General features: G+C 68.1%; 56 protein-coding genes (1 of these 56 running past the window's edge). 16 read left to right on the top strand and 40 right to left on the bottom strand.

Translation table 11 applies throughout. The features are described from left to right. From K2X73_RS13890 to K2X73_RS13860, 7 genes are all read right to left on the bottom strand, one after another. Positions 1 to 109, bottom strand: partial view of an alpha/beta hydrolase gene (locus tag K2X73_RS13890; RefSeq protein ID WP_294111781.1) — the 5' end (the start) only. Its footprint begins 1,583 nt before the window's first position; only the first 109 of its 1,692 coding nucleotides appear in the window; the start codon lies at positions 107 to 109; the stop codon falls past the left edge of the window. A gap of 61 nt (positions 110 to 170) precedes the next feature. Next, a complete protein-coding gene (locus tag K2X73_RS13885; protein ID WP_294111780.1) occupies positions 171 to 587 on the bottom strand; it encodes a hypothetical protein in 417 nt (138 codons plus the stop codon). Continuing rightward, on the bottom strand, positions 584 to 1,000 hold the full coding sequence (locus K2X73_RS13880) for a hypothetical protein (RefSeq protein ID WP_294111778.1): 417 nt from the start codon (positions 998 to 1,000) through the stop codon (positions 584 to 586). The genes K2X73_RS13885 and K2X73_RS13880 overlap by 4 nt, the downstream gene beginning before the upstream one ends. Before the next feature lie 49 nt (positions 1,001 to 1,049). Beyond that, complete coding sequence (gene gloB, locus K2X73_RS13875; RefSeq protein ID WP_294111776.1) at positions 1,050 to 1,781, bottom strand: hydroxyacylglutathione hydrolase; 732 nt, start codon at positions 1,779 to 1,781, stop codon at positions 1,050 to 1,052. Then, on the bottom strand, positions 1,781 to 2,191 hold the full coding sequence (locus K2X73_RS13870; RefSeq protein ID WP_294111774.1) for a VOC family protein: 411 nt from the start codon (positions 2,189 to 2,191) through the stop codon (positions 1,781 to 1,783). Before K2X73_RS13870 ends, gloB begins: the two co-directional genes overlap by 1 nt. Positions 2,192 to 2,267: 76 nt before the next feature. Continuing rightward, the gene (locus tag K2X73_RS13865; RefSeq protein WP_294111773.1) at positions 2,268 to 3,170 is read right to left on the bottom strand and encodes a TIGR00730 family Rossman fold protein; all 903 of its coding nucleotides are present in this window, start codon (positions 3,168 to 3,170) and stop codon (positions 2,268 to 2,270) included. A gap of 33 nt (positions 3,171 to 3,203) precedes the next feature. After that, positions 3,204 to 3,872: an extensin family protein gene (locus K2X73_RS13860; RefSeq protein ID WP_294111771.1), complete on the bottom strand. Its 669-nt coding sequence runs from the start codon at positions 3,870 to 3,872 to the stop codon at positions 3,204 to 3,206. 166 nt (positions 3,873 to 4,038) lie between these two features. Between K2X73_RS13860 and K2X73_RS13855 the strand changes: the two genes are divergently transcribed. Next, positions 4,039 to 5,187, top strand: coding sequence for a phosphoserine transaminase (locus K2X73_RS13855; RefSeq protein ID WP_294111769.1), 1,149 nt, complete (start codon positions 4,039 to 4,041; stop codon positions 5,185 to 5,187). Positions 5,188 to 5,370: 183 nt separating this feature from the next. Continuing rightward, positions 5,371 to 6,951 carry a phosphoglycerate dehydrogenase gene (gene serA, locus K2X73_RS13850; RefSeq protein WP_294111767.1) on the top strand — a complete coding sequence of 527 codons (1,581 nt, stop codon included), beginning with the start codon at positions 5,371 to 5,373 and terminating at the stop codon, positions 6,949 to 6,951. Between the two features lie 84 nt (positions 6,952 to 7,035). Here the strand turns inward: serA and rplA are convergent, their stop codons facing one another. The 5 genes from rplA to K2X73_RS13825 all read right to left on the bottom strand — a co-directional run bounded on the left by rplA (position 7,036) and on the right by K2X73_RS13825 (position 10,598). Next, the gene (rplA, locus tag K2X73_RS13845) at positions 7,036 to 7,734 is read right to left on the bottom strand and encodes a 50S ribosomal protein L1 (protein WP_294111765.1); all 699 of its coding nucleotides are present in this window, start codon (positions 7,732 to 7,734) and stop codon (positions 7,036 to 7,038) included. A 4-nt stretch (positions 7,735 to 7,738) separates the two neighbouring features. Further along, positions 7,739 to 8,170, bottom strand: coding sequence for a 50S ribosomal protein L11 (rplK, locus tag K2X73_RS13840; RefSeq protein WP_294111764.1), 432 nt, complete (start codon positions 8,168 to 8,170; stop codon positions 7,739 to 7,741). Between the two features lie 151 nt (positions 8,171 to 8,321). Continuing rightward, positions 8,322 to 8,858, bottom strand: coding sequence for a transcription termination/antitermination protein NusG (gene nusG, locus K2X73_RS13835; RefSeq protein WP_294111763.1), 537 nt, complete (start codon positions 8,856 to 8,858; stop codon positions 8,322 to 8,324). Positions 8,859 to 8,878: 20 nt separating this feature from the next. Further along, positions 8,879 to 9,076, bottom strand: a complete 198-nt coding sequence (gene secE, locus K2X73_RS13830; protein ID WP_294111761.1) for a preprotein translocase subunit SecE — start codon at positions 9,074 to 9,076, stop codon at positions 8,879 to 8,881. 106 nt (positions 9,077 to 9,182) lie between these two features. After that, positions 9,183 to 10,598 (bottom strand): DUF2029 domain-containing protein, encoded by a 1,416-nt coding sequence (locus tag K2X73_RS13825; protein WP_294111759.1) that lies wholly within the window; start codon positions 10,596 to 10,598, stop codon positions 9,183 to 9,185. A 74-nt stretch (positions 10,599 to 10,672) separates the two neighbouring features. Here K2X73_RS13825 and K2X73_RS13820 point away from each other — a divergent pair, with 74 nt between their 5' ends. Beyond that, positions 10,673 to 12,292: an alkaline phosphatase D family protein gene (locus tag K2X73_RS13820; protein ID WP_294111757.1), complete on the top strand. Its 1,620-nt coding sequence runs from the start codon at positions 10,673 to 10,675 to the stop codon at positions 12,290 to 12,292. A 405-nt stretch (positions 12,293 to 12,697) separates the two neighbouring features. On the opposite strand, the gene K2X73_RS13815 is transcribed toward K2X73_RS13820, so the two are convergent. Continuing rightward, positions 12,698 to 14,221: a CpaF family protein gene (locus tag K2X73_RS13815; RefSeq protein ID WP_294111755.1), complete on the bottom strand. Its 1,524-nt coding sequence runs from the start codon at positions 14,219 to 14,221 to the stop codon at positions 12,698 to 12,700. 198 nt (positions 14,222 to 14,419) lie between these two features. On the opposite strand from K2X73_RS13815, the gene K2X73_RS13810 reads away from it, so the two are divergent. Beyond that, on the top strand, positions 14,420 to 15,514 hold the full coding sequence (locus K2X73_RS13810) for an acyltransferase (protein WP_365980709.1): 1,095 nt from the start codon (positions 14,420 to 14,422) through the stop codon (positions 15,512 to 15,514). Positions 15,515 to 15,519: 5 nt separating this feature from the next. Here the strand turns inward: K2X73_RS13810 and K2X73_RS13805 are convergent, their stop codons facing one another. From K2X73_RS13805 to K2X73_RS13775, 7 genes are all read right to left on the bottom strand, one after another. Beyond that, positions 15,520 to 15,771, bottom strand: a complete 252-nt coding sequence (locus tag K2X73_RS13805) for an ATP synthase F1 subunit epsilon (RefSeq protein WP_294111753.1) — start codon at positions 15,769 to 15,771, stop codon at positions 15,520 to 15,522. Positions 15,772 to 15,899: 128 nt separating this feature from the next. After that, the gene (gene atpD, locus K2X73_RS13800; RefSeq protein ID WP_294111751.1) at positions 15,900 to 17,384 is read right to left on the bottom strand and encodes a F0F1 ATP synthase subunit beta; all 1,485 of its coding nucleotides are present in this window, start codon (positions 17,382 to 17,384) and stop codon (positions 15,900 to 15,902) included. A gap of 2 nt (positions 17,385 to 17,386) precedes the next feature. Beyond that, entirely contained in the window at positions 17,387 to 18,148 is a 762-nt protein-coding gene (locus K2X73_RS13795; protein WP_294111750.1) for a hypothetical protein, read from the bottom strand. 10 nt (positions 18,149 to 18,158) lie between these two features. After that, positions 18,159 to 18,563, bottom strand: coding sequence for an organic hydroperoxide resistance protein (locus K2X73_RS13790; protein ID WP_294111748.1), 405 nt, complete (start codon positions 18,561 to 18,563; stop codon positions 18,159 to 18,161). Between the two features lie 16 nt (positions 18,564 to 18,579). Beyond that, positions 18,580 to 19,452, bottom strand: a complete 873-nt coding sequence (locus K2X73_RS13785; RefSeq protein WP_294111746.1) for a F0F1 ATP synthase subunit gamma — start codon at positions 19,450 to 19,452, stop codon at positions 18,580 to 18,582. A gap of 168 nt (positions 19,453 to 19,620) precedes the next feature. Beyond that, on the bottom strand, positions 19,621 to 21,150 hold the full coding sequence (atpA, locus tag K2X73_RS13780) for a F0F1 ATP synthase subunit alpha (RefSeq protein ID WP_294111745.1): 1,530 nt from the start codon (positions 21,148 to 21,150) through the stop codon (positions 19,621 to 19,623). 81 nt (positions 21,151 to 21,231) lie between these two features. Further along, positions 21,232 to 21,780, bottom strand: a complete 549-nt coding sequence (locus K2X73_RS13775; protein ID WP_294111743.1) for a F0F1 ATP synthase subunit delta — start codon at positions 21,778 to 21,780, stop codon at positions 21,232 to 21,234. A 260-nt stretch (positions 21,781 to 22,040) separates the two neighbouring features. Here K2X73_RS13775 and K2X73_RS13770 point away from each other — a divergent pair, with 260 nt between their 5' ends. Continuing rightward, positions 22,041 to 23,786 carry a methyl-accepting chemotaxis protein gene (locus K2X73_RS13770; RefSeq protein WP_294111742.1) on the top strand — a complete coding sequence of 582 codons (1,746 nt, stop codon included), beginning with the start codon at positions 22,041 to 22,043 and terminating at the stop codon, positions 23,784 to 23,786. Here K2X73_RS13770 and K2X73_RS13765 read toward each other — a convergent pair whose 3' ends face one another. Continuing rightward, positions 23,787 to 24,437 (bottom strand): cupin domain-containing protein, encoded by a 651-nt coding sequence (locus tag K2X73_RS13765; RefSeq protein WP_294111741.1) that lies wholly within the window; start codon positions 24,435 to 24,437, stop codon positions 23,787 to 23,789. Positions 24,438 to 24,601: 164 nt separating this feature from the next. Between K2X73_RS13765 and K2X73_RS13760 the strand changes: the two genes are divergently transcribed. Then, complete coding sequence (locus K2X73_RS13760) at positions 24,602 to 25,177, top strand: TetR/AcrR family transcriptional regulator (protein ID WP_294111740.1); 576 nt, start codon at positions 24,602 to 24,604, stop codon at positions 25,175 to 25,177. Positions 25,178 to 25,226: 49 nt separating this feature from the next. Beyond that, positions 25,227 to 26,255, top strand: coding sequence for a bifunctional DNA-binding transcriptional regulator/O6-methylguanine-DNA methyltransferase Ada (gene ada, locus K2X73_RS13755; protein ID WP_294111738.1), 1,029 nt, complete (start codon positions 25,227 to 25,229; stop codon positions 26,253 to 26,255). A 199-nt stretch (positions 26,256 to 26,454) separates the two neighbouring features. Here the strand turns inward: ada and gshB are convergent, their stop codons facing one another. The 3 genes from gshB to rsmI all read right to left on the bottom strand — a co-directional run bounded on the left by gshB (position 26,455) and on the right by rsmI (position 28,798). Continuing rightward, positions 26,455 to 27,405, bottom strand: a complete 951-nt coding sequence (gene gshB / locus K2X73_RS13750; RefSeq protein WP_294111737.1) for a glutathione synthase — start codon at positions 27,403 to 27,405, stop codon at positions 26,455 to 26,457. 206 nt (positions 27,406 to 27,611) lie between these two features. Then, on the bottom strand, positions 27,612 to 27,974 hold the full coding sequence (locus tag K2X73_RS13745; RefSeq protein ID WP_294111735.1) for a YraN family protein: 363 nt from the start codon (positions 27,972 to 27,974) through the stop codon (positions 27,612 to 27,614). Beyond that, a complete protein-coding gene (rsmI, locus tag K2X73_RS13740) occupies positions 27,971 to 28,798 on the bottom strand; it encodes a 16S rRNA (cytidine(1402)-2'-O)-methyltransferase (protein ID WP_294111733.1) in 828 nt (275 codons plus the stop codon). The genes K2X73_RS13745 and rsmI overlap by 4 nt, the downstream gene beginning before the upstream one ends. A gap of 12 nt (positions 28,799 to 28,810) precedes the next feature. On the opposite strand from rsmI, the gene K2X73_RS13735 reads away from it, so the two are divergent. Then, entirely contained in the window at positions 28,811 to 30,004 is a 1,194-nt protein-coding gene (locus K2X73_RS13735) for a penicillin-binding protein activator (protein WP_294111730.1), read from the top strand. Between the two features lie 236 nt (positions 30,005 to 30,240). Here K2X73_RS13735 and hemW read toward each other — a convergent pair whose 3' ends face one another. Genes hemW through rph form a run of 3 tightly spaced genes read right to left on the bottom strand, consistent with a single transcriptional unit; the run spans position 30,241 to position 32,727 of the window. Further along, positions 30,241 to 31,368: a radical SAM family heme chaperone HemW gene (gene hemW, locus K2X73_RS13730; protein ID WP_294111728.1), complete on the bottom strand. Its 1,128-nt coding sequence runs from the start codon at positions 31,366 to 31,368 to the stop codon at positions 30,241 to 30,243. Between the two features lie 25 nt (positions 31,369 to 31,393). Next, on the bottom strand, positions 31,394 to 32,017 hold the full coding sequence (rdgB, locus tag K2X73_RS13725) for an RdgB/HAM1 family non-canonical purine NTP pyrophosphatase (RefSeq protein WP_294111726.1): 624 nt from the start codon (positions 32,015 to 32,017) through the stop codon (positions 31,394 to 31,396). Then, the gene (gene rph / locus K2X73_RS13720) at positions 32,014 to 32,727 is read right to left on the bottom strand and encodes a ribonuclease PH (RefSeq protein ID WP_294111725.1); all 714 of its coding nucleotides are present in this window, start codon (positions 32,725 to 32,727) and stop codon (positions 32,014 to 32,016) included. Before rph ends, rdgB begins: the two co-directional genes overlap by 4 nt. A gap of 246 nt (positions 32,728 to 32,973) precedes the next feature. On the opposite strand from rph, the gene hrcA reads away from it, so the two are divergent. The 3 genes from hrcA (at position 32,974) to K2X73_RS13705 (ending at position 35,930) form a co-directional block, all read left to right on the top strand. After that, a complete protein-coding gene (gene hrcA, locus K2X73_RS13715) occupies positions 32,974 to 34,014 on the top strand; it encodes a heat-inducible transcriptional repressor HrcA (RefSeq protein WP_294111723.1) in 1,041 nt (346 codons plus the stop codon). A 7-nt stretch (positions 34,015 to 34,021) separates the two neighbouring features. Continuing rightward, entirely contained in the window at positions 34,022 to 34,555 is a 534-nt protein-coding gene (gene grpE, locus K2X73_RS13710) for a nucleotide exchange factor GrpE (protein ID WP_294111721.1), read from the top strand. 145 nt (positions 34,556 to 34,700) lie between these two features. Then, positions 34,701 to 35,930 carry a threonine synthase gene (locus tag K2X73_RS13705; protein WP_294111719.1) on the top strand — a complete coding sequence of 410 codons (1,230 nt, stop codon included), beginning with the start codon at positions 34,701 to 34,703 and terminating at the stop codon, positions 35,928 to 35,930. Here the strand turns inward: K2X73_RS13705 and K2X73_RS13700 are convergent. The 5 genes from K2X73_RS13700 to K2X73_RS13680 all read right to left on the bottom strand — a co-directional run bounded on the left by K2X73_RS13700 (position 35,927) and on the right by K2X73_RS13680 (position 40,727). Beyond that, on the bottom strand, positions 35,927 to 37,111 hold the full coding sequence (locus tag K2X73_RS13700; RefSeq protein WP_294111717.1) for a hypothetical protein: 1,185 nt from the start codon (positions 37,109 to 37,111) through the stop codon (positions 35,927 to 35,929). The genes K2X73_RS13705 and K2X73_RS13700 overlap by 4 nt on opposite strands. Beyond that, entirely contained in the window at positions 37,108 to 37,578 is a 471-nt protein-coding gene (locus K2X73_RS13695; protein WP_294111716.1) for a vgr related protein, read from the bottom strand. The genes K2X73_RS13700 and K2X73_RS13695 overlap by 4 nt, the downstream gene beginning before the upstream one ends. Next, the gene (locus tag K2X73_RS13690) at positions 37,575 to 38,108 is read right to left on the bottom strand and encodes a PH domain-containing protein (RefSeq protein ID WP_294111714.1); all 534 of its coding nucleotides are present in this window, start codon (positions 38,106 to 38,108) and stop codon (positions 37,575 to 37,577) included. Before K2X73_RS13690 ends, K2X73_RS13695 begins: the two co-directional genes overlap by 4 nt. Before the next feature lie 70 nt (positions 38,109 to 38,178). Further along, the gene (locus K2X73_RS13685; RefSeq protein ID WP_294111712.1) at positions 38,179 to 40,194 is read right to left on the bottom strand and encodes a S9 family peptidase; all 2,016 of its coding nucleotides are present in this window, start codon (positions 40,192 to 40,194) and stop codon (positions 38,179 to 38,181) included. Positions 40,195 to 40,268: 74 nt separating this feature from the next. After that, positions 40,269 to 40,727 (bottom strand): copper chaperone PCu(A)C, encoded by a 459-nt coding sequence (locus K2X73_RS13680; RefSeq protein ID WP_294111710.1) that lies wholly within the window; start codon positions 40,725 to 40,727, stop codon positions 40,269 to 40,271. A 181-nt stretch (positions 40,728 to 40,908) separates the two neighbouring features. Here K2X73_RS13680 and dnaK point away from each other — a divergent pair, with 181 nt between their 5' ends. The 4 genes from dnaK (at position 40,909) to K2X73_RS13660 (ending at position 46,898) form a co-directional block, all read left to right on the top strand. Further along, positions 40,909 to 42,813, top strand: a complete 1,905-nt coding sequence (gene dnaK, locus K2X73_RS13675; protein ID WP_294111708.1) for a molecular chaperone DnaK — start codon at positions 40,909 to 40,911, stop codon at positions 42,811 to 42,813. Positions 42,814 to 42,921: 108 nt separating this feature from the next. Further along, complete coding sequence (gene dnaJ / locus K2X73_RS13670; RefSeq protein ID WP_294111705.1) at positions 42,922 to 44,037, top strand: molecular chaperone DnaJ; 1,116 nt, start codon at positions 42,922 to 42,924, stop codon at positions 44,035 to 44,037. Between the two features lie 75 nt (positions 44,038 to 44,112). After that, the gene (locus K2X73_RS13665) at positions 44,113 to 45,417 is read left to right on the top strand and encodes a cation:dicarboxylase symporter family transporter (protein ID WP_294111703.1); all 1,305 of its coding nucleotides are present in this window, start codon (positions 44,113 to 44,115) and stop codon (positions 45,415 to 45,417) included. A 371-nt stretch (positions 45,418 to 45,788) separates the two neighbouring features. Further along, positions 45,789 to 46,898, top strand: a complete 1,110-nt coding sequence (locus K2X73_RS13660; protein WP_294111702.1) for an HD-GYP domain-containing protein — start codon at positions 45,789 to 45,791, stop codon at positions 46,896 to 46,898. 7 nt (positions 46,899 to 46,905) lie between these two features. Here K2X73_RS13660 and K2X73_RS13655 read toward each other — a convergent pair whose 3' ends face one another. After that, positions 46,906 to 47,811 (bottom strand): haloalkane dehalogenase, encoded by a 906-nt coding sequence (locus K2X73_RS13655; protein WP_294111700.1) that lies wholly within the window; start codon positions 47,809 to 47,811, stop codon positions 46,906 to 46,908. A 75-nt stretch (positions 47,812 to 47,886) separates the two neighbouring features. Continuing rightward, complete coding sequence (locus K2X73_RS13650) at positions 47,887 to 48,894, bottom strand: fumarylacetoacetate hydrolase family protein (protein ID WP_294111697.1); 1,008 nt, start codon at positions 48,892 to 48,894, stop codon at positions 47,887 to 47,889. 125 nt (positions 48,895 to 49,019) lie between these two features. Between K2X73_RS13650 and K2X73_RS13645 the strand changes: the two genes are divergently transcribed. Next, on the top strand, positions 49,020 to 50,171 hold the full coding sequence (locus tag K2X73_RS13645) for an acyl-CoA dehydrogenase family protein (RefSeq protein ID WP_294111694.1): 1,152 nt from the start codon (positions 49,020 to 49,022) through the stop codon (positions 50,169 to 50,171). A gap of 153 nt (positions 50,172 to 50,324) precedes the next feature. Here the strand turns inward: K2X73_RS13645 and K2X73_RS13640 are convergent, their stop codons facing one another. The 6 genes from K2X73_RS13640 to K2X73_RS13615 are packed head-to-tail and all read right to left on the bottom strand — an operon-like array spanning position 50,325 to position 54,689. Next, a complete protein-coding gene (locus K2X73_RS13640) occupies positions 50,325 to 50,861 on the bottom strand; it encodes a GNAT family N-acetyltransferase (protein ID WP_294111692.1) in 537 nt (178 codons plus the stop codon). Continuing rightward, complete coding sequence (gene ribH / locus K2X73_RS13635) at positions 50,858 to 51,277, bottom strand: 6,7-dimethyl-8-ribityllumazine synthase (protein WP_294111690.1); 420 nt, start codon at positions 51,275 to 51,277, stop codon at positions 50,858 to 50,860. The genes K2X73_RS13640 and ribH overlap by 4 nt, the downstream gene beginning before the upstream one ends. Positions 51,278 to 51,323: 46 nt before the next feature. Further along, positions 51,324 to 52,625 carry a 3,4-dihydroxy-2-butanone-4-phosphate synthase gene (gene ribB, locus K2X73_RS13630; protein WP_294111688.1) on the bottom strand — a complete coding sequence of 434 codons (1,302 nt, stop codon included), beginning with the start codon at positions 52,623 to 52,625 and terminating at the stop codon, positions 51,324 to 51,326. 43 nt (positions 52,626 to 52,668) lie between these two features. Continuing rightward, positions 52,669 to 53,289, bottom strand: a complete 621-nt coding sequence (locus tag K2X73_RS13625; protein WP_294111686.1) for a riboflavin synthase — start codon at positions 53,287 to 53,289, stop codon at positions 52,669 to 52,671. Between the two features lie 9 nt (positions 53,290 to 53,298). Then, the gene (gene ribD, locus K2X73_RS13620) at positions 53,299 to 54,270 is read right to left on the bottom strand and encodes a bifunctional diaminohydroxyphosphoribosylaminopyrimidine deaminase/5-amino-6-(5-phosphoribosylamino)uracil reductase RibD (protein ID WP_294111684.1); all 972 of its coding nucleotides are present in this window, start codon (positions 54,268 to 54,270) and stop codon (positions 53,299 to 53,301) included. Continuing rightward, positions 54,258 to 54,689 carry a hypothetical protein gene (locus K2X73_RS13615; protein WP_294111682.1) on the bottom strand — a complete coding sequence of 144 codons (432 nt, stop codon included), beginning with the start codon at positions 54,687 to 54,689 and terminating at the stop codon, positions 54,258 to 54,260. Before K2X73_RS13615 ends, ribD begins: the two co-directional genes overlap by 13 nt. Between the last annotated feature and the right edge of the window lie 48 nt (positions 54,690 to 54,737).

Raw genomic sequence — 54,737 nt, 5'->3', positions numbered from 1 at the left:
CGGGGTCGCGCGCCGCATAGGCCTCTCGCAGCGCCGCGAAAGGTTCGGCCCGCGCTGGCGACGAGGCCGCGAACAACAGGGCGCAGGCGAGCAGGACAAGCCACCGCATGCAAGCTGATTAGCCGGGTATGATGCTTTTGCCGACAGGCTTTCGCATCACCCTTCACCGGCTAGGGTGTTTTGGGCGGCACTGCCTCGGGCTTGTCATACGGCGTGAACTTGCCGAGGAAGCAATAAGCGGCGGAAAAGCCGCCATTGCGTCCTTGAACCTGAAACCGATCTTGCGTGCATAGCTGCGTGCCGAACTGGTTATCGAACACCAGGATATTGTCGCCCAGCAATGGTTGGCAGCGGTCGCGCAGCGTGTTCACCCATAGCCGGCGGCCGTTCTGGCGGTAGACCAGGTGGCGCTGGTCGACCCGATCCGGTCCCATCAACTGGTGCGAGTCGATGCAATCGGTCGGCGTGCCGGCGACGCGCCCCTCGATCGCCTTCGCAAGCTCGGGCGAGGGCGCGTCGAGTTCGGCCGCGCCGGTGGCCCCGCCGGCGACAAGCCCGGCCAGGATCGCGGCGACCCAGCGCTTCACCGCTTCACCCGTTTGTACGGGGTAAACTGGCCGAGCGCGCAACTGCCCGTTTGCACGCGTGAGATGACGTCGACCGTCTGGATGATCTGCCCCGAACAGAGCAGCCCCGCCTGGAAATTCTGCAGGATCAGGGCGTCGCCGCGTTCGGCGCCGCGGCAGCCGGGCGCGTTGTTGGCGAAAATCTCGTCGCGGCCGAAGCGGTAGAGGATCGTGTCGCCGATCGTCGTCGTGTTGTAGGTGCCGCGCCGCTCGTTGATGCACGTCTGTGGCGCCCCGGCCTGCTCGAACCCATCGAGCGCGCGGGCGAGCCGCGCGCTGTCGGTCGCTTCGTCCTGCGCCCGTGCGGCGCGTTGTTCCGGCGTTGAGGCGCAGCTGGCCAGCAGCACCAACGGGATCATGGTCAAGCCTCGCATCGCACTCCCTTTTCGCACGCGATGCCCCCGTCCGCAGTTTTAGCCTAGGTCAGCCGCGAAAGCTATCCTTTGCCGCGCGCAGTGCCGCGAGTTCGCCGACATTCTCCGCGCGGATGAACGGGTTGGTCGCGCATTCGAGCGCGATGCTGGTCGGCACGGTCGGCAGCCCCTCGGCGCGCGCCGCCGCGACCGCCGCCATCCGCTCGACGAGCGCCGCGTCATCCGGCGCGAGCGACAGCGCGAAGCGGCCATTGCTTGCGGTATATTCATGCGCGCAATAAACGGCGGTTTCGCCCGGGAGCGCCGCGTACCGCCGCATGTTGGCGAACATCTGCTCGGCGGTGCCCTCGAACAGGCGGCCGCAGCCCATTGCGAACAGCGTGTCGCCGACGAAGATCAGCCCGGCACCCGCCAGATGATAGCTGATATGCCCGGCAGTATGCGCGGGCGTCTCCCACACCGCCGCCACATGGTCGCCCAGCCGCACCGTGTCGCCCTCGCGCACCAGTCGATCGGCGGTGGGGATGCGCGCGGCTTCGGCGGCCGGCGCGATCACCGGCACGCCGTGCGCCGCCTTCAGGGCTTCGTTGCCGCCGGTGTGATCGGGGTGCCAATGCGTCGTCCAGATCGTGCTCAGGCGCCAGCCGCGCCGGGCGAGTTCGGCCTCGACCGGGTCGGCGACACCGGGATCGACCACCACCGTCTCGCCCGAGGCGGAATCATGCACCAGCCAGATATAATTGTCGCTGAGCGCCGGGACACAGGCGATCTCCAGCGCCATCACCAATGGCCGGTGTTCGGCATCGACGCCCAGGGCTCCTGCGGCGGCAAATGCCCGTCCTGCAGCAGCTCGATCGAGATGTTATCGGGGGTGCGGACGAACGCCATGTGCCCATCGCGCGGCGGGCGGTTGATCGTATAGCCCGCGTCCATCAGCCGCTGGCAGGTGTCGTAGATATTTTCCACCCGATAGGCGAGATGGCCGAAATTGCGGCCTTCGCCATAGACTTCGGCCTCGCCATTTTCGGGCGGCCAATTATAGGTCAGCTCCACCTGCGCCTGTTCGTCGCCGGGCGCCGCCATGAAGATCAGGGTGAAACGCCCCATTGGATTGTCGAAGCGGCGCACTTCCTTCAGCCCGAGCAATTCGAGGAATTTCACCGTCTTGTCCGGATCTTGGACGCGGATCATCGTGTGGAGATATCTCACGCAAACGCACTCCCTGATGTTCGCAGGCTAGATAGGGGCGGCGGCGCTTCCGGCCAAGCTAGTCGCTCGGCCCTTCGAGCGGATCGCCGCCGGTCGGGTGCTGGCGCTCGCGGTAGAAGGCGCGGACGAAATCCCAGGCTTCCTCGGCGGTTTCGACGAAGCGGAAAATCTTCAGGTCGCGCGGCGAGATCACGCCTTCCTCGCACAAAGCTTCCCAGTTGACGACGCGGCGCCAGAAGGCCTCGCCGAACAGCATAACCGGCATCGGGTCGATCTTGCCGGTCTGGATGAGTGTCAGCAGCTCGAACAGTTCGTCGAACGTGCCGAAACCGCCGGGGAAGGCCGCGAGCGCGCGCGCGTGGAGCAGGAAGTGCATCTTGCGCAGCGCGAAATAGTGGAATTGCAGGCTGAGCTTGGGGGTGACGTAGGGGTTGGGCGCCTGCTCGTGCGGCAGCACGATGTTGAGCCCGATCGATTCGGCGCCGACATCGGTCGCGCCGCGGTTGGCGGCCTCCATGATCGAGGGGCCGCCGCCCGAGCACACCACGAACTGGCGCCGGCCATCGGCATCGCGCGGCACCTGGCTGACGATCTGGGCGAGCTTGCGCGCCTCGTCATAATATTTCGATTTCTCGACCAGCCGCTCGGCGATCCGCCGTGCTTCGTCGCCCTCGGCGAGTTCGAGCAACGCCTGCGCCTTGGCGGGCTCGGGGATGCGCGCCGAGCCATAGAATACGAAAGTGGAAGCGATCCCGGCTTCCTCCAGGATCAGCTCGGGCTTCAGCAGTTCCAGCTGGAAGCGCACCGGGCGCAAATCCTCGCGCAGCAGGAAGTCCATGTCCTGAAAGGCGAGGCGATAGGCGGGGTCTTCGGTCTGCGGGGTGCGGATCGATCCCTTGGCGGTTTCGGCGTCCTGGCGCGCGGGGGCGAACAGGCGATTGGGAATCTTGGCGTCGCTCATTTCCCCGGCCCTAACCCAGCCGAACCGCCACGGCTAGCGGCAGAAACCCGCGCGATCATCCTCCAGGTGGAAATGATTATAATGGGCGGTGTTGTAATCGGGGCTGAGCACCGTGCCGAACCGTTTGCACGCGGAAGCGCGGATCACGCGGAGGAACTCGGCGGTGGCGGGGTCGGGCGAGCGCCACCCGTCCTGCACCGTGATGCGCCGTCCGTCCGCCAGCACGAAGCCGCTGACATCCACCGCATTGCCCAGCGCATGGCCTGACAGGCGCGTGTAAGCGGGAGCGGTGCCGACGGTGTTGCGGCAGGCATAGCTCCCCATCGTCTCGATCCGGGCAAGCTCGCCCCCCAGGATTTCGCGCGCGGCGGGCGCGACGCCGTTCCGCGCCCAGCCGATGAAGGTGCGCGCGAGCCCGCAGCGCATCCCTTTGATCCCGGTGACGGGGACGCCGATGTCGATCAGCTGTACCGCGCCGATCAACTGGCAACCGCCGCCATAATCGCGGTCCGGCAGCGGCGAGAAGCGCACGTCCTGGCGCGAGAGATCGGCGAAGCAGGCCTGGGTTTCGCGGCTGGTCGGCAGATTGAGCGTGACCGCTGGGCTCCCTCGCGGGCGCGGGGGCGGCGGAGCCACGCGGTCCCCGCCAAAACAGCCGGCGAGCAGCAGGGCAAGGCCGAAGGCGGGTGTGGGGCGGCGCATGGCAATCCGCCTAGCGCGCGATGTTAAACGCCGCGTTAACCAAGCGAACGGCGCCGCCTGTGGTAATTTTTCACCAGCGCCATTGACGATGCGCGAAAGATCGTTACCGAGGTCGACGGGCCACGCGGTCCCAACGCCGCGCGTGCTCTCTGCAAGGAGAGTTGACATGACTGAACTCGGCGCCCCTGCGGCGCGCACCAAGCCGTCGGTGAAGCCGGCGCGTCCCTTTTTCTCCTCCGGTCCCTGCGCCAAACCGCCCGGCTGGTCGGCCGACAAGCTCGCGACCGCGTCGCTCGGCCGCTCGCACCGTTCCAAGATCGGCAAGGCGCGACTCGAACGCGCGATCGCGCTGACCCGCGCGGTGCTGCGCGTGCCCGACACCCACCGCATCGCGATCGTACCGGGCTCGGATACCGGCGCCTATGAAATGGCGATGTGGACGATGCTGGGCGCCCGGCCCGTCACCGCGCTCGCCTGGGAAAGCTTTGGCGAGGGCTGGGTGACCGATGCGGTCAAGCAGCTGAAGCTCAACCCCACGATCCTGCGCGCGGATTATGGCGCGCTGCCCGATCTCGGCGCGGTCGATTGGGGGCATGACGTGCTGTTCACCTGGAACGGCACGACCAGCGGCGTGCGCGTGCCGGACGGCGACTGGATCGCGGCTGATCGCGAAGGCCTGAGCTTCGCCGACGCGACCAGCGCGGTGTTCGCGTACGACCTGCCTTGGGACAAGCTCGATGTCACCACCTTCAGCTGGCAGAAGGTGCTGGGCGGGGAGGGCGCGCACGGCGTGCTGATCCTCGGCCCGCGCGCGGTCGAGCGGCTGGAGGGCTATACCCCTGCCTGGCCGCTGCCCAAGATTTTCCGCCTGACGAAGGGCGGAAAATTGGTGGAAGGCGTGTTCGCCGGGGAGACGATCAACACCCCGTCGATGCTCGCGGTCGAGGATGTGATCTTCGCGCTCGAATGGGCGGAAGGGCTGGGCCGGCTCGACGCGCTGATCGCGCGCAGCGACGCTAATGCCGCGGCTTTGGATGCGATCGTGGCCGAGCGTGATTGGCTGGGTCACCTCGCCGCCGATCCGGCGACGCGCTCCAAGACCAGCGTCTGCCTGACGGTCGCTGGCGCCGATGCCGCGCTGATCAAGAAGCTGGCGGGCCTGCTCGAGGCCGAAGGCGCCGCGTTCGACATCGCCGGCTATCGCGACGCCCCGCCGGGCCTGCGCATCTGGTGCGGCGCGACGGTCGACACCGCCGATGTGCAAGCGCTCGGCCCGTGGCTCGACTGGGCTTATGCCGGGGCGCGGGGCGGCTAACGCCCTAAAGCCCTCTCCCGTTTACGGGAGAGGGTTTGGGTGAGGGCACTTCTTCTTCCCCCGACCTTCGCCCTGCAGCCCGCCCTCACCCCAACCCTCTCCCGCCAGCGGGAGAGGGGGAAGAAGTACCCTCACCCCGACCCTCTCCCGCACGCGGGAGAGGGGGAAGTTCAGGATCGAACCATGCCCAAAGTCCTCATCTCCGACAAAATGGACCCCCAAGCCGCCGCGATCTTCCGCGCGCGCGGCGTCGAGGTCGATGAAATCACCGGCAAGACGCCCGATGAACTGAAGGCGATCATTGGCGATTATGACGGCCTCGCCATCCGCTCCTCGACCAAGGTGACCAAGGATATTCTGGCGCACGCCACCAACCTCAAAGTCATCGGCCGCGCCGGGATCGGCGTCGACAATGTCGATATCCCCGCCGCCAGCGCCAAGGGCGTGGTGGTGATGAACACGCCCTTCGGCAATTCGATCACCACCGCCGAACACGCGATCGCGCTGATGTTCGCGCTCGCCCGCCAGCTCCCCGAGGCCGATGCCAGCACCCAGGCCGGCAAATGGGAGAAGAACCGCTTCATGGGGGTGGAACTCTATGCCAAGACGCTCGCGCTGATCGGCTGCGGGAATATCGGCTCGATCGTCGCCGAACGCGCGCTGGGCCTGCGTATGAAGGTGATCGCCTATGATCCCTTCCTCACCCCCGAACGCGCGCTCGAATTGGGGGTGGAGAAGGTCGATCTCGAAACGCTGCTCGCGCGCGCCGATTTCATCAGCCTGCACACCCCGCTCACCGATCAGACACGCAATATTCTCTCCGCCGAGGCGCTCGCCAAGACCAAGAAGGGCATCCGCATCGTCAATTGCGCGCGCGGCGGGTTGATCGACGAGGCGGCGCTGAAGGCGGGGCTTGATAGCGGCCATATCGGTGGTGCCGCGCTCGACGTGTTCGCCGAGGAACCGGCCAAGGCCTCGCCGCTGTTCGGCACGCCGGGCTTCGTCTCGACCCCGCATCTTGGTGCCTCGACCACCGAGGCGCAGGTGAATGTCGCGATCCAGGTGGCGGAGCAGATGGCCGACTATCTGGTGAGCGGCGGCATCACCAACGCGCTCAACGTGCCGTCGCTCTCGGCGGAGGAGGCGCCCAAGCTGAAGCCGTACATGGCGCTTGCCGAAAAACTCGGGTCGCTCGTCGGCCAATTGTCGCACGGCGCCCCGGGCGGCGTCGCGATCGAGGTGGAGGGGGCGGCAGCGAGCCTCAACCAGAAGCCGATCACCAGCGCGGTGCTGGCGGGGATGCTGCGGGTCCATTCGGACACGGTCAACATGGTCAACGCGCCCTTTCTGGCGAAGGAGCGCGGGCTCGACGTGCGCGAGGTGCGGCATGACCGCGAGGGCGATTACCACACGCTCGTCCGCGTAACGGTGAAGACGCAGGCCGGCGAGCGTTCGGTCGCGGGCACTTTGTTCGGCGATCAGGCGCCGCGCCTGGTCGAACTGTTCGGGATCAAGGTCGAGGCCGATCTCGCCGGCCACATGCTCTACGTGGTGAACGAGGACGCGCCGGGCTTTATCGGCCGGCTCGGGAGCACGCTCGGCGACGCGGGCGTCAACATCGCGACCTTCCACCTTGGCCGCCGTTCGGCGGGGGGCGAGGCGGTGCTGCTGCTCTCGGTCGACGAGCCGGTGACGGCGGCGCTGATCGCCCAGGTTCGTGCGCTGCCCGGCGTGCGTACGGCGATGGCGCTCGGCTTCGCCTGATCGGGCCTGCCTTCAAAAAAAGAGCGGTGGTCCGATCGTCTCGGATCACCGCTCCGGTTTTCAAAAGGTCGCGTGAGGAGGGGCTTAGGCGCCCGCGACCTCGGCGATGTCGATCTTGATGCCCGCGCCCATGGTCGAGCTGATCGCGATCTTCTTGACGTACTTGCCCTTGGCGCCCGAGGGCTTGGCCTTTACCACCGCGTCGACCAGCGCGTCGAAGTTCGCGCGCAGGTCTTCGGCGGCGAAGCTCGCCTTGCCGATGCCGGAGTGGATGATGCCGGCCTTTTCGACTCGATACTCGACTTGGCCGCCCTTCGCGGCCTTCACCGCTTCGCCGACGTTCATCGTCACGGTGCCGAGCTTGGGGTTGGGCATCAGGCCCTTGGGGCCGAGGATCTTGCCGAGCCGGCCGACGACGCCCATCATGTCCGGGGTCGCGATGCAGCGGTCGAAATCGATCGTGCCGCCCTGCACCAGCTCCATCAGGTCCTCGGCGCCGACGACATCGGCACCCGCCGCCTTGGCTTCATCGGCCTTGGCGCCGCGCGCGAACACGCCGACGCGCACCGTCTTGCCGGTGCCCTTGGGCAGCGTGACGACGCCGCGGACCATCTGGTCGGCATGGCGCGGATCGACGCCCAGGTTCAGCGCGACTTCGATCGTCTCGTCGAACTTGGCGGTCGCGTTCGACTTGGCGAGCGCGATGGCTTCATCGACGCCGTACAGCTTGTCGCGGTTCACGGCGGTGGCGAGAGTCTTCGCCTTCTTGGTCAGCTTCGCCACGGTATCAGCCCTCCACCACGTCGACGCCCATCGCGCGGGCGGAGCCTTCGATGATGCGGGTCGCCGCTTCGATATCGTTGGCGTTCAGATCCTTCATCTTCACCTGGGCGATCTCGCTCAGCTGCGAGCGCTTGATCGTGCCGGCCTTCACCTTGCCCGGCTCCTTCGAGCCCGACTTCAGGTTCATCGCCTTCTTGATGAGGAAGGTGGCGGGCGGCGTCTTGGTCTCGAACGAGAAGCTGCGGTCGGCATAGACCGTGATCACCGTCGGGATCGGCGAGCCGACTTCCAGATCGGTGGTCGCGGCGTTGAACGCCTTGCAGAATTCCATGATGTTGACGCCGCGCTGACCGAGCGCGGGGCCGATCGGCGGCGAGGGGTTGGCTTTGCCTGCAGGAACCTGCAGCTTGATATAGCCGGTAATCTTCTTGGCCATTGATCTCACTCTATAGGGGGCGGCACGCGGCCACCCGGTTCAAGTTTAGCGGTTCAAGCGGCTGAAAGCCTCCCGCACGGAAGCGCCCCCCGCCCGAGTCGGGCGGAGAAGCGAAGGCGCGCGCATAGCGGCACCGGGCCGCCGGCGCAACTTACTTGACGCGCTCGACCTGCTCGAAATCGAGTTCGACCGGGGTCGCGCGGCCGAAGATCGACACCGACACCTTGACCTTCGACTTGTCGAAATCGAGGCCTTCCACGGTGCCGTTGAAGCTCGCGAACGGGCCTTCGAGCACCTTCACCGCGTCGCCAATCTCGAAATCGACCTTGATCTTGGTCTTGGTGGTGGGCGCCGCTTCGTCCTTGGTCGAGAGCATCCGCGAGGCTTCGCCATCGCTGATCGCCTGCGGCTTGCCGTTCGGCCCCAGGAAGCCCGTCACCTTGGGCGTATTCTTGACGAGGTGATAGACGTCGTCGTTCATCTCGAGCTTGGCCAGCACATAGCCGGGCATGAACTTGCGCTCGACCTGGATTTTCTTGCCGCGCCGCGCCTCGGTGACGGTTTCGGTCGGCACTTCGATCGCCTCGACCAGCTGTTCGAGCCCGAGCCGGGTCGCCTCGGCCATGATCGCGTCGCGAACCTTGCCTTCAAAGCCCGAATAAGCGTGAATAATGTACCAGCGCGCCATAAGTCCCTTCCGGCCCTTCCTTACTTCGCCAGGTTCAGCAGCAGGTTGACGATCGCGTCAAAGAACGCGTCGATCGTGAAGAAGAACAGGCCGAGCATCGCGGTCATGATCACCACCATGATCGCGGTCATCCGCGTTTCTTTCCAGGTGGGCCACACCACTTTCCTGGTTTCGGCTTGCACCTGGCGGATGAATTCAGTCGGGGTCGTCTTCGCCACGCCATTTTCCTTCGTTGATCCTTGTCGCCGAACATAGGCTTCCCGTCCGGCCCCGCCAAGCGGGCACCGACGCTGATCCTATTTGCGATTTCGGATTTGCTTACGCTTACGATGCTTCGCGGGCGCGCGCAAGCGGCTTTGGCGGCAGCCACAGGGTGAAGCGGGTGCCGTCGACCCGGATCGGGTGATAGCCGCGCGCGCGGGCGGTGGCGGCGAGGGCGGCGTCGCCGTCGGGCTCGGCGCCAGTCAAGACCGGGCCGAGCGGCGCGGTGGGGAGGGTGGCGGGGCTCAGCAGGTGCAGGCGCCGCTCGGCGGCTGGATCGAGCAATCCCTCGCCGCGAAAGTAGAAGGGGCCGGCGGCGAAACGCGGGTCGATCGCGAGCCCCGCGGCGGGCAGATATTGCGGCGAAAGTGTCGCCACAGCCCCGCCCGCGCCCGTGCCGCGCAACGCCGCGCCGATCGCGTCGCTCTCGCGCGCGGCGCGGGGCATCGCCAGCCCCTGCCGGGCCGCGCCGAGCAACGCCTCGATCGACAGCGACAGGCCGGCGCCAACAAAGATCGCGGTCGCGATGCGCAGCGGCCGCGAAGGCGCCGCGACGCTCCAGCCCCGCGCCAGTTGGACGAACAGCGGTGGCAGCAGCGGCAGCAGATATTGGCGCCAGGTTGGAAAGGGGGCGAGGCTCGCCAGCGCCCCGGCGAGCAGGAACAGCGCGAGCACCGGCGACCGCCCCCGCCAGCCAAATCCCAGCGCGAGCAGCGCCGGGCCGAGCGCCAGGAATTTGAGCGCGTCGAACGCCTTGGTCGCCAGCGCGAGCTTGGCGGGGTTGGCGCGCGCATACCAGTCGGCCGGGCCGGCATGGGGGAAGCGCAGCACCTCGAACGCGAACGCCTCGGGCGCGGCGGCGGCGAGCGCTGCGACCAGCAGCGCCGCCGGCAGCGCCCCCAGCGCCAGCCAGGCCGGGCGCCGTGCCCGGTCCGCCAGGGCATAGGCGCCATAGGCCAGCGCGGGCGCGGCGTAGGAGAGCTTGGCCGCCGCCGCCCCCGCCAGCAGTAGCCCCGCGAGCAGCGCCCGCCCGCGCGTTGGCGGGGCGAGCACCGCGACCAGCCCGCCGCTCAGCAGCGCGGCGGGCAGCATATCGTTGCGCGCCGCCGCCGCGCTGAACAGGAAGCTGTCGCACGCGCCCATCAGCAGCGCGGCGGCCGTCGCCATCGTGCGCGTCGCGCCCGCCACCCGCGCCGCCCGCGCGACGAGCAGCAGCGTCAGCACCCCCAGCGCCGCGTTCACCAGCCGCAGCGCGATCCATGCGCCGCCCCCGGCCAGCATCGCGACCGGCGCGAACAGCAGCGGCTGGAGCGGGGTCTGCAGATAGGCGAAGTCGCTGTAGGGCAGCCCGCGCACCGCGAGCACGGTCGCGGCGACATATTGGCTTTCGTCATGGTCCACCGGCCGCGCGAGCGCGAGCAGGGCGAGCAGGAGGAAAACCGCGCTCCACAGCGCGACCGGAACCAGGCGACGTGTCACGAAGCGGCCATAGAAAAGCGGCAAGGCCAGGCAAAGCCCCGCTAAAAGGGGCGTCTTGATCCGGGGGACTTGCCATGCGCGTCGATCGTCGTTCCTTCCTGCTCACCGGCAGCCTCGGGCTCGGCGCCTTCGCGCTTCCCGGCTTCGCGCAGACGCCCAGCGTCGCCGACGCGCGGGGCTTCACCCACAATGTCGCGAGCGGCGAGCCGGCGGCGGATTCGGTGCTGCTGTGGACGCGCTATGTGCCCGCAAGCGGGGACAGCGCCGAGCTGCGCGTCGAACTTTCCGAAAGCGCGGATTTCGCCCGCGCGATCGATGGCGGGCGGATGATCACCGGCCCGTGGCGCGACTGGACCGCGAAGATCACCGCGAGCGGGCTGAAGGCGGGCACCCGCTATCACTATCGCTTCATCGCTCCCGATGGCAGCCGCTCGCCGGCGGGGCGCACCAAGACGCTGCCCGATGGCGCCACGCGCCAGGCCAAGCTGGGCGTGTTCAGCTGTTCCAACATGGCGTTCGGCTATTTCAACGCCTATGCCCATGCCGCCGAGCAGGGCGAGATCGACCTCGCCATCCACCTTGGCGATTATTTCTATGAATATGCCCCCGGCATTTACCCCTCGGCTGAGCAAAGCGTCGCCGGGCGGCTGCCGGCGCCGGCGAACGAGCTGATCGCGCTCGCCGATTATCGGCTGCGCTATGCGAGCTATCGCGCCGATCCCGATTTGCAGAAGCTCCACGCGAGCGTGCCGTGGATCGTGCAGTGGGATGATCACGAATCGGCGAACGACAGCTGGGAAGGCGGCGCCGAGAATCACGAAGCGGGCGAGGGCGACTGGAATCTGCGCCGCGCCGCCGCGATCCAGGCCTATCGCGAATGGATGCCGGTGTCGGACGAGCCCTGGGCGCGCTACCAGATCGGCACGCTCGCCACGCTCTACCGCACCGAGACGCGGCTGCTCGCGCGCACCAAGCAGCCCGAGCTGCGCGGCCTGCTCGGCGGGCTCGATCCGCGCGCGGCGCTGGTCAAGTTCCGCGATGGCGCCTGGCAGGATCCGGCGGCGACGATGATGGGCACCACGCAGGAAGCGTGGCTCGCGGGCGCCCTGCGCCAATCGGTGAAGGCGGGCACGCGCTGGCAGGTGGTGAATTTCGGCACGATCCTGGGTGAGACCCGCCTGCCGCTCGAGGCCAAGGACTGGATCGCCGCCGATGCCCCGGCGCGCGCCAAGGCCTATGTCACCGCCGGGCTGCTTGCCTCCTCGGTCGGTCTGCCGTTCAACTTCGATAATTGGGGCGGCTACCCCGCCGCGCGCCGCCGCTTCCTGCGCGACGCGCAAGCCGCGGGCGCGAATCTGATCGTGCTATCGGGCGACAGCCACAATGGCTGGGCCTATGATCTGGCGCAGGACGGTAAGCCGGTGGGCGTCGAGTTCGCGGGGCACGGCGTCACCTCGCCGGGCATCGAAAGCGGGATCAGCGCCGATCCGGCCAAGGTCGCCGCCGCACTGGTGCGCACCAACCCGGAGCTCAAATGGTGCGACACCAGCCGGCGCGGCTATATGCTGCTGACGCTCACGCCCGAGGCGGCGCGCAACGATTGGGTGTTCGTCGACACGATCCGCGAGCGCGGCGCCAAGGCGAGCGTGGGGCATAGCGCGACCGTCGCGCGCGGGCGGAATGTGATGGGGTAGGGCGGCGGCGCGATCGTGCGTCGATCGGCGCGCTGAAAAACCTCCGCCACTGTTGATATGACAGCTCTTCCCCGGCGAAGGCCGGGGCCCAGTCGCGCCACGGTAGCAGCGTGGCGCCGCACGGGCTGCGGGCCCGATCCTGGGCCCCGGCCGTCGCCGGGGAAGTGGTGGGGGCATAACCCCTGCTGCTCCTTGTCGTTGAGCTTGCTGCCACGCGGCGGCGCGATCGACCGTTGCGCCTTCATCGGTAGCAGCGTGGCGCCGCACAGGCTGCGGGCCCGATCCTGGGCCCCGGCCTTCGCCGGGGAAGGAGTGGTGGGAGAGCGGTCCCCGTTTTGTTTGGTGTCGTAGCGTGTGCCGCTTGGTCGTTAAGCCGACGGCCTCATGACAGCCGCAAGGCTGTCCTTACAAGCACGCCTCCAGATAAGCCTGGTCGAACCCGAATTGCCGCGCCTTGTCGAGCGTGTAGGGGCGCAGGCCCATCGAGCGATATTCGCCCAAAATCTTGCCCTCGGCGGTTTCGTCCAGATATTCGAACTTGAACAGTTCCTGGGTCACGATCACCGGGCCTTCCATCCCGATCACCTCGGTAATGTTGGTCACGCGGCGCGAGCCGTCGCGCAGGCGCTTCACCTGCACGATCAGATCGACCGAGTCGGCGATCTGACGGCTGATCGCTTCCTTCGGCACCTTGATGTCCGACATCATCACCATGTTCTCCATACGCGCCAGGCATTCGCGCGGGGAGTTGGAGTGGAGCGTCGCCATCGAGCCATCGTGGCCGGTGTTCATCGCGGCGAGCAGATCGAAACACTCGCTGCCGCGAATTTCGCCCAGGATGATCCGGTCCGGCCGCATACGCAGCGCGTTCTTCACCAGATCGCGGATGGTGATCTCGCCCTGGCCTTCCAGGTTCGGCGGGCGGGTTTCGAGCGGCAGCCAGTGCGGCTGCTGCAGCCGGAGTTCGGCCGCGTCCTCGATCGTGATCACGCGCTCGCCGGGGTCGATCATCTTCGACAAAGCGTTGAGCATCGTCGTCTTACCCGAGCCGGTGCCGCCCGAGATCACGACGTTGAAGCGGCAGGCCCCGGCGATCTTCAGCGCGGTCGCCATCTTGGCGTTCATCGAGCCGAACCCCGCCATCATGTCGAGCGTGATCGGCTTGGCCGAAAATTTACGGATCGAGATGGCGGTGCCGCGCAAGCTGAGCGGCGGCACGATCACGTTGACGCGGCTGCCGTCCTTCAGGCGGGCGTCGGCGAGCGGCGTGGTCTGGTCGACGCGGCGGCCGACCGAGTTGCAGATGCGCTGCGCGATCTGGAACAGATGCTCCTCGTCGCGGAACTGGATGTTGGCGAGTTCGAGCTTGCCCTTGCGTTCGATATAGGTCTGCTCGGGGCCGTTGACCATGATGTCGGAGATGTTCGGGTCCGACAGCAATTCCTCGAGCGGCCCCAGGCCCAGCAGCTCGTCGACCAGCACTTTCTCCAGCGCGAACTGTTCGCGCCGGTTGAGCGTGAGCTTCAGCTCGGCGAGCACCTCGACGATGATCGGGCGGAATTCCTCGGCCAGCTCGTCCTTGTCGAGCGTCGCCGCGGCTTCGGGATCGACGCGTTCGAGCAGGCGCGGGAGCACCTGTTCCTTGATCTTGTGGATCGAAGCCTCGAAGCCTTCCATCTTCGATTGGCCGGCGTCGCCCGAGGTGGCCTGGCGTTCGGCCAGGCGCTGCATCGCGTCCATCGTGCTGCCGGGGATCGTCGCCCCAAGCGGATCGCCTTCGGGCGGCAGGATCGAGGCAGGCGGGAATTGCGCGCTATCGAGATCGGACGCGCGCGCCGGCGTGCCCTGCATCGGGCGGGCGACGCCGAAAGCGGGCCGCCCCGGCGCCCCGCCGCCACTCGTGCCACTCCGCCGACCAAATGCGCTCATGATCAACCCTCTTCCTTTGGCGGGTAGCGCTAACCACGAAGCTTTGATTTTTCGCTAAGAGCCGCCCCCGGTTGGGGCTGGCGCCGGCGAACGGTGCGCGATCCGCTCAAAATGGAACCATATCGGTGATGCTCCCGCTCTAGTTAGCCATTTGTTATCGCCGACGGCGCATTTAGTCGCCCGTTGGAGGGGCGCATTGTGTTGATCAATCAATCCGTTGCCGCTGCTTATGATAAACCACGATCCGCGCGTGTGGAAGTCGCGAGCGAACGAGTAATAGCCTTTGACCATCTTCGTGGTCTGGCGATCCTGATGGTGATCATCACCCATTGCTTCACCGCGACAGGGGTTCTGCTCGAGTATCCCTTCAGCGAACACCATTGGTTAATCAGCCTGATGGGCGGCGCGACGGCGATTTTCGTCTTCATTTCCGGCTATTTTTACGAACGAGTTTATCGCCGGCGTCTGACCGGGCGCGAGCTGATACGCCAGCGCCTGCTGCTGCTGCTGCCACCTTATCTGTTCATCTCGCTGGTGCTGATCGCGTGCGACCTGGAGCCTGGCGTGCGCGGCACGGTGCCAGTGGCCGGCGATCCGGTGCAGGGGCTGGCGGTGCTGTTGCTCACCGGCGCGACCGGCCCCGCCATGTGGTATGTGCCCTTCATCCTGGCGCTGTTGTTGTTCACGCCCGCTTTCGCGCGGTTCGCCGTCGCCCCGGTCCGCCGGCAGCTCGCGGTGCTGGCGGTATTGCTCGCGATCAGCATCGTCGTGCCGCGGCATCCCAATATGCTTGTCGCCAACCTGCTGCATTTCGCGCTCTATTATGCCTATGGCATCTTCTGGGCGGTGCACCGCGAGCGGTTGGAGGCCGAGGTGCGGCGGCCCACCGTGCTGCTGCTGCTCGCGCTGCTGCTCGCGGCGGCGGCAACGCTGCAATATGCGATCGGCTTGGCGGGCGACCCCGGCGCGCTTGGGCCGCTGCTCAGCGCGCGCGACATCGTGGTCGTGCGCAAGCTGATCCTGATCGCGTTGCTGATGGGGCTGCTGCTGCGCTTTTGCCGCCAGCCTATCGCGCCGCTCTGCGCGCTCGCCGACCTGAGCTTTGGCTTGTTCTTCGTTCACCAGCCGGTGATGCTCGGGCTGGTGCGCGCCGCGCGCGTGTTCGGCTATCGCGGTGAGGCCTGGGGCAGCGCGCTGCTGCTCTGGGCGCTCACCGTCGCGCTTTCGATCGCGGTTCTGCTGTTGGGGCGTGGCCTGCTGGGCCGGCGCGCGCGGGTGCTGCTCGGCGCCTGAGGAGCTCAGCCGATCCGCTCGGCGAGCACCGTCAGCCCACGCGCGTTCACTTCCGCGAAACCGCCCGCGATGGCGAGCATCTCGGGCTCGGCCTTGTCGCTCTTGTAGATATGCAACGCCCCGTCGCGGATCGTCGACATCAGCGGCGCATGGCCTTCGAGCACGCCGAAATCGCCTTCGCTGCCGGGGACGACGACCATATACACGTCCTCGGAGCGGACGAGCTTTTCGGGGGTGACGAGTTCGAAGTGGAGCATTTTCGATACCTTTTCCCTCTCCTCTTTAGGGGAGAGGGCCGGGGAGGGGGGCATTTCGGAGAGGGTGTCGCCGCGCAACGGCCCCTCTCCCAACCCTCTCCCCCGAAGGGGAGAGGGCTTAGGGCAGGTTACGCTTCCGCCGCCAGCTTTTCGGCCTTCGCGACGGCGTCGTCGATGCCGCCGACCATGTAGAAGGCCGCCTCGGGCAGGTGATCATAATCGCCGTTCACCACCGCCTTGAAGCTGCGGATCGTGTCTTCGAGCTGGACGAACTTGCCCGGAATGCCGGTGAACACTTCCGCCACGTGGAACGGCTGCGACAGGAAGCGCTGGATTTTCCGCGCGCGGGCGACGGTGAGCTTATCCTCTTCAGAAAGCTCGTCCATGCCCAGGATCGCGATGATGTCCTGCAGCGACTTGTAGCGCTGCAGCGTCGACTGCACCGCGCGCGCCACTTCGTAATGCTCCTGGCCGACGACGCGCGGCTCGAGCACGCGGCTGGTCGAATCGAGCGGGTCCACCGCCGGATAGATGCCGAGTTCCGAGATCGCGCGGCTCAGCACGGTCGTCGCGTCCAAGTGGGCGAACGAGGTGGCGGGCGCCGGGTCGGTCAAGTCGTCGGCGGGCACGTAGATCGCCTGCACCGAGGTGATCGAGCCCTTGTTGGTGGACGTGATGCGCTCCTGCAGCGCGCCCATGTCGGTCGAAAGCGTCGGCTGATAGCCCATGGCGCTCGGAATGCGGCCGAGCAGCGCCGACACTTCCGAACCCGCCTGGGTGAAGCGGAAGATGTTGTCGACGAAGAACAGAACGTCCTGCCCTTCCACGTCGCGGAAATATTCGGCGATCGTCAGGCCCGAGAGCGCGACCCGCGCGCGCGCGCCCGGCGGCTCGTTCATCTGGCCATAGACCAGCGCCACCTTCGACCCGTCCGAAATCGCGTTGCCGGCCTCGTCCTTGGCGATCACGCCCGCGTCGAGGAATTCGTGGTACAGATCGTTGCCCTCGCGGGTGCGCTCACCCACGCCCGCGAACACCGAGGTGCCGCCGTGGCCCTTGGCGATGTTGTTGATCAGTTCCTGGATCAGCACGGTCTTGCCGACGCCCGCGCCGCCGAACAGGCCGATCTTACCGCCCTTGGCATAAGGCGCGAGCAGGTCGATCACCTTGATGCCGGTCACCAGAATGGCGGCTTCGGTCGACTGGTCGACGAACTCCGGCGCCTTGGCGTGGATCGGGCGCTTCAGGTCGGTATCGACCGGGCCGCGCTCGTCGATCGGCTCGCCGACCACGTTCAGGATGCGCCCCAGCGTCTTGGGGCCGACCGGCACCTGAATCTGGTTGCCGGTGTCGGTCACCGTCTGGCCGCGCGTCAGCCCTTCCGTCGAGTCCATCGCGATCGTGCGGACGGTGTTCTCGCCGAGATGCTGCGCGACTTCGAGCACCAGCCGGTTGCCGTTATTGTCCGTCTCCAGCGCCGACAGGATCGCCGGGAGCTGGTTTTCAAAGGTCACGTCGACGACCGCGCCGATCACCTGCGCGATGCGCCCGACATTGTTGGTGCCCGTGCTCGGGCGCCCTTCGTTCAAAATGTCTTCAGCAGCGGTAGCCATGCTCATTTCCTTGCACTTGAAGTCTGGCCTTGCGCGCGCTTGTCGGCGGGCGCCTCGGCGGAATCGAGATCGGGGGTGGGCGCGGCGGCGACCGGCGCGCCCACCCGGGTGAATGTGACGACGATATGGTGGCTGCCCGCGCCGCTGCCACCGGGCACGGGCGTGTCGGTCACCGCGATGCTCGCGCCGTGATCCTCGAACGCCACCGATTTGGGCGCGACGACGCCGGCGATCAGCCGGTCATCAGGGTTCAGCTGGAAACGCTGGAGAAAACCGCGCAGGAAGCGGCGCGGGATCTTCAGCAGCTCGCGCTCGGCGCGTTCGTCCACCTGGCCCTGGCGGGTGATGTCGAACACGAAGACGATGCTGTCGATCTGCTTGGCGTCGCGGCCCGTCGCGGCGAAATCGGAGACGATCGAGATCGGCGCGCCCGGGCGCGGCGCGACCTGCGCGGTGCCATCGGCGCGATAGACGTCGCCTGCCTTGGCATAGGCATCGACCAGGAAGCCCAAATCGTTCGCCGCCGCGATCACCGCCTGCGGATTGGCGAACATCTGCCGCCAGCGATCGGCGAACACTTTCGCGGGCACCGGCGGGCGCTGCTCGGCGATCGCCGCCATTTCCTCGTTCAGCGTGGACGTGTCGCCCGCCTGGCCGCCGCACCCCGCGAGCAGGGCCGCCCCCGCCATCACCCCCACGCGCAGCACCACGCCCCCGATCGCATCGGGAGCGCCGGCGGCGCGCGGTGGGAAGACGCGGATCATCCGGGAGCCTTCAGACCAGCTGGAGCGTCACGGGAATGTTGCCCCGCGTCGCGCGCGAATAGGGGCAGATTTCATGCGCTTCGTGCAGCACCTTTTCGGCGGTTTCCGCATCGACGCCCGGCAGATGGACGCTGAGCGTGACGCCGAGCGCGAAGCTCACCGCGTCCTTGTCGAGCGTCACCTCGGCGGTCACCACCGCCTTGGAGCCATCGACGCCGTGCTTGCGCGCGATCGCCATGATCGCGCTGCCGAAGCACGAGGAATAGCCGAGCGCGAACAGCTGCTCGGGATTGGTGCCCTCGCCGCTGCCGCCGATTTCCTTCGGGATCGCCATCGCGAGGCCGAAGCCGCCCTCGGCCAGCACCGCGCGGCCATCGCGCCCGCCCTTGGTCGTCGCCTTGGTCACATAAGCCATGCGAAACTCCCTTCGGTTAGAGCGCCTCGGCGCCCGAGATGATCTCCACCAGTTCGGTGGTGATCGCCGCCTGACGCGCGCGGTTATACTGGATCGACAGGCGCTTGATCATGTCGCCGGCGTTGCGCGTCGCATTGTCCATCGCGGTCATCTGCGCGCCGTAGAAGCCGGCATTGTTCTCCAGCATCGCGCGGTAGAGCTGGATCGCGATGTTGCGCGGCAGCAGTTCGGCGAGGATCGCTTCCTCGTCGGGCTCATATTCCACCGCCGCGTCGCTCGCCGGCGCCGCGCTCGCGGTAAGCGGCACGGGGATGATCTGCTGGACCGACGGCTCCTGCACCAGCGCCGACTGGAAAGTGGAATAGAACAGGTGCGCGACATCGAACTCGCCCGCCTCGAAACGCGCGATCAAGTCCTGCGCCAGCGCCTGCGCCTCGCCGAAGGCGGGGGCACGCAGCGCGCTCATGTCGCGGTCGAAATGGATCATGCCGGGGAAGAAACGGTTCAGCACCCGCGCCTTGCGGCCGACGAGGTAGAAGCGCACCGTCTTGCCCTGCGCGATCAGCTCTTCCGCGGTGCGGCGGGCGAGGCGGACGATGTTGGTGTTGAACCCGCCCGCGAGGCCGCGCTCGGAAGTCGCGACGACGAGCAGATGCACCTGATCGCGCCCGGTGCCGCTCAGCAGCTTGGGCGAGGAGGCGCTGACCGTCACCTTGCTGGCAAGGCTCGCCATCACCGCTTCCAGCCGCTGCGCATAGGGGCGCGCGGCAACGGCCGCGTCCTGCGCGCGGCGCAGCTTGGCGGCGGCGACGGTCTTCATCGCCTTGGTGATCTTCTGCGTCGACTTCACCGAGCCGATGCGGATTTTAAGGGCCTTAAGGCTCGCCATCTGTCTTTCCTTTTCCCGCTCCCAATTCCGGGAGAGGGTCGGGCTGTCTGTCCTTCTCCCGCTCCCGCTTGCGGGAGAGGGTCGGGGTGAGGGTTTTGCCGCAGGGCGCCGTGCCCGGTTCACCCCCTCACCCAACCCTCTCCCGCCTGCGGGAGAGGGCTAATTGCTTCACGCAAACGTCTTGCCGAACGCCGTCAGCGCGTCCTTCAGCTTCGCGCGGGTTTCGTCGGTCAGGTCACGCTTGTCGCGGATGTCGCCGAGGATATCGGCGTGCGCGGTGCGGAAATGCTGGAGCATCGCCGCTTCATAGCGCGTCACCTGCGCGGTCGGGATCGCGTCGAGATAGCCCTGCGTGCCGGCGAAGATCGACACCACCTGCTCCTCGAAGGGCAGCGGGTTGAACTGCGGCTGCTTCAGCAGCTCGGTCAGCCGCGCGCCGCGGTTGAGGAGCTTCTGGGTCGAAGCGTCGAGGTCCGAGCCGAACTGCGCGAACGCCGCCATTTCGCGATACTGCGCCAGCTCCAGCTTGATCGAACCCGCGACCTTCTTCATCGCCTTGGTCTGCGCCGCCGAGCCGACGCGGCTGACCGAGAGGCCGACGTTGATCGCCGGGCGGATGCCCGCGAAGAACAGGTCGGTTTCGAGGAAGATCTGGCCGTCGGTGATCGAGATCACGTTGGTCGGAATGTACGCCGACACGTCGCCCGCCTGCGTCGCGATGATCGGCAGCGCGGTGAGCGAGCCATTGCCGTTCTCGTCGTTCATCTTCGCGGCGCGCTCGAGCAGGCGGCTGTGGAGATAGAACACGTCGCCCGGATAGGCTTCGCGGCCCGGCGGGCGGCGCAGCAGCAGCGACATCTGGCGATAGGCGACCGCCTGCTTCGACAGATCGTCATACACGATCACGGCGTGCATCCCGTTGTCGCGGAAGAACTCGCCCATCGCGCAGCCGGTATAGGGCGCGAGGAACTGCAGCGGCGCGGGCTCCGACGCGGTCGCGGCGACCACGATCGAATATTCCATCGCGCCATTTTCTTCGAGCTGGCGGACGATCTGCGCGACGGTCGAGCGCTTCTGGCCGACCGCGACGTAGATGCAGTAGAGCTTCTTGCTCTCGTCGTCGCCCTGGTTGACCGACTTCTGGTTGATGAAGGTGTCGATCGCGACCGCGGTCTTGCCGGTCTGGCGGTCGCCGATGATCAGCTCGCGCTGGCCACGGCCGACGGGGACGAGCGCGTCGATCGCCTTCAGCCCGGTCTGCACCGGCTCATGCACCGACTTGCGCGGGATGATGCCGGGCGCCTTCACTTCGACGCGGCGGCGCTCGGTGGCCTCGATCGGGCCCTTGCCGTCGATCGGGTTGCCGAGCGCGTCGACGACGCGGCCGAGCAGGCCCCGGCCGACCGGCACGTCCACGATGGTGCCGGTCCGCTTCACCGTGTCGCCTTCGCGGATTTCGGCGTCCGAGCCGAAGATCACGACGCCGACATTGTCGGCTTCGAGGTTGAGCGCCATGCCCTGCACGCCGTTCGCGAACTCGACCATCTCGCCCGCCTGGACGTTGTCGAGACCATAGACGCGCGCGATGCCGTCACCCACCGACAGCACCTGGCCGGTTTCCGAGACCTGCGCCTCGGTGCCGAAATTGGCGATCTGGTCCTTGATGACCTTGGAGATTTCTGCGGCGCGGATATCCATGTTCAACCTTTCCCCGACGGCGTGGCCGTCTTTCGATGTCTCGACGGCGCGGCCGTCAGCCTTTCCCAGACGGCAAAGCCGTCAGCCTTTCATTGCGTGTGCGAGTGCGTTCAACCGGGTCTTGATCGAGCTGTCGATCATCTGGCTGCCGATGCGCACCACCAGCCCGCCGAGCAGGCCGGGATCGACCGACAGATCGACCGCCACCTCACGCCCCAGCCGGTGGCGCAGCGCCTGTTTCAGCGCATCGACCTGATCGTCGGCGAGCGGGTGCGCCGAGGTGACTTCGGCGGTCGTCTCGCCGCGATGGTGCGCGGCGAGCAGGCGGAAGGTCTTGATCACCGCCGCCAGCTGCCCGAGCCGGCGATTCTCGGCGAGCACGCCGATGAAATTGCGGGTGGTGGGATCGAGCGCGAGCGCGTCACCCAGCGCCGCCACCGCCTTCAGCGCCTCGCCCCGGCTGACGAGCGGGCTGGTGGTGAGCCGGGCGAGCTCCGCCGATTCGTCCAGCCCGGCGCGCAGCGAGGCGAGGCTCGCCTCCACCGTGTCGATCGACTTGGTATCGCGGGCGATTTCGAACAGCGCGGTCGCGTAACGCCCGGCAAGGCTGGCCTGGATACCGCTGCTCATTTGGCCGCTGGACATGTCCACGCGATCGACACCCTCTTCGCGAAAATGAAAATAGCCTCGGGCGCGGCAAGGCTAGGCGCCCCCCGCCGAGTTGGGCGGCTGCTAGCACCCACCCGCCGGCGATGCAAGCACCGCCCGTCACGGGGCGCGGAGCCGCGAAAAACCGGGCGTGTCATCGTGGTGCAACATTCGGTTAACCTTGTCTTCGGCGGTGGCGCCTAGTTGGGCGAACCGAAGCGATTTCGGGATTTTGGCCGCCGATGATTCCCTTGCTCGACCGCCTGCGCACGTTCGCACTGCAACCGCGGCGGGGGATCAGCGGTAAGCTGAACCGCGCGCTGTTCGCACTGATCGGGGTGCAAGCGCTGATCGCGCTGGCGATGCTGGTGGGGGCGATCTCTACCCGCCAGGCGGTGATCAAGCTGGTCGACCAGCATCTGAGCCCGGTGAGCGAGTTGCAGCGGATGACCGAGGGCTATGCCGCCGCGCTCGCCACCGCGCACAAGGTGCAATCGGGCAATGCGACGCTCGCCGGGGCGATCGACGCGATCGGCATGGCGCGCGAGGATGTCGCCGCGAGCTGGACCCGCTTCCGCGCCGATCCGCTCGAGGACGAGCACAAGCCCGCGATCGACCGCGTCGCCGCCGCGCGGGCCGATGCCGATCGCGCGATCGGCCAGCTGGAGACGATGCTGCGCCACGGCCAGACCGACCGGCTGGATTTCTTCATCAGCGGCACCGTCAACACCGCGTTCGACCCGCTGATGGCGGCGAGCGATTCGCTGATCGCCGACCTGCGCGACGATGCAGAGCTGCATAAGGCGGCGCTCGCCAACGGCTTTGTCCGCGCCTTCGTGATCGCGCTGCTGCTGATCGTGGCGGCGGCGGGGATTGGTTGGTGGGGGGTGGGGATGGTTCGCCGTGACATCGGCGCGCCACTCGCCGAGATCGTGATCGCGACCCATCGCATCACCGACGATCGCCATGACGGCACGATTCCCGGCCTCGATCGCGGCGACGAGATCGGCGACATCGCCCGCGCGCTCGCCTTCGCGCGCCAGCGCTCGCTCGACGCGCGCCGGCTGGCGGACGAGCGGCGCCGCGCCGAGGAAGCGCTCCATCGACGCGAGATGCGCGAACATGCCGAAAGCGCGCGCCGCGCCGCCGATCTCGACCGGTTGTTCGCCCAGTTCGAGCGCGAGGCGGCGGGCGTGGTGCGGCGGCTGAAATCGGCCGGTCCCGCCTTGCGCGAGACCGCGACCATCCTGTCGGGCCAGGCGGCGGAGGCCGAGCATCACGCGCTCGCCACCGCCGCGCTCGCCGAACAGAGCGCGGGGAGCGCGCGCACGATCGCGCACAGCTCCGGCGCGCTGACCGCGGCGATCGACCATATCAGCGAGGCGGTGCAGCTTTCGCGGGGGTCGGTCGGCACGGTGCGTGAGCGCACGCTGCAGGGGCGCGACCATGCCGAATCGCTCGGCGCGCTGGTGAGCGAGATTTCGACCGTGCTCGATTTCATCGCCGGGATCGCCGGGCAGACCAATCTGCTCGCGCTGAACGCCACGATCGAGGCGGCGCGTGCCGGCCCGGCGGGGCGGGGCTTCGCCGTCGTCGCCGAGGAAGTGAAGGGCCTCGCGCGCCAGACCCAGGCGGCGGCGGGCAAGATCGAGGCGCGGCTGGCGGCGGTGCGCGCCGCGAGCGACACGGTGCTGACCACCATCGCTTCGGTCGACGAGCTGGTCGCCGCGCTCGGTTCCTCGGCGAGCGATGTCGCGCGCGCGGTCTCCCAGCAGCGCGACATGACGCGGCGCATCGGGACCGCGATCGCCGAGGTGGAGGAGGGGACCGCCAACGCGGCGATGAACGTGCAGGCGCTCCACGAGCGCGCCGAGCGCACCCGCGGCACGGCGAGCGACCTGGCGACCACCGCCGATGATGTGGCGGGCGGGGTCGAAACCCTGCGCCGCCAGATCAACCGGCTGATCGCCGAGGTTCGCGCGGCCTGATCAGCGCACGGGCGTGAAGGCGATCGCGCGCGCGGTGCCGATGGGGCGTGCGGCCGCGCTTTGGCCCGCCGCGAGACTGAACGTCTCCCCCTGGCGATAACGGCGCCCGGCGAGCGTCACTTGCCCGGCCGCGACATAGCCGAGCAGCGGCCCACGCAGCGTCTCCGCCCGATCGAGCCGGAGCGCCGCCGCCCGCGCCCCCCGCACGCCCGGCAGCGCGAGCGCGGCGGTGGGGAAAGTGCGCCGGTCGATCTTCTCGCTCGGCTGCTGCTCGAACACGATGAAGGGGTCGCCCGCGCGCTCCAGGTTGAAATCGGTGAACACCGCTTCCGCGCTCGCCGAGGCATTGTCGAAATGCAGGATGCGCGGGCCGGCGGGCTCGTAAAAGGCGTCACCCGCCTTCAGCACCTGCATCGGCTGACCTTCCACCTGGTAAAGGATCGTGCCCTTCGATACATAACCGATCGCGGGCGCGGCATGGGTGTGGACCGGCGCCTTCTGGCCGGGGCGGAAATGGAAGTCACCCACCTCCACCTGCGCCACGTCACGCGCGGGAAAATCGACATCGAGCAGCAATTGGCGCGGCGCGGCGGCGGCCGACGCGACAAGGCCGAGCAGGGAGAGCGCGGCGAGCAGAGCATAGCGGTTCATGGCGAGACTCCTGTTCCAAAGGGGTGATCTTCGATCCGCGATCGGCTTGCCCCGGAACCGCCGAGGCATTAAATACCGAACGCTCTCTTTTAATGGAGAGTGACCGCTCTTTATGCAAGGTTAAAAAGAGAGCGATCGGTATTTTATGTCTGAGGACGCCCGTGATGCGCTATTCCACCGAGCATAAAGAGCTGACCCGGAAGAAAATTCTCGACGCGGCGGCGACGCGGTTCCGGGCCGAGGGCTATGACGGGTTGGGGATCGACGCGCTCGCGAAGGCGGCCGGCGTCACCAACGGCGCCTTTTACGGCCATTTCGCGTCGAAGGCGGACGCCTATCGCGAAATCGTCGTGCGCGGCCTCGCCGATCTGCGCGCGGGGATCGCGGCGCATCAGGCCGAGCATGGCGCGGACTGGGTTCGCGCCTTCGCGCGCTTCTATTTCGGGCAGGCGAAGCGCGATTATGTGGAAAATCTATGCGCGCTGCCCGCTTTCGGCGGCGAGGCGGCGCGCGCGCCGGCACCGACCCGCGCCGCTTTCGAGCAGGAATTGCGCGGCGTTCAGGCGGCGCTCGCCGCCGGGCTCGCCGGTGCCGATGCCGACATCCGCGCGTGGCGGATGCTGGGCATCATGGTGGGGGGCATCACGCTGGCCCGCGCGGTGCCCGATGCGGCGCTGGCCGAGCAACTCGCCGAAACCTACGAAGCCGCGCTGGTCGCCGCCGCCGGTCCATCGGTTTGAGCGCAACGCCCGGGATGCGCCGCGCGCGCGCCGCCCGTAGAGAAGGCCCATGGAAACGCTCCCCGATCCCGAAACCGCCTGGACCGCGCTGATCGCGCGCGACCGTGGCTTTGATGGCCGCTTCGTCTGGGGCGTCCGCTCGACCGGCGTCTATTGCAAGCCGAGCTGCCCCGCGCGCCGGCCCCGGCGCGAAAATGTCAGCTTCCACGCCGATGGCGCGGCGGCGCGCGCGGCGGGGTTCCGCGCCTGCAAGCGCTGTCGCCCCGACGAGGTGGCGCGCGACGAGGCGGCGGTCGCCCAGGCGGTCGCGCTGCTGAAGGCGGCGGAGGACCGGCTGGCCTTGCCCGAGCTGGCGGCCGCTGTCGGCTATGCGCCGCACCATTTCCAGCGGCTGTTCACCCGGATCGTGGGCATGTCGCCCGCCGCTTATGCCCGCGCCTTGCGCGCCGGGGCGGCGGCCGAGGCGCTGACCAGCGAGGCGAGCGTGACGGCGGCGATCTATGACGCCGGCTATTCGGCGCCGAGCCGCTTCTACGCGAGCGCCGCTCCTCGGCTCGGCATGGCGCCCAAGGCCTGGGCGCGGGGCGGGGCGGGCGAGGTGATCCGCTGGACGATCGCCGAAACCAGCCTCGGCCCGCTGCTGATCGCCGCGACCGACAAGGGGTTGTGCCGCGTCGCGTTCGACGCGGACGAAGACGATCTCGCGCGGCGCTTCCCTCAGGCGGAGATCGTCGCCGGCGATGCGGCGTTTGCCGGCCTCGCCGAGCAGGTGGTGGCGGCGGTCGAGGAACCGGCGCGCGCGCACGCGCTGCCGCTCGATGTGCGCGGCACGGCGTTCCAGGAAGCGGTGTGGCGCGCGCTCGCGGCGGTGCCGGCGGGCGAGACGCTGAGCTATGCGGCGCTCGCCGGGCGCGCCGGTCGCCCGCAGGCGGTGCGCGCGGCGGGATCGGCGTGCGCGGCGAACCCGGTCGCGGTGCTCATCCCCTGCCACCGCGCGCGGCGCGCCGATGGCGGGGCGGGGGGCTATGCCTGGGGGCTGGAGCGCAAGGCGGCGCTGCTGGCGCGGGAGGGGCGCTAGACTGGTTCACGCGGAGACGCGGAGACGCGGAGGAAAGAATTTTTCGCGCAGAGGCGCAGAGGACGCAAAGGGAGGACGCGGGGGGAGCCGTGGCATTTCAGCCTGCGCCGCAGGCGCGCTAACGCACCACGATTGAAGGCGCTTCGCGCGATACTTGTCTCAGCTCCCCCTCTGCGTCTCCGCGCCTCCGCGTGAAAATCTACCCCGCCAGCTTCGCCTCGATCGCATCCCAGATCAGCCCCGCGACATCGGTGCCGTCGAAGCGTTCGATCGCGACGATCCCGGTGGGCGAGGTGACGTTGATCTCGGTCAGCCATTTGCCGCCGATCACGTCGATCCCGACGAACAACAGCCCGCGCCGCTTCAGCTCCGGCCCCAGAGCCGCGCAAATCTCACGCTCGGCCTCGGTCAGCTGGGTCTTTTCGGCCGAGCCGCCGACCGCGAGGTTGGAGCGGATCTCGCCCGCCCCCGGCAGCCGGTTGATCGCCCCCGCGACCTCGCCATCCACCAGCACGATGCGCTTGTCGCCGGCGGCCACCTCGGGAAGGAACGCCTGGATCATGTGCGGCTCGCGCCACGTCTGGTTGAACAGCTCGATCAGCGCCGAAAGGTTGGCCCCGTCCGAACCCACGCGGAAGATGGCCTTGCCGCCATTGCCGTGGAGCGGTTTGACCACGATCTCGCCATGCTCGTCGAGGAACGCGCGCGCATCGGCCAGCGAGCGCGTCACCAGCGTCGGCGGCATGAAGCGCGCATAATCGAGCACGAACACCTTTTCGGGGGCGTTGCGCACCGAGGCGGGGTCGTTCACGACCAAAGTCTGGTGCGCGATGCGCTCCAGCAAATGAGTGGCGGTGATATAGCCGAGGTCGAAGGGCGGGTCTTGCCGCATCAGCACCACGTCGGCTTCCTCGCCCAGGTCAAGCCGCACCGGCGCCTCGAAATGATAATGCGCGCCCGGCTGGCGCTGGACGGTGACGGGGTGCGCCTTCGTCCACACCCGCCCGGCCGAATAGCTGAGATCCTCGGCCAGATAGTGGAACAGCCGATGCCCGCGCTTCTGCCCGGCGAGCATCAGCGCGAAGGTCGAATCGCCGGCGATGTTGATCTGGTCGAGCGGGTCCATCTGGACGGCGACGGTGAGCGGCATGGCGGTCCTCCTGGCGCTCTAGTGGAGCGGAATGGCGAGCCTGTCGAGCGGGGAGACCGCGGCGCTCCTCCTTCCTTCTCACCTTCCCCGGCGAAGGCCGGGGCCTAGCGGCGGGACGCTTGCAACGGAGCGCTTCCCGGGCTTAGGCGGCGATACTGGGCCCCGGCCTGCGCCGGGGAAGGGGGGAGTGGCGCCAAAGGCCGAGGTCACCCCAGCCACGCATTCTCGATATGCCGCACCGCGCCCGGCGCGATCAGCAGCACGTCGATCCGCGCGTCCTCGCCGCCCGTCGCGTAATCGGCGAGCAGCAGCTCGGCGGCAGCCGCCACGCGGGCGAGGCGCGCGGCGTCGATCGCGAGATCGAGCTCGGCCGCGCTCGCGCGCGTCTTCACCTCGACGAACGCGATCAGGCCGGGGCGTTTGGCGATCAGGTCGATCTCGCCGGCCTTGGTCCGCACCCGCTGCGCGACCACCTCCCAGCCGCGTTCCGCCAGCCAGCGCGCGGCGAAGGCTTCGCCCCGGCGGCCGAAATCATCGGCGCGGCGGCGCGCCTCGGGCGAGCGGCTCACCCTTTGAGCTCCAGCGCCCGCGCATAAAGCGCGCGGCGATCGAGGCCGAGCGCCTTGGCGACCTCGCCCGCCGCCTTGCTCGCCGGCAGCCGTTCGAGCGCTTCGCGCAGCGCCGCGTCGGCATCGGCGGCAGATGGCGGCGGGGCTTCCCCCGGCGGCGCGACGACGATCACGATCTCGCCCTTGGGCGGCGCTTCGGCATAGCGCGCGGCGAGCTCGGTCAACGGCCCGCTCACCGCCTCCTCGTACAGCTTGGTGATTTCGCGCGCGACCGTCGCCGCGCGGTCGCCCAGCCCGTGCGCGAGCGCGGCGAGCGTCGCGCCCAGGCGCGGTCCGCTTTCATAGAATATCAGCGTCGCCGCCACCCCCGCGACCCCGGCGATCGCGGCGCCGCGCGCCCCCGCTTTCGCCGGCAGGAAGCCCATGAACAGGAAGCGGTCGGTCGGCAGCCCGGCGAGCGTCAGCGCCGCGATCGCCGCGCAGGGGCCGGGGACCGTCACCACCCGGTGCCCGGCGGCGCGGGCGTCGCGCACCAGTTTATAGCCGGGGTCGGAGATCAGCGGCGTGCCGGCATCGCTCACCAGCGCGACCGCCTCCTGCCCCAGCCGGGCGACCAAACCGGGGCGGACGGCATCGGCATTATGGTCGTGATAGGGCGTCATCGGGCGTTTGACGCCGAGATGATGGAGCAAACGCGCGGTCACGCGCGTATCTTCCGCCGCGATCAGATCGGCCGTGCGCAGCACCTCTGCGGCGCGGGACGAGAGATCGCCGAGATTGCCGATCGGCGTCGCGACGATATAGAGGCCGGCAGGAAGGGTCATCGGGGACGAGTCATGGCAGAGGCGCATATGGGCGCGCAACGGCGCCGGCTGTTCGGCCGGGTGCTGGCGATCGGATTGGGCCTGGCGCTCTCGGCGTGCCAGACGGTGGTGCCGCGCGGCCCCGCGCCCGGCCCGCAACGCCCGACGACGACCGCGCCCGTCGCCGCGCAACCCCGCGTCGACAGCGCCATCCCGCAGGATACCGAGCGCCAGCGGATCGCGCTGCTCGTGCCGCTCAGCGGCCCCAACGCCGCGGTCGGCCAGAGTCTGGCCAATGCGACCCAGCTCGCGATCCTCGACACCAAGACCGATCGCATCCGGATCACCAGCTATGACACCAATCGCGGCGCCGCGGTCGCGGTCCAGCAGGCGCTGGCGGACGGCAACCGGCTGATCCTGGGGCCGCTGCTCGCCGAGGATGTGCGCATCGCCGCCCCGCTCGCCAAGCGCGCAGGGGTGCCGATCATCGCCTTTTCCAACGATGTGAGCGTGGCGGGCGACGGCGTGTACCTGCTCGGCTATGCGCCGCAGCAGTCGATCGAGCGGGTGGTGCGCTATGCCGCGAGCAAGGGCATCAAGGATTTCGCCGGCCTCGTCCCCAATGGCCTCTATGGCGAGCGCGCCGCGACCGCGATGCTGCGCGCGGTGGAGGCGACCGGCGGCCAGGTGCTCGCGCTGCAAACCTATGATCGCCAGCCCGGATCGCTGAACGGGGCGATCCTGCGGCTGGCGCGCAATTCACCCTATCGCGCTGTGCTGATCGCCGATTCGGGCGCCGCCAGCGCGCTCGCGGTGCCGCTCATCCGCAAGAATGGCGGGCAGGCGGCGCAAATCCTCGGCACCGATTTATGGAATACCGAGACGAGCATCGCCGCCAACCCCGCGCTCGCCGGCGCCTGGTATGCCAGCGTCTCGAACAGCCTGTACCGCCAATATGCCCAGAAGTACCGGGCGCGCTTCGGCACCGCGCCGTTCCGCCTGTCGAGCCTCGCCTATGATGGCGTGTTGCTGACGGTACGGATCGCGCGCGATTGGCGGGTGGGCACGCCCTTTCCGGTCGGCGCGCTCGCCGACAAGGGCGGGTTCGCGGGGCTCGACGGCGCGTTCCGCTTCGGCCCCGATGGCGTCGCCGAGCGCGCGCTCGAAGTCCAGGAAATCCGCGGCGGCGCGAGCGCGACGGTGAGCCCCGCGCCGGCGGGGTTTTAGGTCGCGGGTTGGGCCTCGACCCTGGTTTGACGACGCTGACGGTTCGACCGGACAGTATTTTTGACGACTTAGACTACCCGCCGTCAAATTTACCACCGTCACCCCGGCCTTCGAGCCGGGGTCTCGCTTTTCTTCTTGCCGTCGCGAGGCGGCGGGACCCCGGCTCGGGGGCCGGGGTTACGGTGGTATCGAAGATGTAACAACCGCTCCAAGGACCGCGAAAGCGGCGCTCCTGCTTACCGCGCCACCGCCGCGATCACGGCGTTGAGCACGAGCATCCCCGCCTCGGTCGCGCGCAGCCGTTCGCCGTCGCGCGCGACCAGCCCTTCGCGTGCGAGCAGCGCGATCGCCGCTTCGTCGACCACCCCGCCCAGCGCCCCGCCGCCCAGCGCCGCCACTCTGGTAAGGTCCACGCCCTCGGCAAGTCGCAGGCCCATCACCAGCGCCTCGCGGGCGCGCTCTTCGGGGGTGAGCGCGGTTTCGCTCTCCAGCCCGTCGCCGCGCCGATCGACGGCGCTCAGCCAGTTTTCGGGCTTGCGGTGGCGCTGCGTCGCCTGCCCGCCGCGCCGGCCATGCGCGCCGGGGCCGATGCCGGCATAATCGCCATAGCGCCAGTAGGTCAGGTTATGGCGGCTCTCGGCGCCCGGCCGGGCATGGTTGGAGACTTCATAGGCCGGCAACCCCGCCGCCGCCGTGATCGCCCGCGTCGCCTCGAACAGGGCGGCGGCGTCATCCTCATCGGGAAGCGATAGGCGGCCGGCGGCGGCCTCGGTCGCGAAGCGCGTGCCGGGCTCGATCGTCAACTGATAGAGCGACAGGTGCTCGGTGCCGAAGCCGAGCGCGCGCCGGAGTTCCGCCTCCCAGTCGCCCGCGCCTTGCCCCGGCCGGGCATAGATCAGATCGAAGCTCACACGGTCGAACACGCGCTGCGCCACATCGAGCGCGGCGAGCCCCTCGGCCAGATCATGCGCGCGGCCCAGGAAACGCAGCGCGGCATCGTCGAGCGCTTGCAGCCCGAGCGAGACGCGGTTGACCCCCGCCGCCGCGAGATCGGCGAAGCGCGCCGCCTCGACCGAGCTCGGGTTCGCCTCCAGCGTGATCTCGATGCCCGGTGCGAACCCCCAGGCCTGTTCCGCCGCCGCGATCAGCGCGGCGACGGTCTCGGGCGGCATCAGGCTGGGGGTGCCGCCGCCAAAGAAGATCGATCCAAGCGGCCCGGTGGTGCGCGCCGCCTCATGCGCCAGATCGGCGAGCAGCGCCGCGCGCCAGCGCGCCTGGTCCACTGCCGCGCGAACATGGCTGTTGAAGTCGCAATAGGGGCATTTGGCGACGCAGAACGGCCAGTGGATGTAGAGCGCGAGCATCGGGTTGGCGCGCGGTCCCGGCAGATTAGCTCAGCACCCCCGCCACCAGCGCCTCGAACGCGCGGGTGCGGTGGCTCAGCTGCTTCTTCTCCACCGGGTCGAGCTCGGCGAAGCTGCGGGTTTCGCCGAGCGGCACGAACACCGGATCATAGCCGAACCCCAGCGTCCCGCGCGGCGGCCAGGTGAGCGTGCCTTCGACGCGCCCCTCGAACCAGTTCACATGCCCATCGGGCCAGGCGAGCGCGAGCGTGCAGACGAAATGCGCCGCGCGGCTCACGTCCGGCCCCAGCGCCTGGAGCTTGGCCTCGACCTTCTCCATCGCCATCAGCCAGTCGCGCGTGCCGTCCGCCGTCTCGGCCCAGTTGGCGGTGTACACGCCCGGATCGCCGCCCAGCGCCTCGACGCACAGCCCACTATCGTCGGCGAGCGCGACCAGCCCCGACAGATCGGCCGCCGAGCGCGCCTTCAGTTCGGCATTGGCGAAGAAGCTGGTGCCGGTCTCCTCCGGCTCGGGCAGATCGAGCTCGGCGGCGGAGACGGGCTCCATGCCATAAGGCCCCAGCAAATCGCGAATCTCGCGCGCCTTGCCTTGATTGTGGCTGGCGATCACCAGCTTGCCGGGGGTGAGGCGGCGTAGCGCCTGGCTCATGCCAGCGCCCGCGCCTGCGCGGCGAAAATCTCGCCGCAGCCGATCCGGGCGAGGCGGAGCAGGCGGAGCAGCGCTTCCTCGTCATAGGGCGCGCCTTCGGCGGTCGCCTGCGCCTCGGCGATATGGCCGTTTTCGAGCAGGACGAAATTGGCGTCGGCGTCGGCGGTCGAATCCTCATCATAGTCGAGGTCGAGCACCGGCGTGCCGCGCCACACGCCGCAGCTGATCGCCGCGACCTTCTGCGTCAGCGGATCGGCGGTGAGCTTGCCTTGCTTCAGCAGCCCGTCGATCGCCAGCCGCAGCGCCACCCAGGCGCCGCTGATGCTCGCGGTTCGGGTGCCGCCATCGGCCTGGATCACGTCGCAATCGAGCGTGATCTGGCGCTCGCCAAGCAGTTTCAGGTCGGTGACGGCACGCAGCGAGCGGCCGATCAGCCGCTGGATTTCCTGGGTGCGCCCCGATTGCTTACCCTTCGCCGCCTCGCGGTTGCCACGGGTGTGGGTGGCGCGGGGGAGCATCCCATATTCCGCCGTCACCCAGCCTTCGCCCTTGCCGCGCAGGAAGGGAGGCACGCGTTCCTCGACACTCGCGGTGACGAGCACCTTGGTGTCGCCAAAGCCGATCAGCACCGAGCCCTCGGCATGTTTGGTGAAACGCGGTTCGATGGTGATGGCGCGCATTTGATCGGGCGCTCGGCCGCTGGGGCGCATTTTCGGGTCTCCCTGTTCGTCGGCGAGCGGCCTAGGCGGCTTTGCGGGGGGAGGCAATGCGCGCTAGGCGGAACGCAAACACCTTCCCCGGCGCAGGCCGGGGCCCAGTGACCCCGCCGCCGGAGCGGCTGCGCGCCCTTGCGACCGTGGCGAGGCTGGGCCCCGGCCTTCGCCGGGGAGGGTGAGGATGGGTTCGAGGTGATGTCCTTGCCCCTCCCGCCCGGCTTGCCTAATTTGCGCCAAGCCATGACCCCGAACATCCATGAACTCAGCGACCGCGCGCGCGACGTGTTTCGGATGGTGGTCGAAGCCTATCTCGAAACCGGCGCGCCGATCGGCTCGCGCACCATCGCCAAGCTCTCCACGCTCAACCTCTCGCCCGCCTCGATCCGCAATGTGATGCAGGATTTGGAGGAGCTGGGCCTGCTCGCCGCGCCGCACACTTCGGCCGGGCGGATGCCGACCGACACGGGATTGCGCCTGTTCGTCGACGGGATGATGCAGGCGATGGAGCCGAGCGCCGAGGAGCGCGCCGCGATCGAATCGCAGGTCGGCCAGCCCGGTCCGATCGAGGAGGCGCTCGCCGCGACCACCGCCGCGCTCTCCGGGCTTTCGGCGTGCGCCGGGCTGGTGTTCGTCCCCAAGCGCGAGGTGCGGCTGCGCCAGATCGCGTTCGTGCCGCTGTCGCACGATCAGGCGCTCGCGGTGCTGGTCGCGGAGGATGGCACGGTCGAGAACCGCGTCGTCGCGCTGCCGGAGGGCACCACCGCCAGCGCGCTCGCCGAAGCCGCGAACTATGTGAGCGCGATGTTCGGCGGGCTGACGCTCGCCGAAGCGCGGGCGCGGCTCGACCGGGAGATCGCCGCCGAACGCGCCGCCCTCGATAGCGCCGCGCGCGCGCTCGTCGAACGCGGGCTCGCGGTGTGGAGCGAGGATGGCGAGCGCCGCCCGGTGCTGATCGTGCGCGGGCAGGCGCGGTTGATCGACGCCGCCGCCGCCGCCGACCTCGACCGGGTGCGCGATCTGCTCGACGATCTCGACGGCAAGCAGGAAGTCGCCGGCCTGCTCGATCGCGCGCGCGACGCGAACGCGACGCGCATCTTCATCGGCGCGGAGAACAACCTGTTCGCGCTATCGGGATCGTCGGTGATCGCCCGCCCGTTCCACGGGCTTGACGGGCGCGTGGTCGGGGTGGTGGGGGTGATCGGCCCGACGCGGTTGAACTACGCGCGCATTGTGCCAATGGTCGATTTCACGGCCGGGGCGCTTGCCCGCTTGATGCCATAGGGAAGTTATGAGCGAGACCGAGAACAAGGATTTTGCCGGCGAAACCGCCGAAACCGCAGCCCCCGCCGACGAGGGCGCCGCGCGCCTCGCCGAGCTGGAGACGCAGCTGGCCGATGCCCGGCAGCAGCTGCTCTATGCCGCCGCCGACACCCAGAATGTCCGCCGCCGGCTGGAGAAGGAGATCGCCGACGCGCGCACCTATTCGGTGACGAGCTTCGCGCGTGATCTGCTGTCGGTGGCCGACAATTTCGAGCGCGCGCTGGCGGCGATCCCCGCCGAACTGCGCGAGGACGAGAAGCTGAAAGGGCTGGTTTCCGGCATCGAAGGCACCGCGCGCGAGCTGAACGCGGTGTTCGAGCGCCAGGGGATCGTGAAGCTCTCGTCACTGGGCGAGAAGCTCGACCCCAATCTGCACCAGCCGATGCTCGAACTGCCGAGCGACGCCGAACCCGGCACGATCGTGCAGGAGCTGCAGCCGGGCTACAAGATCAAGGACCGCCTGCTGCGTCCGGCGATGGTCGCCGTGGCGAAGGCGGGGTAGTCGTACACCCTAAACAGGCAGGCACTCTCCATTTTCTGGCTCCGTCACCCCGGGTCAAGCCCGGGGTGACGTTGATTTGGCTGCGCTAGGAGCTTCCTCCGCGGCCAAGCTTGACAAGCCGGCCACGTACGCCACCAAGCGCTGCATGACTTTAAACCCCAACCTCACCGAACCCCGCGCGTCGTTCGTCACCCATCTCGAATGCTCGATGACCGGCGAGCATTACCCGGCGGACCAGCCGCGCGGGCTGTCATCGGTTGGGCGGCCGGTGATCGTCCGCTATGATCTGGCGGCGCTGAAGGCCGCGCTTCCCCGGGCGCTGGTGGAAGCGCGGCCGACCGACCTGTGGCGCTGGCGCGAGCTGCTGCCGGTGCGCGACGCGGCCAACATCGTCAGCCTGGGCGAGGTCGAAACCCCGCTGATCCCCGTGCCCCGGTCGGGCGGCGCGAAGGTGCTGGTGAAGGACGAGGGGCGGCTCCCCACCGGATCGTTCAAGGCGCGCGGGCTGGTGATGGCGGTCAGCATGGCCAAGGCGCTTGGCGTCACCCGCATCGCCATCCCCACCAACGGCAATGCCGGCGCCGCGCTCGCCGCCTATGCGAGCCGCGCGGGGATCGAGACGATCGTGCTCTGCCCCGACGACACGCCCGAGATCAACGTGCGCGAGATCGCGCTGCAGGGGGCGCGGGTCTACCGCGTCAACGGGCTGATCGACGATTGCGGCGCGATCGTCGCCAAGGGCGCGGCGGAAGGCCGCTGGTACGATGTCTCGACGCTCAAGGAGCCCTATCGGATCGAGGGCAAGAAGACGATGGGGCTGGAGCTCGCGGCGCAATTCGGCTGGGAACTGCCCGACGCGATCTTCTACCCGACCGGCGGCGGCACCGGGCTGATCGGCATGTGGAAGGCCTTCGCCGAGCTGGAAGCGCTCGGCTGGATCGGGGCGAAGCGGCCGAAGATGTTCGCGGTGCAGGCGAGCGGCTGCGCGCCGATGGTGAAGGCGTTCGAGGAAGGCAAGGAACACGCCGAGCGCTGGGAGAATGCGCACACGATCGCCAGCGGCATCCGTGTGCCGCGCGCGGTGGGCGATTTCCTGATCCTGCGCGCGGTGCGCGAATCGGGCGGCATCGCGATGGCGGTCGACGATCCCGCGATCGAGGCGGCGGTCGAGCGTTGCGCGCGCGAGGATGGGCTGCTGCTCTGCCCCGAGGGCGGGGCGACGCTCGCGGCCTATCATCAAGCACGCGCCCAGGGGCTGGTGAGCGCGGATGACCGCGTCGTGCTGTTCAACTGCGCGACCGGCCTCAAATACCCAATGCCCGATCGCTCCAAGACGCTCGACCGCCACGCCGCGATCGATCTCGCGGCGCTTTAAGCGGCAAACGCGGCGAGCAGGAGCCCGCCGGGCACGGTCATCACCAGATAGAGGGCAAGGCCGCTCGCGGTCAGCCAACGCGGCACGCGCGGCGCGGCGAGCGCGAGCGCCCCGCCGAGCGCGATCCCGGGCCACACCACCGCGTAATAGCGCGATTGCGGGGTGGTCAGATCGCCCATCGTCGCGAAGGCCCGCCAGCCGAAGCCGAGATGGATGACGAACAAGAGCGCCGTCCCGGCGAGGAAGGCGAGGATGATCCGGCGCGCCGCCGGTGCCGCGCGGGCGCCGATGGCGGCGAGCGCCAGCTGGGCGATCAGCAGCACGCCCGACAGCGCGGCGGGCAGGCTTGCTTCCGCGGCCGGCCATTTCAGCGCCAAATCGCCCACGAAGCGCGCGGCGAAGCCGATCGGGGTCAGCACCACGCGCGCCTCGGGCGGTACGGCGAAGGCTTGGGTGTTGATCGGCACCAGCGCCCCGGTGCGCCACCACATCACCGCATAAGCGAGCGCCCCCAGCACGCTGCCGGCGAGGATGAGCGCGGTCCGCCCCGTCCACAAGGCGCGCCGACCGCCCAGCACGAGATAGCAACCCACCGTCCCGCCCAACGCAATGAACGCGGTAAGCTTGGTCCAGCCGGCGAGCGCGAGCCCCAGCGCGACCAGCCAGGCGGCGCCCCCGGGCAGCGCCAGCCCGGCGAACACCAGCGCCGTCGCCAGCGCGGCCAGATTGTCGTTGTTGATCATCCCCGCGACGAGCACCGCCTTGGGAAAGCTCGCGGCGATCACCGCGAAGGCCAGGCGCCCGCGCGCGCTCTCGATCCGCCGCCACCCGGCGACCAGCACCAGCGCGAGCGCGACCGTGGCGAGCGCGACATTGGCGAGCCGAAGCGGCAGGGGGCCATCGCCAAGCCCGAGCAGCGGCGCGAACAGCAGATAATAAAGCGCGGGGTGATTGATGTAATTCCGCTCACCCGACCACGCGCTCAGCGCATCGGGCCGGACGATGCCATAGTCGCGCGGATCGGCGGCGAGATCGGGCCGCTCGAACTGGGCGCGGATCACCGAATAATGCTGCAATTCGTCGAACGGGCTGGGGAAGGGGTAGTAAATGGCAATCCCCAGCGCGAGCACCGCGAAGCAGCCGAGCGCGAGCAGCGCCGGGGCGAAGGCGTCGCGCGTCATGCCGGCGAAAAGGGCAGGATCGCGGCGAGAGGACCAGCGTCGCTTCCCTGTTCGCGCGCCAGAAAGGCGTGACGAACGATCTCCGCCTGCTGCTCGATGCCATAGCGCGCGAACGGCTTGCCGGGTTCGAGCGTATAGCCGTAACGGCAAAAGGGATGGCGTTCGATCGGTAGCCAGTGCCCCGCCTGGTGCTGCCACACATGCACCATCTCGTGCAGGAACAGTGCCTTGGCGGCCAGGGTCGATGCCGCGAAATCGGCGCACCACCACGGACTTCGCGGGTGGAAATGGATATGGCCCCAGGGCGCCATCACCGTGTCGCGCGGCTGGAAGAACGCCCATTTGCGCGGCACCAGCCGTACCCGCGCATAATCGATCGCCGCGCCGAAGACGCCGCGCGCCAGGCCGACCTCGCCGGGGGTGAGGGGGCGGCTTTCGCGCGTCGGGGTCGCGTCGGTCGCCGTCATCCGCCCGGTTCGCCCAGCTCTTCGCGCACCATGTCGAACTCGCGCACGCCGCGCCGGCGCCGGGCGGCCTCGATCAGTTCGCGCAGCCGCTCGCGCCGCGCCCGCGCCTGGGTGATGTCGCGCAGCACGAGGGGCGCGGCGCGCGTCGTCTCGTCCGACGAGGTGATGCTGATCGTGCCGAGATCGGCGAGCTGGTTGATGATGCTGAAATCGATGCGGATGTCCTTGATCCGGTACAGCTCGATCTCGTCGATCGACTTCATCAGCACCCCGCGATGCAGGATCAGCCGGTCGTCGGTGAGTTCATAGGTGGTCGCGAGGTTCCCGATCCACTTGGCGGCAAGGATGACGGCGCCCGCCACCAGACCCAGCGGGAACAGCCACGCCCAGGCCCCCACCGGGCGCTGCGCGAGCGCCCAGAAGCTGCCGAGCAGGCCGATCACGATCAGCAGCACCGTGCCCCAGCCCGCGAGCGAGCCGCGCAGCCAGCCGGCGGTCGACGAGCGGAAACGATCAATGATCTGCGGCATGGTTGGGCCTCCCTCCGCCTCAAGATTAGCCCGTTGCCTCGGCTCCGTCACGCGCGTGTCGCGGCCAGCCTCACCTTTTGGAGCGATATTTGTCGAACCAGGCGAGGATGGCGCTCGCTTTCGCCGCTGATTGGCTTGGCCGCGCGGTGAAGCCGCCATGGCTCGCCCCGGGCACCTTGACGAGCGCGGTCGGCACCCCGCGGATCTGGAGCGCGGCGTAATATTGCTCGCTCTCGCTCACCGGCGTGCGATAATCCTCGGCGCCGACGACGACGAGCGTCGGCGTCTTGACGTTGCCGACCAGGCTCAGGGGCGAGTGCGCCCAATAGCTCATCGGGTCTTCCCAGGGCTGTTTCTTGAACCAATAGCGCGAGGTGAAGCCGGTATTGTCCATCGTCAGCGCCTCGCTGATCCAGTTGATCACCGGCTTCTGCGCGGCCGCCGCCTTGAAGCGATCGGTCTTGCCGACGATCCAGCTGGTCAACACCCCGCCGCCCGAGCCGCCGGTGACGAACAGATTGTCGGGATCGGCATAGCCCTGCGCGATCACGGCATCGACCGCGGCCATCAGATCATCATAATCCTCGCTCGGATAATTCTTGTCGATCAGATTGGCGAAGGCGGCGCCGTAAGAGGTCGATCCGCGCGGATTGGCATAGACCACCGCATAGCCGCTCGCCGCGTAGAGCTGATAATCGGTCGAAAAGACCGGGGCATAGGCCGAATGCGGGCCGCCATGGATTTCCAGGATCGTCGGCACGCGCGTGCCCGGCTGGTAATTGGGCGGTAGCACGATCCAGGCGTCGATCTTGCGCCCGTCCTTGGCGGTGACCGCGACGGGCTTCAATTCGCCCAGCGTCTTGCCCTGCAGCCAGGTTTCGTTGAGCCGGGTGAGCGGCTTGCCGTTCAGATAAACGTCCGCCGGCTTGCGCCAATCGCCGCCGGTATAGGCGACCTGCCCCTTGGCCGAGACGCTGAAGCTGCCGCCGGTATAGGGCCGATCGAGCGACCCGCCCGCGAGCCCGCCGACCACCGGGGTGATCTGCCCGTCAAGCCCGACGCGCGCGACCTTCTTTTCGGCATGGTCATCATAGCTGACATAGATGCCGCGCCCATCGCTCGCCCACACCGCGACGTCGATGTCGCGATCGAGCTTGGCGGTGAGCGATCGCGGGTTGGCGCCATCGGCGTCCATCAGGTAAAGCTGCGCCGGCTCGTTGCTGCGATAGCTGTCGTCATTGCCGAGATAGGCGATCTTGGTGCCGTCGGGCGAGACCGCCGGCGATTGATCGGGGCCGTAGCGCTTGGTCAGCTGGCGCAGCGTTCCGGTCGCGACCTCGACGCTGAACAGCTCGCTGTCATTGGGCTCGCGTTCCCAATCCGCACGGCGATTGGCCGAGAAGACGATGTGGCGCCCGTCCTTGGTCCAGCTGAGCGGGCCGCCATCCTGGAAGTTGCCGAAGGTCAGCTGGCGCGGGGCGCCGCCATCGGCGGAGACGACGAACAGATGGTCGAACCCCGGCCGCACATAGCCGCCACCATCGGCGCGGTAGGTGACGCGGTCGATGATTTCGAGCGGTTCGGCCCATTTGGCGCCTTCGGGCCTGGCCGGCGCCTTGCCCAGGCGCTGTCCCTCGGCGGGCACGCGCATCGTATAGGCGATCTGGCGGCCATCGGGGGACCAGGTGATCGCATCGGGGCTGTCGGGCAGGCCGGTGACGCGGGCGGTCGCGCCGCTCGCCAGCCAGCGGACATAGAGCTGCGGCGCCTGGCCCGGCTCGGCCGCGACATAAGCGAGGCGGGTGCCATCGGGCGACCAGCGCGGACTCGCGCCGGTGGCGGCGAGGGGCGATTGCGCGCCGGTCGTGGTGTCGATCAGCCAGATCGCGCTCGCCATCCGATCGGCCATGATGTCGCCGGTGCGGCGGACATAGGCGATGGCGCGGCCATCGGGGCTGATCTGCGGATCGGCCGCCTGTTCAAGGTTGAACAGATCGCCGCCGGTGAAGAGGCGCGTCGGCGCCTCCTGCGCGGCGAGCGGCAACGCGCAGCCTGCGAGCAGCAACGCGAAAGCGGTGCGAAGCATCGTGATCATCCTCCCCCAAATCGGCGCGATTTGTCGCGCGGGGGCGGGGATCGCGCAAGCGGTTTTGGGCGGCGTTATTCCTTGGGCGCGGCGTCGCCCGCGGCGATCACCGGCGCGGTCACCTCGATCCGGCTATTGTCGGCGAAGGTGAACACCAGCGGGATGCGGCCGCCGGGCTTCACGCCTTCGTTCACGTCATAGAGCATCGCGTGGCGACCGCCTGGCGCGAAGGTCAGCTCGGCCTTGGCGGGCACGTCGATCGCGCGCTCCGGCATCATCATCGCCGCGCCGTTATGCTGCATCGAGGCGTGCAGCTCGCTCTTGATGACGAAGGGCGAGGTGACGCTCAGCAGCTTGGTCGCCGCGGGGCCGCCATGGACGGTGAAATAGGCGGCGCTCGGGTTGCCCTTCACCGCGCTCAGCCGGACATAGGCATGGTCCACCCGCAGCACCGGCGCTTCGCCGCAACCGGCGAGCCCGGTGGCGAGCAGCGCGGCGCCAAGCAGCGCGGGGCGGGCGAGGGCGCGGATCATCGAGCTATTCTCCATCTGGAACCAACCGCCATTTTGTAGAAACCAAGCAATCTTGCGGCAAGCAAAAGCCCGCCTATATCCCGAAAAGCCCGCCTATATCCCGAGACGTTGCTGTGCCGCGCTTGGGGGCGCGGGGCGCATCAGGCTAGTGTTTTTTGTGGATGGGGGCCGATAGAGGACCATGGGTAAAGTAATCGGTATCGACTTGGGCACCACCAATTCGTGCGTCGCCGTGATGGAAGGCGGCAAGCCCAAGGTGATCGAGAATGTCGAGGGTGCGCGTACCACCCCGTCGATCGTCGCTTTCGCCAAGGATGGCGAGCGGTTGATCGGCCAGCCGGCCAAGCGCCAGGCGGTGACCAATCCCGACAATACGGTATTCGCGGTGAAGCGGCTGATCGGCCGCCGCTATGACGATCCCGTCACCAAGCGCGACACCGAACTGGTGCCGTACAAGATCGTGCGTGGCAGCAATGGCGACGCCTGGGTCGAGGCGGGCGGCAAGGATTACAGCCCCTCGCAGATTTCGGCCTTCACGCTGCAGAAGATGAAGGAAACCGCCGAGAATTATCTCGGCGAGCCGGTCACCCAGGCGGTGATCACGGTGCCCGCTTACTTCAACGACGCGCAGCGCCAGGCGACCAAGGACGCCGGCCAGATCGCGGGCCTGGAAGTGCTGCGCATCATCAACGAGCCGACCGCGGCGGCGCTCGCTTATGGCCTGGAGAAGCAGGACGGCAAGACGATCGCCGTCTATGACTTGGGCGGTGGTACGTTCGACATTTCGATCCTGGAAATCGGCGACGGCGTGTTCGAGGTGAAGGCCACCAATGGCGACACCTTCCTGGGTGGCGAGGATTTCGACAACAAGCTGCTGAACTTCCTTGCGGAAGACTTCAAGAAGGCCGAAGGGATCGACCTCACCAAGGACAAGCTCGCGCTGCAGCGGCTGAAGGAAGCCGCCGAAAAGGCGAAGATCGAGCTCAGCTCGGCGCAGACCACCGAAGTCAACCTGCCCTTCATCACCGCCGACCAGAACGGGCCGAAGCATCTGGTGAAGAATGTCAGCCGCGCCGATCTCGAGCGGCTGGTCGATGATCTGATCCAGCGCACGCTCGAGCCGTGCCGCAAGGCGCTGGCCGACGCGGGCGTGAAGGCGAGCCAGGTGGACGAGGTCGTCCTCGTCGGCGGCATGACGCGGATGCCCAAGGTCCGCCAGGTGGTGAAGGACTTTTTCGGCAAGGAACCGCATTCGGGCGTCAATCCCGATGAGGTCGTCGCGATGGGCGCGGCGATCCAGGCGGGCGTGCTGCAGGGCGACGTGAAGGACGTGCTGCTGCTCGACGTGACGCCGCTGTCGCTCGGCATCGAGACGCTGGGCGGCGTGTTCACCCGCATGATCGACCGCAACACGACGATCCCGACCAAGAAGTCGCAAATCTACTCGACCGCTGATGACAATCAGCAGGCGGTCACGATTCGCGTCTTCCAGGGCGAGCGCGAGATGGCGGCCGACAACAAGCTGCTCGGCCAGTTCGATCTGGTCGGCATCCCGCCGGCGCCGCGCGGCGTGCCGCAGATCGAGGTGACGTTCGACATCGACGCAAACGGCATCGTCAACGTCTCCGCCAAGGACAAGGGCACCGGCAAGGAACAGCAGATCCGCATCCAGGCCTCGGGCGGGCTTTCGGACAGCGACATCGAGCAGATGGTGAAGGACGCCGAGCGCTTCGCCGAGGAAGACAAAAAGCGCCGCGAGGCGGCGGAGGCGAAGAACACCGCCGACAGCCTGGTCCACCAGATTGAGCGCCAGCTGGTCGAGCATGGCGACAAGGTCGACAGCGCCCTGAAGGCGGAGATCGAGAACGCCGTCGCCGACACCAAGAAGGCGATCGAGTCCGGCGATCCGCAGGCGATGCGCGACAAATCGGGCGCGCTGCAGCAGGCGGCGATGAAGCTTGGCCAGGCGATCTACGAAAAGGAACAGCAGGCGCAGGCGAGCCCCGGCGCGGCGCCCGCCGAAGAGGCGAAGGCCGAGGACGTGGTCGACGCCGAATTTTCGGAAGTGGACGATAGCAAGGCTTAACTGGGTGCAAGCCCAGCGCGCCTTCGACGATAGCAAGGCCCGGACCACCGCACGTCACGGCGGCGGTCCGGGCCACCTGTTGTGGTCGCGGTGGGACGGGACGATGAAATGACCACCGAAGTCGATTATTACGAGCTTCTCGAATGCGAGCGCGGCGCCGATGATGCGACGCTGAAGAGCGCCTATCGCAAGCTCGCGATGCGTTGGCATCCCGATCGCAACCCGGGCGATCGCGAGGCCGAGGCACGCTTCAAGGCGATCAACGAAGCCTATGATTGCCTGAAGGATCCGCAGAAGCGGGCCGCTTATGATCGCTTCGGCCACGCCGCCTTCAAGAACGGGCAGGGCGGGCCGGGCGCCGCCGATTTCGGCGCGTTCGGCGATATTTTCGAGAATATCTTCGGTGAGTTCATGGGTGGCGGCGGGCGCGGCCGGGCCTCGCCCCAGCGCGGCGCCGATCTGCGCTACGACATGGAAATCAGCCTGGAAGACGCCTTTCATGGCAAGGCGACCGAAATCACGATCGATGTCGCCGCCAGCTGCGGCGTCTGCCACGGCTCGGGCGCGCGTAGCGGCACCAGCGCGCGCGCGTGCGGCACTTGCGGCGGGATGGGCAAGGTTCGCGCGCAGCAGGGCTTTTTCGTCGTCGAACGAACCTGCCCCAGCTGCCACGGTGCCGGGCAGGTGATCGCCGATCCCTGCCCCAGCTGCCGGGGCGAGGGGCGGATCGACAAGACCAAGACCCTGACCGTCACCATCCCGCCCGGGGTGGACGAGGGCACGCGGGTGCGGCTGAGCGGCGAGGGCGAAGCGGGCTTGCGCGGCGCGCCGCCGGGCGACCTTTACATCTTTCTCCATGTCGCGCGCCACGGCATCTTCGAGCGCGAGGGCACGACGCTGTTCGCCCGTGCGCCGATCAGTTTCACCACCGCCGCCTTGGGTGGGACGATCGTGCTGCCGGGGCTGGACGGCGAGAAGCACGAATTGCGCGTCGCCGCCGGCACCCAATCGGGGCGCGAACTGCGGCTGCGCGGCGCGGGGATGCCGGTGCTGCAGGGGCGCGGGCGCGGCGATCTGGTCGTGCGGATCGAGGTCGAGACCCCGACGCGCCTCTCCGCCAAGCAGCGCGAACTGCTCGAAGCGTTCCGCGCGACCGAAACCGGGCAGGAATGCCCGCAATCGACCGGCTTCTTCCACAAGGTGAAAACCGCGCTGGGCGGGTGAACGCGCTCATCGGCGCGCCTTGGCTTGACCGACTTCTGGTGTGGGGTATCACCACGCCATCGTTGGGAGGGCGGAATGAACAGCCAGGGCGCCGCGCGCATGGCCCGGTCGCGGCCGCAATGGGTGCTGATCGCGTTGATCGTCGGCTTCCTCGCCGGGCTGGCGCTGCAAGGCCAGACGGCGGTGGTCGAGGGCGCCAATCTGATCGGCGGCATCTGGCTCGATTTGTTGCGGATGACGATCCTGCCGCTGGTCTTCGCGTTGGTCACGACCGGCGTCGCCGATCTCAGGTCGCGTGGGGCGGAGGCGGGGGCGCTCGGCTGGCGCCTTGGCCTGGCGATCGTGGTGTTGTTGGCGCTTGCCGGGGCAAGTGCGGGGTTGATCGTGCCGCCCTTGCTCGCGCTCAGTCCGATCGATGCCCGGGCGATTGCCGCGCTGGCCCACGCATCGGGCGAGGCCGCGCCTGCCGTGCCCGCGAGCGCGCTGGCCGGGCTTCGCGGCATGATCCCGACCAATATCGTGGCATCGGCGGCGGCTGGCGCGATCGTCCCGCTGGTGATCTTCGCCGCGGCACTGGGCGCGGCGCTGGGAGCGATGGTCCCGGCACGCGCCGATGCGCTGCTGGCACCGCTGCGCACGCTCGCCGATGCGATGATCCTGATCGTCGGCGTGGTGCTGCGCTTCGCGCCGATCGGGGCGCTGATGCTCGGCATCAATCTCGGCGCGACCGTGGGTTGGGCGGCGGTAGCCGCGCTCGGTTATTTCCTTGCCATCTCGCTCCTCTTGTCGCTGGTGCTGATCACGCTGAGCACATTGTTCGCGGCGATGCTGGGGGGCGTTGGCCTGGTCGCCTTCGTGCGCGCGGCGTTGCCGCCACAGCTGATCGCGGCGGGCACGCAATCCTCGCTCGCCACCTTGCCGACCACGCTCGCGGCGGCGCGGCAGCTGGGGGTTTCCGAGCGGGATGCCGCGGTCGCGCTGCCGCTGGCGGTATCGGTGTTCAAGATCACCGGCCCGTCGAACGGTATCGCCGTGGGGCTTGCGCTGGCATGGCTCAGCGGTACGCCGGTTGACGCGGTGCACATCGCGGTGGCGGTGCCGGTCGCGATGCTGGCATCGCTCGCGATCCTGGGGGTGCCGGGCCAGGTGACAATGTATGCGGCATCCGGCCCAGTCGCGGTGGCGCTAGGCGCGCCGCTCGGCATGCTGCCGGTACTGATCGCGGTTGATCCCTTGTCGGACATGTTCCGTACCGCCTCGAACGTCACCGCGCATCTGGCGGTAACGTGCTTCGCGGCGGCAGGTGTTCGTGAAGCGTATCCGATCGGTACCGAGCCGATCAATCGCCCCAATGGCGCAGTCGCGACGCCGCATCCGTAAATCTACCGTATCCGCGCGCGGTTTCGCCCCTGAACGGGGTACGCCCAAAGGCGGCGTCGTTCGCTAGAGGCGAACTACCTCGATCACCAGGATCAGGGCGCCAAGCCCGACTAAGGGGCTGGCGATCGCGGCCAAAATCCGCCTCGCGGCCGCCATCCTCACCCGGATGGCCCGGAGCTGGCGATGTAAGAACCTTACGCTTGCGTGCAATTAAGTTGTTCGCGCGCTGCCTTGCCTCGGGCATAAGCGCGCCCCGTTTTGGGCCTCCATCCGGTTGGCCGGCCCCAAGGTTACTACCCAATGTTAAGGGTTTGCCGGGCAAGAGAAAGATCAAGGCGGTTATCGTGCCGGCACGGGTAAAGGGGCAGAGCATGGACGCACGGAATCGCTTCGACGATTCAGGCAGCGGCTTATTCATGGGCGATTGGCGCGGCCCGGGCGATACCGGGCGCAAAGTGGTGCCGGCTGCGGCACCCGCCCCGGCACGTCCGCAGCTTCACCTGCAAGCCCGCCGCGCCAGCCTGGCCCAGGAGCGCAAGCGCGCGCGCGATATCGTCTCGGCGGCGAAGAACCAGATCGTTTCAGCGTTCGACGATGTGCGCTTCGGCCATAACCTGAATGTCGAGGCGCTGTGGCCGCTCGTCACCGCGATCACCGCCTCGGTCGAGCGCCACCCCGCCGCGATCCTCGGGGTCACGCGGATCAAGGACCGGCACGAATATACCTATCTCCATTCGGTCGCGGTGTGCGGGCTGATGATCGAGCTCGCGCGGCGGCTGAAGCTGCCGACCGATCAGCACCACGATATCGGTCTCGCCGGGCTGCTCCACGATGTCGGCAAGGCCCGGCTACCGACGAGCCTGCTCGACAAGCCGGGCGCGCTGACCGCGCAGGAGCAAAGCGTGATGCACCAGCATTGCCAGCTGGGGCACGATATTCTGACGAGCACCGATCAGGCGCTGCCGGCGGTGGTGCTCGACGTATGCCTGCATCACCATGAGCGGCTTGACGGGTCGGGCTATCCCGATCGCCGCTCGGGCAACAATGTCTCGCTGGCGGCGCGGATGGCGGCGATCTGCGACGTGTATGACGCGGTCACGTCGCCGCGGCCCTATAAGGCGTGCTGGTCGCCGGCCGAGGCGATCGAATATATGGCCGATCGCCCGCACCATTTCGATCCCGAGGTGCTGCGCGCGTTCACGGGCATGATCGGCATTTTCCCGGTCGGATCGATGGTGCGGCTCCAGAGCGAGCGGCTGGCGGTGGTGCTCGACGAGCCCGAGGAGAACCCGCTCGCGCCCGCCGTCTGTCCCTTCTTCTGCGTGATGACCAAGCAATTGCTGCCGCTGCGCCGAATCTCGCCCGAGCAGGACCCGATCATCGGCATCGAGGTGCCGTCGCGCTGGCGGATTGGCGATTGGAACAAAATCCGCGCGGACATCCTGGCGCATTTCGCCGGCGGGATGGACCCGGCGAACTGAGGTGCGGTCAGCGCCCGCCGAAATGCGCGAGCGCGGCGCGGGCGATCTCTTCGCCCCATTCCTGCACGAAATGGCCGCCGCCGGCGATCATCAGCGGTTCGGGGCAGCCGCGGATGCGTTCGCGCAGCGCCGCCATTTGCGGAGGACCGAGCACGGGATCGGCGTCGCCCACCGCCATGAAGGTGGGGCCGGACCAGTGGTTCGACCAGAAATCGGCCGCCGCGCGCGATTCCGCGGCGCCCGGCATGTCGGGCTCGACCGGCACCAGCGCGGGCCACACCTGCGCGCCCGCCTTGTAGCTCGCATCGGGGAAGGGCGCGTCGTACGCGGCGATTTCATCCGGCGTCAGATGCGGCGTGCCGCGCGCGATCAGGGCGCCGATCGGCAGATCGGGAGTCGACAGCGCATAGGCCTTCCACATCAGGAAACCCGGCCCTGGTGACTGGCCGGTCGCGAGCCCGGTGTTCATAACAATCAGCCGCGCGATCCGTGCGCGCATCCCCTCATGCACCGGCAGCGTCAGCCCGATCAGCCCGCCCCAATCCTGCACCACCAGCGTGATGTTGGTGAGGTCGAGCCGCTCGATCAGCGCGATCAGCCAATCGCGGTGGAAGTGGAAGCTGTAATCGCTTTGCAGCAGCGGCTTGTCCGATCGGCCAAAACCCAGGAAATCGGGTGCGACCACGCGCGCGCCGCTTTCTAGGAACACCGGGATCATCCGCCGGTAGAGATAGCTCCAGCTCGGCTCACCGTGCAGGCACAGGAAAGTCTGCGCGGCATCGCGCGGGCCTTCGTCGATATAGGCGCCGCGCAACCCCTGATAGCCGGGGAGGTCATCGACATAGTGGGGCGCATAGGGAAAACCGGGAAGGTTGGCGAAACGGTCGTCGGGCGTGCGTTTGGCCTCGATCATGGCGGCTCTCCTATCCTTGAGTCTTTTTCCGTATGCTAAATGTCGCACCCGCTACGGCAAGCGTTTTGGGCACCGCTACGCGCCGATCACCTGCTGCTCGATCGCGCCGAAGATGCTGTGGTGCCTGTCGTCCTCGGCCCAGATGCGCACCGTGTCGCCCGCTTTCAGGAAGGGGGTTACCGGCTTGCCGCCCTCGATCGTCTCGACGGTGCGGACCTCGGCGAGGCACGAATAGCCGACGCCGCCCTGGGCGATCGGCTTGCCCGGGCCGCCCGCGGCGTCACGGTTCGATACGGTGCCCGAGCCGATGATCGTCCCCGCGCCCAGCGCGCGGGTCTTGGCGGCGTGCGCGATCAGCGTGCCGAAATCGAAGGTCATGTCCTCGCCCGCCTGCGCCCGGCCGAAGGGCGCCCCGTTCAAATCGACGCACAGCCGGCGGTGGAGCTTGCCCCCCTGCCACCAGTCGCCGAGCGCTTGCGGCGTCACGAACACCGGCGAAAAGGCGCTCGCCGGCTTTGACTGGAAGAAGCCGAAGCCCTTGGCCAGCTCGCCGGGGATCAGGTTGCGCAGGCTCACATCGTTGGTGAGGCCGACGAGACGGATCAGCCCAAGCGCGTCTTCCCGCGAAACGCCCATCGGCACGTCGCCGGTGACGACGACCACCTCGGCCTCCAGGTCGCAGCCCCAGGCTTCGTCCCTGAGCGGGATCGGATCGCGCGGTCCGAGAAACCCGTCGGAGCCGCCCTGATACATCAGCGGATCGTGCCAGAAGCTTTCGGGCATCTCCGCCCCGCGCGCCTGCCGCACCAGCGCGACATGGTTCACATAGGCCGAGCCATCCGCCCATTGATAAGCGCGCGGCAGCGGCGCGGCGGCGTCATGCTCGTGAAAGCGTTCGAGCGGGATCGCTTGGTGCTCGAGATCGGTCGCCAGCGCCTCGAGCGATGGCGCGATACGATCCCAATCGTCGAGCGCGGCCTGGAGCGTGGGAGCGATATGGCCGGCATCGGCATACCAAGCGAGATCGTTCGAGACGACGACGAGCCGCCCATCGCGTCCGCCCTTCAGGCTGGCCAGTTTCATCGTGTCGCTCTCCCGTTGGTCTTTCGTCCGGGACTAGACCCGGAGCAGGGGGCTCGACAAGCGGGGTTGACCTGCCCGGCCCCGCCCCACAAGCTTGGCGCAACCAGATAATCAGGGAGAGAGAGATGCTCGACACGCTGCCCGGGCGCTTCGCCTATAACGAGGATCACCAGGCCTTCCGCCAAACCGTCCGCCAGTTCCTGCTGAAGGAAGGCGTGCCCAATGTGACCCAGTGGGAGAAGGACCGGCTGGTCCCCAAGGCGTTCTGGCGCCAGGCGGGCGAGGTCGGGATGCTGTGCCCAACGGTGCCCGAGGCTTATGGCGGGCTCGGCCTCGATTTCGGCTATAACGCGATCGTCAACGAAGAGATGGCGTATCTCGGCGTCCCCGCCGGCTTCACGCTGCAATCGGATATCGTGTGCGACTATCTGGTCGCCTATGGTTCGGAAGAGCAGAAGGCGCAGTGGCTGCCCCGCCTGGTGAGCGGCGAGACGATCACCGCGATCGCGATGACCGAGCCGGGCACCGGCAGCGATCTCCAGTCGATCCGCACCAGCGCGGTGAAGGACGGCAACCACTATGTCATCAACGGCAGCAAGACCTACATCACCAACGGCCAAAATGCCGACCTGATCCTGGTCGTCGCCAAGACCGACCCCGACGCCAAGCCGGCGTACAAGGGCATGTCGATCATTCTGGTCGAGGCGGATCGCGAGGGTTTCCAGCGCGGGCGCAAGCTCGACAAGATCGGCCAGGACGCCGCCGACACCAGCGAGCTGTTCTTCGAGGATGTCCGCGTGCCGATGACCAACTGCCTGGGGCAGGAGGGGATGGGCTTCATCTATCTGATGAGCCAGTTGCCGCAGGAGCGGCTCTCGATCGCGGTCGGCACCCAGGCGAGCGCGCAAAAGGCGTTCGACGAGACGGTGGAATTCACCAAGACGCGCAAGGCATTCGCGGGAATGGTGTTCGATTTCCAGAACACCCGCTTCGTGCTCGCCGATCTCAAGGCGAAGCTGCAAGTCGGCTGGGCGCATCTCGATTGGGCGATCAAGCGCCACCTCGCGGGTGAACTGACCGCGACCGAGGGCGCGGCGGCCAAGCTGTGGCACACCGAGCTGCAATGGGAAGTGATGGACAAATGCCTCCAGCTCCATGGCGGCGCGGGCTATATGAACGAATATCCCATCGCCCGGATGTGGCGCGCGGCGCGGGTCAGCCGGATTTACGGCGGCACCAACGAGATCATGAAGGAACTGATCGGGCGCTCGTTGTGACCACCCGCGGCCGATCAAACTGACCGGTCCGTCACCCCGGCCACCGAGCCGGGGTCCCGCTGGCTTCGCGACGGTCGCCAAACAGCGGGACCCCGGGTCAAGCCCGGGGTGACGCCCAAAAAAGCCGGTGCTGGAAGCGTGCCGCCGCCTCGCTTACCCCCGCCGCGCGCGCCACGCGGCGGCGCTCTGCCCCCAATTATCGACCGGAAATGCTTCCAGTGGCGGCGGCAACCGGGTCGGCCCGCGATTGACCGAGCCGAGCCGCTCCGCCAGCGCGATCGAGCGGTTATTGTCGGGGGCGATCGTGTGGCAGACGTCGTCCCACCCCAGCACGTCAACCGCATAGTCCATCGCCGCGACCGCCGCTTCATAAGCGTAGCCGCGTCCGGCGAAATCGGGCAGCACGCCCCAGCCGACCTCGGTCCCCGGCCAGCCCTCGGGCTGCCACGGGCCGATCCGCCCCACCCAGCGCCCGGTATCGCGCTCGATCACCGAGAACATGGCAAAGCCACGAATTTCCCAAGCACCGCGCATTTCGCACAACGATCGCCACACTTCGCTGCGTGTCTTCACCCCGCCCAGATGCCGCATCGTCTCGGCGTCGGCGGCGAAGGCGGCGAAGCCGTCAAGATCGCCCGCCTCGGGCAGGCGTAGCAGCAGTCGTTCGGTAGTGAGAACGGGCGCGCTCACCCGAAGCGGCTCTTGAGCGCGAGCATCGCCAGCGCCGCCTTAGCCGCCTCGCCGCCCTTGTCCTTCTGCGCCGGGTCGGCGCGGACGAGCGCCTGTTCTTCGTTCTCGGTGGTCAGGATGCCGTTGCCGATCGCCAGGCCATCCATGCTGAGCGCCATCAGCCCGCGCGCGCTTTCGCCGGCGACGATCTCGAAATGATAGGTCTCGCCGCGGATCACCACGCCGATGCCGACATAAGCGTCATACCGCCCGCTTTCGGAGGCGAAAGCGATCGCGCCGGGCACTTCGAGCGCGCCGGGGACGGTGATCGTCTCATGCGCGTGCCCCGCCGCCTCGATCGCGGCGCGGGCGCCGGCGAGCAGCATGTCGTTCAGATGCTCATAGAAACGCGCTTCGACGATCAGGATGCGAGCCATGCTTCTTCCCTACAAAAATTCTTACCGGTCATGGGAGGGAACGGAGTCACTCCCCCGACGTGCACGGGATCGGCCGTTCGCCGACGATCGACAAGCCATAGCCCTCGAGGCCGACCAGCGTGTGGTGCGTGTTGGTGAGCAGCACCATGTCCTGTACGCCGAGTTCCGCCAGGATCTGCGCGCCGATGCCGTAGTCGCGCAGCTCTTCGACCTGCGGATCGCCCGCGCCCTTGCCTTCGTGCCGGAGCTGAATGAAGCGCGAGACGAGGCCGGGCATCGGCTTGTTGATCACCACGATCACGCCCGAGCCATGCTCGGCGATCAGCTCCATCGAGTGCGATAGCAGCCCGGCGCGTTCGGATTCCTCGCCGAACACGTCGACGAACATCGACATGGTGTGCATCCGCACCAAGGTCGGCTTGGCCGCGTCCACCTTGCCCTTTTGCAGCGTGATCAGCTCGTCGCCGGTCGCCTTGTTGCGGAAGGTCATCGCCCGCCATTCGCCGCCCCAGCGGCTGGCGAAGCTGATTTCGGCGGTCTTCTCGACCAGATGGTCGTGCTTGCGGCGATAGGCGATCAGATCGCGGATCGTGCCGATCTTCAGCCCATGCGCCTGGGCGAAGGGGATCAGATCGTCCATCCGCGCCATCGTGCCGTCGTCGCGCATGATCTCGCAGATCACCCCCGAGGGGTTGAGCCCGGCGAGGCGCGAGACATCGACCGCCGCTTCGGTATGCCCGGCGCGCACCAGCACCCCGCCATCGCGCGCGACCAGCGGGAAGACATGGCCGGGCGTCACGATCTCGTCCTTGCCCTTGGATGCGTCGATCGCGACCGCGACGGTGCGCGCGCGGTCATGCGCGGAGATACCCGTCGTCACCCCGTCCTTCGCCTCGATCGAGACGGTGAAGGCGGTCGAATGGCGGGTGCCGTTGTTGCGGCTCATCAGATCGAGCCCGAGCTGATCGACGCGGGCGCGGGTCATCGCCAGGCAGATCAGCCCGCGGCCATGCGTCGCCATGAAGTTGATCGCCGCGGGCGTCGCCATTTGCGCGGGGATGACGAGATCGCCCTCATTCTCGCGGTCTTCGTCGTCGACCAGGATGAACATGCGGCCGTTGCGCGCTTCCTCGATGATTTCCTCGATCGGCACGACGACATCGGCGTCGTCGTTGGCGAACAGGAACGTCTCCAGCTTGCGCAGCGTCTCGGCAGTGGGGTTCCACTCGGGCGAGTCGATCTCGCGCAGGGTGTTGGCATGAAGCCCCGCGGCGCGGGCCAGGCCGGAGCGCGACATCCCGCCGTCGGTGACGAGGCGGCGAACGCGGTCAATCAAGAGTGTGCTCATGGGGCCGGAATAATCACATCATAATGTGATTTCAAGCTGGCGATCACACATTCATGTGTGTTTTACGATAAGCCTCCATCCGGCCGAGATAGCGGGCGAGTACGTCGATCTCGATATTCACCGCCGCCCCCTCGGTAAGGCCGCCCAGCGTCGTCGCGTGCTGGGTGTGGGGGATGAGGTTGATCGCGAAATGGGTAAGTCCGTCGGCCTGATCGGCGACTTCGTTGACGGTGAGCGACACGCCGTCCACCGTCACCGATCCCTTGGGCGCGAGATAGGGGGCGAGCGCCGCCTCCACCGCGAAGCCGATGCGGCGCGAGTCGCCCTCGGGGCAGATGCCGACCACGCGCGCGATGCCATCGACATGGCCGGTGACGATATGGCCGCCCAGCTCCTCGCCCAATTTCATCGCCCGTTCCAGGTTGAGCTGCCGCCCGGCCTCCCACATGCCCGGCGCGGTCCGCCGGACCGACTCGGCCGACACATCAACCGCGAACCAGCCCGGCCCCTTTTCCACCACCGTCATGCACGCGCCCGAACAGGCGATCGAGGCGCCCAGATCGATGCCGTCGGTATCGAAGCCGGTGCGTACCGTCACGCGGCGGTCGCCCCGGTCCTCGCTCGCCGTGATCGTGCCGATATCGGTGATGATGCCGGTGAACATGCAGGCTCCTCAGCGGATGCGGTGATACACTTCCAGCCTGTCTTGGCCGAGCCGGCGGGCATCGGCAAGCCGCCAGCGGCCATGTGCTTCGGCCAGGCTGGCAAGGCCGATGTCGCCCAGTGCCGGGCGGCCCGCGCCGATCAGGATCGGGGCGCGATAGAGCAACAGGCGATCGACCAGATCCGCCGCGAGGAAGGCGCTCGCCGCGCCGGCGCCGCCTTCGACAAGCAGATGATCGACACCCGCGAGGTCGGCGATCGCGGTGGGCGCGCGCAGCTGTTCCCAGCCCGGCGCGGCGGCGGTGGATGAGAGGAGCAACCGCCGCGGGCTGCGCGCCTCGAGCCCCGGCAGCCGTACTTCGAGCCGGGGCGCGTCGGCCTCGAACGTCCCACGCCCGACCAGGATCGCCTCGTGCCGGCTGCGTTCGAGATGCGTGTGGGCGCGCGCCTCCGCCCCGGTGATCCACTGGCTCTCGCCATCCGCGCGGGCGATCATCCCGTCGAGCGACAGCGCGAGCTTCAGCGTCACCATCGGCCGGCCGAGCCTGCGGCGGGCGAGGAACCCCGCCATCGCCACCCGCGCTTCGTCGGCGCGAACCCCTTGCTCGACCGCGATGCCCGCCGTGGCGAGCCGGGCGAACCCCTCGCCATTGGTCCGTGGGTCGGGATCGCCGAGCGCCGCCACCATGCGCGTCACCCCGGCGGCGATTAGCAGCTCGGCGCAGGCTGGCCCGCGCGCCGAGACATGGGCGCAGGGTTCCAGCGTCACGTAAGCGGTGCCGCCGCGCGCCGCCGCTCCGGCCTGGCCGAGCGCCATCGCTTCGGCGTGGGGGCGCCCGCCGGGCTGGGTCCAGCCGCGCCCGACGACTTGTCGCGCGCGCACGATCACGCAGCCGACATTGGGGTTGGGCGCGGTTCGCCCGCGCGTCCGTTCACTCAGCGCGAGCGCCGCGCCCATGAACGCTGCGTCTAAATCCCCCATTGCTTCAGCGCGTCATCAACCTTCTTGAAGCTGGCCTGGCGCTTTTTCTTCAACGCCTCGATCCGCGCCAGCTCGGCATGTTTCTTCGCTTGATCGATCTTCTGCTGGGCGCGGATTTCGTCATCGGTGCGGCTCGCGGGCCATTGCTCTACATAGATGATGTTGGGCGTGTAGGGCCGCTTGAATTCCGATGCGTCCTTGATCAGGGCCAAAATAATCCCCGCCGTCAGCGCCGCCGAGCAGGCGAAGAACCAAAGCTCGTGCCGCTTGCGCGCGGCGAAGAAGGCGCGGAGATCGGCCAATGCCGCGATCGGCGAGAAACGGGCGAAGAAACGCATCGCGCCAACATAGTCCCTGCCCGCATACGGGAAAAGTACGGGGAGCCGAATTAGTGAGCTGCCCCCTTCTGAGTGGTCCATCGACTATGAGAGTCTGGATCAAGGAAGGGACGACGAATGCCTGCCAAG

This window comes from Sphingomonas sp. (assembly GCF_019746665.1).
Taxonomy (GTDB): domain Bacteria; phylum Pseudomonadota; class Alphaproteobacteria; order Sphingomonadales; family Sphingomonadaceae; genus Sphingomonas.
This window is presented reverse-complemented; position numbering and strand designations above follow the sequence as displayed.

Excerpts from the sequence above, each read along its gene's own strand:
- dnaJ (WP_294111705.1), top strand. The coding sequence starts at position 42,922 with ATGACCACCGAAGTCGATTATTACGAGCTTCTCGAATGCGAGCGCGGC.
- rsmI (WP_294111733.1), bottom strand. The coding sequence starts at position 28,798 with ATGACCCTTCCTGCCGGCCTCTATATCGTCGCGACGCCGATCGGCAAT.
- dnaK (WP_294111708.1), top strand. The coding sequence starts at position 40,909 with ATGGGTAAAGTAATCGGTATCGACTTGGGCACCACCAATTCGTGCGTC.
- K2X73_RS13665 (WP_294111703.1), top strand. The coding sequence starts at position 44,113 with ATGAACAGCCAGGGCGCCGCGCGCATGGCCCGGTCGCGGCCGCAATGG.
- K2X73_RS13860 (WP_294111771.1), bottom strand. The coding sequence starts at position 3,872 with ATGCGCCGCCCCACACCCGCCTTCGGCCTTGCCCTGCTGCTCGCCGGC.
- K2X73_RS13655 (WP_294111700.1), bottom strand. The coding sequence starts at position 47,811 with ATGATCGAGGCCAAACGCACGCCCGACGACCGTTTCGCCAACCTTCCC.
- K2X73_RS13735 (WP_294111730.1), top strand. The coding sequence starts at position 28,811 with ATGGCAGAGGCGCATATGGGCGCGCAACGGCGCCGGCTGTTCGGCCGG.
- K2X73_RS13690 (WP_294111714.1), bottom strand. The coding sequence starts at position 38,108 with ATGCCGCAGATCATTGATCGTTTCCGCTCGTCGACCGCCGGCTGGCTG.
- K2X73_RS13705 (WP_294111719.1), top strand. The coding sequence starts at position 34,701 with ATGACTTTAAACCCCAACCTCACCGAACCCCGCGCGTCGTTCGTCACC.
- K2X73_RS13805 (WP_294111753.1), bottom strand. The coding sequence starts at position 15,771 with ATGCTCCACTTCGAACTCGTCACCCCCGAAAAGCTCGTCCGCTCCGAG.
- K2X73_RS13660 (WP_294111702.1), top strand. The coding sequence starts at position 45,789 with ATGGACGCACGGAATCGCTTCGACGATTCAGGCAGCGGCTTATTCATG.
- K2X73_RS13680 (WP_294111710.1), bottom strand. The coding sequence starts at position 40,727 with ATGATCCGCGCCCTCGCCCGCCCCGCGCTGCTTGGCGCCGCGCTGCTC.
- K2X73_RS13625 (WP_294111686.1), bottom strand. The coding sequence starts at position 53,289 with ATGTTCACCGGCATCATCACCGATATCGGCACGATCACGGCGAGCGAG.
- gshB (WP_294111737.1), bottom strand. The coding sequence starts at position 27,405 with ATGCCGCTCACCGTCGCCGTCCAGATGGACCCGCTCGACCAGATCAAC.
- K2X73_RS13685 (WP_294111712.1), bottom strand. The coding sequence starts at position 40,194 with ATGCTTCGCACCGCTTTCGCGTTGCTGCTCGCAGGCTGCGCGTTGCCG.
- K2X73_RS13815 (WP_294111755.1), bottom strand. The coding sequence starts at position 14,221 with ATGAGCGCATTTGGTCGGCGGAGTGGCACGAGTGGCGGCGGGGCGCCG.
- K2X73_RS13760 (WP_294111740.1), top strand. The coding sequence starts at position 24,602 with ATGCGCTATTCCACCGAGCATAAAGAGCTGACCCGGAAGAAAATTCTC.
- K2X73_RS13785 (WP_294111746.1), bottom strand. The coding sequence starts at position 19,452 with ATGGCGAGCCTTAAGGCCCTTAAAATCCGCATCGGCTCGGTGAAGTCG.
- rph (WP_294111725.1), bottom strand. The coding sequence starts at position 32,727 with ATGCGCCCCAGCGGCCGAGCGCCCGATCAAATGCGCGCCATCACCATC.
- rdgB (WP_294111726.1), bottom strand. The coding sequence starts at position 32,017 with ATGAGCCAGGCGCTACGCCGCCTCACCCCCGGCAAGCTGGTGATCGCC.
- gloB (WP_294111776.1), bottom strand. The coding sequence starts at position 1,781 with ATGGCGCTGGAGATCGCCTGTGTCCCGGCGCTCAGCGACAATTATATC.
- serA (WP_294111767.1), top strand. The coding sequence starts at position 5,371 with ATGCCCAAAGTCCTCATCTCCGACAAAATGGACCCCCAAGCCGCCGCG.
- K2X73_RS13765 (WP_294111741.1), bottom strand. The coding sequence starts at position 24,437 with ATGAACCGCTATGCTCTGCTCGCCGCGCTCTCCCTGCTCGGCCTTGTC.
- K2X73_RS13790 (WP_294111748.1), bottom strand. The coding sequence starts at position 18,563 with ATGGCTTATGTGACCAAGGCGACGACCAAGGGCGGGCGCGATGGCCGC.
- K2X73_RS13855 (WP_294111769.1), top strand. The coding sequence starts at position 4,039 with ATGACTGAACTCGGCGCCCCTGCGGCGCGCACCAAGCCGTCGGTGAAG.
- K2X73_RS13700 (WP_294111717.1), bottom strand. The coding sequence starts at position 37,111 with ATGACGCGCGACGCCTTCGCCCCGGCGCTGCTCGCGCTCGGCTGCTTC.
- K2X73_RS13770 (WP_294111742.1), top strand. The coding sequence starts at position 22,041 with ATGATTCCCTTGCTCGACCGCCTGCGCACGTTCGCACTGCAACCGCGG.
- ada (WP_294111738.1), top strand. The coding sequence starts at position 25,227 with ATGGAAACGCTCCCCGATCCCGAAACCGCCTGGACCGCGCTGATCGCG.
- rplK (WP_294111764.1), bottom strand. The coding sequence starts at position 8,170 with ATGGCCAAGAAGATTACCGGCTATATCAAGCTGCAGGTTCCTGCAGGC.
- ribH (WP_294111690.1), bottom strand. The coding sequence starts at position 51,277 with ATGGCTCGCATCCTGATCGTCGAAGCGCGTTTCTATGAGCATCTGAAC.
- K2X73_RS13615 (WP_294111682.1), bottom strand. The coding sequence starts at position 54,689 with ATGGACCACTCAGAAGGGGGCAGCTCACTAATTCGGCTCCCCGTACTT.
- K2X73_RS13695 (WP_294111716.1), bottom strand. The coding sequence starts at position 37,578 with ATGACGGCGACCGACGCGACCCCGACGCGCGAAAGCCGCCCCCTCACC.
- hemW (WP_294111728.1), bottom strand. The coding sequence starts at position 31,368 with ATGCTCGCGCTCTACATCCACTGGCCGTTCTGCGTCGCCAAATGCCCC.
- K2X73_RS13795 (WP_294111750.1), bottom strand. The coding sequence starts at position 18,148 with ATGATCCGCGTCTTCCCACCGCGCGCCGCCGGCGCTCCCGATGCGATC.
- K2X73_RS13820 (WP_294111757.1), top strand. The coding sequence starts at position 10,673 with ATGCGCGTCGATCGTCGTTCCTTCCTGCTCACCGGCAGCCTCGGGCTC.
- K2X73_RS13650 (WP_294111697.1), bottom strand. The coding sequence starts at position 48,894 with ATGAAACTGGCCAGCCTGAAGGGCGGACGCGATGGGCGGCTCGTCGTC.
- ribB (WP_294111688.1), bottom strand. The coding sequence starts at position 52,625 with ATGAGCACACTCTTGATTGACCGCGTTCGCCGCCTCGTCACCGACGGC.
- K2X73_RS13865 (WP_294111773.1), bottom strand. The coding sequence starts at position 3,170 with ATGAGCGACGCCAAGATTCCCAATCGCCTGTTCGCCCCCGCGCGCCAG.
- K2X73_RS13880 (WP_294111778.1), bottom strand. The coding sequence starts at position 1,000 with ATGCGAGGCTTGACCATGATCCCGTTGGTGCTGCTGGCCAGCTGCGCC.
- grpE (WP_294111721.1), top strand. The coding sequence starts at position 34,022 with ATGAGCGAGACCGAGAACAAGGATTTTGCCGGCGAAACCGCCGAAACC.
- atpD (WP_294111751.1), bottom strand. The coding sequence starts at position 17,384 with ATGGCTACCGCTGCTGAAGACATTTTGAACGAAGGGCGCCCGAGCACG.
- K2X73_RS13775 (WP_294111743.1), bottom strand. The coding sequence starts at position 21,780 with ATGAGCAGCGGTATCCAGGCCAGCCTTGCCGGGCGTTACGCGACCGCG.
- ribD (WP_294111684.1), bottom strand. The coding sequence starts at position 54,270 with ATGGGGGATTTAGACGCAGCGTTCATGGGCGCGGCGCTCGCGCTGAGT.
- K2X73_RS13870 (WP_294111774.1), bottom strand. The coding sequence starts at position 2,191 with ATGATCCGCGTCCAAGATCCGGACAAGACGGTGAAATTCCTCGAATTG.
- hrcA (WP_294111723.1), top strand. The coding sequence starts at position 32,974 with ATGACCCCGAACATCCATGAACTCAGCGACCGCGCGCGCGACGTGTTT.
- K2X73_RS13645 (WP_294111694.1), top strand. The coding sequence starts at position 49,020 with ATGCTCGACACGCTGCCCGGGCGCTTCGCCTATAACGAGGATCACCAG.
- atpA (WP_294111745.1), bottom strand. The coding sequence starts at position 21,150 with ATGGATATCCGCGCCGCAGAAATCTCCAAGGTCATCAAGGACCAGATC.
- nusG (WP_294111763.1), bottom strand. The coding sequence starts at position 8,858 with ATGGCGCGCTGGTACATTATTCACGCTTATTCGGGCTTTGAAGGCAAG.